The 54,960-nt window shown below is 74.3% G+C and carries 55 protein-coding genes and 2 pseudogenes (2 of these 57 running past the window's edge); 27 read left to right on the top strand and 30 right to left on the bottom strand.

What is annotated here, in order from left to right; translation table 11 throughout:
- The 4 genes from ACIRG6_RS09375 to ACIRG6_RS09360 form a co-directional block, all read left to right on the top strand.
- Positions 1-432, top strand: the 3' portion of a protein-coding gene (locus ACIRG6_RS09375; RefSeq protein ID WP_403321842.1) for a TetR/AcrR family transcriptional regulator. 225 nt of this gene lie to the left of the window's left edge; the window shows 432 of its 657 coding nt (coding positions 226-657); its start codon lies beyond the left edge, outside the window; it ends in the stop codon at positions 430-432.
- A gap of 303 nt (positions 433-735) precedes the next feature.
- On the top strand, positions 736-1,116 hold the full coding sequence (locus ACIRG6_RS09370) for a DoxX family protein (RefSeq protein ID WP_318217131.1): 381 nt from the start codon (positions 736-738) through the stop codon (positions 1,114-1,116).
- Complete coding sequence (locus ACIRG6_RS09365) at positions 1,113-1,580, top strand: peroxiredoxin (protein ID WP_318217130.1); 468 nt, start codon at positions 1,113-1,115, stop codon at positions 1,578-1,580. Before ACIRG6_RS09370 ends, ACIRG6_RS09365 begins: the two co-directional genes overlap by 4 nt.
- 60 nt (positions 1,581-1,640) lie before the next feature.
- On the top strand, positions 1,641-3,983 hold the full coding sequence (locus tag ACIRG6_RS09360) for a SpoIIE family protein phosphatase (protein WP_403321782.1): 2,343 nt from the start codon (positions 1,641-1,643) through the stop codon (positions 3,981-3,983).
- 50 nt (positions 3,984-4,033) lie between these two features.
- Here ACIRG6_RS09360 and ACIRG6_RS09355 read toward each other — a convergent pair whose 3' ends face one another.
- Both ACIRG6_RS09355 and ACIRG6_RS09350 read right to left on the bottom strand, forming a co-directional pair.
- Positions 4,034-4,651 (bottom strand): DNA polymerase ligase N-terminal domain-containing protein, encoded by a 618-nt coding sequence (locus ACIRG6_RS09355; RefSeq protein ID WP_403321780.1) that lies wholly within the window; start codon positions 4,649-4,651, stop codon positions 4,034-4,036.
- 49 nt (positions 4,652-4,700) lie between these two features.
- Entirely contained in the window at positions 4,701-5,531 is an 831-nt protein-coding gene (locus ACIRG6_RS09350; RefSeq protein WP_364684291.1) for an aldo/keto reductase, read from the bottom strand.
- A 107-nt stretch (positions 5,532-5,638) separates the two neighbouring features.
- Here ACIRG6_RS09350 and ACIRG6_RS09345 point away from each other — a divergent pair, with 107 nt between their 5' ends.
- A complete protein-coding gene (locus ACIRG6_RS09345) occupies positions 5,639-6,703 on the top strand; it encodes a LacI family DNA-binding transcriptional regulator (RefSeq protein WP_239767518.1) in 1,065 nt (354 codons plus the stop codon).
- Here ACIRG6_RS09345 and ACIRG6_RS09340 read toward each other — a convergent pair.
- The 4 genes from ACIRG6_RS09340 to ACIRG6_RS09325 are packed head-to-tail and all read right to left on the bottom strand — an operon-like array spanning position 6,666 to position 11,300.
- A complete protein-coding gene (locus ACIRG6_RS09340) occupies positions 6,666-8,075 on the bottom strand; it encodes a glycoside hydrolase family 32 protein (protein WP_364684289.1) in 1,410 nt (469 codons plus the stop codon). The two genes, ACIRG6_RS09345 and ACIRG6_RS09340, sit on opposite strands and share 38 nt — an antisense overlap.
- Complete coding sequence (locus ACIRG6_RS09335) at positions 8,072-8,926, bottom strand: carbohydrate ABC transporter permease (protein WP_318217125.1); 855 nt, start codon at positions 8,924-8,926, stop codon at positions 8,072-8,074. Before ACIRG6_RS09335 ends, ACIRG6_RS09340 begins: the two co-directional genes overlap by 4 nt.
- Positions 8,927-8,940: 14 nt before the next feature.
- On the bottom strand, positions 8,941-9,894 hold the full coding sequence (locus ACIRG6_RS09330; protein ID WP_364684287.1) for a carbohydrate ABC transporter permease: 954 nt from the start codon (positions 9,892-9,894) through the stop codon (positions 8,941-8,943).
- Positions 9,891-11,300, bottom strand: a complete 1,410-nt coding sequence (locus ACIRG6_RS09325; RefSeq protein ID WP_403321776.1) for an extracellular solute-binding protein — start codon at positions 11,298-11,300, stop codon at positions 9,891-9,893. Before ACIRG6_RS09325 ends, ACIRG6_RS09330 begins: the two co-directional genes overlap by 4 nt.
- A 177-nt stretch (positions 11,301-11,477) precedes the next feature.
- Here ACIRG6_RS09325 and ACIRG6_RS09320 point away from each other — a divergent pair, with 177 nt between their 5' ends.
- The 3 genes and pseudogenes from ACIRG6_RS09320 to ACIRG6_RS09310 all read left to right on the top strand — a co-directional run bounded on the left by ACIRG6_RS09320 (position 11,478) and on the right by ACIRG6_RS09310 (position 13,440).
- Positions 11,478-13,034 carry a glycoside hydrolase family 32 protein gene (locus ACIRG6_RS09320; RefSeq protein WP_364820632.1) on the top strand — a complete coding sequence of 519 codons (1,557 nt, stop codon included), beginning with the start codon at positions 11,478-11,480 and terminating at the stop codon, positions 13,032-13,034.
- Between the two features lie 139 nt (positions 13,035-13,173).
- A pseudogene (locus tag ACIRG6_RS09315) lies at positions 13,174-13,343 on the top strand (TauD/TfdA family dioxygenase); the annotation flags it as partial.
- Entirely contained in the window at positions 13,303-13,440 is a 138-nt protein-coding gene (locus ACIRG6_RS09310; RefSeq protein WP_364684281.1) for a hypothetical protein, read from the top strand. The pseudogene ACIRG6_RS09315 and the gene ACIRG6_RS09310, both read left to right, overlap by 41 nt.
- A 13-nt stretch (positions 13,441-13,453) precedes the next feature.
- On the opposite strand, the gene ACIRG6_RS09305 is transcribed toward ACIRG6_RS09310, so the two are convergent.
- The 3 genes from ACIRG6_RS09305 to ACIRG6_RS09295 form a co-directional block, all read right to left on the bottom strand.
- The gene (locus tag ACIRG6_RS09305; protein WP_364684279.1) at positions 13,454-14,956 is read right to left on the bottom strand and encodes a metallophosphoesterase family protein; all 1,503 of its coding nucleotides are present in this window, start codon (positions 14,954-14,956) and stop codon (positions 13,454-13,456) included.
- Positions 14,957-15,067: 111 nt separating this feature from the next.
- The gene (locus ACIRG6_RS09300; RefSeq protein ID WP_365023083.1) at positions 15,068-15,823 is read right to left on the bottom strand and encodes a dienelactone hydrolase family protein; all 756 of its coding nucleotides are present in this window, start codon (positions 15,821-15,823) and stop codon (positions 15,068-15,070) included.
- A gap of 124 nt (positions 15,824-15,947) precedes the next feature.
- Entirely contained in the window at positions 15,948-16,568 is a 621-nt protein-coding gene (locus tag ACIRG6_RS09295; RefSeq protein ID WP_403321773.1) for an L-threonylcarbamoyladenylate synthase, read from the bottom strand.
- Positions 16,569-16,758: 190 nt separating this feature from the next.
- Here ACIRG6_RS09295 and ACIRG6_RS09290 point away from each other — a divergent pair, with 190 nt between their 5' ends.
- On the top strand, positions 16,759-18,288 hold the full coding sequence (locus ACIRG6_RS09290) for a helix-turn-helix domain-containing protein (protein ID WP_364684273.1): 1,530 nt from the start codon (positions 16,759-16,761) through the stop codon (positions 18,286-18,288).
- A gap of 169 nt (positions 18,289-18,457) precedes the next feature.
- On the opposite strand, the gene ACIRG6_RS09285 is transcribed toward ACIRG6_RS09290, so the two are convergent.
- From ACIRG6_RS09285 to ACIRG6_RS09275, 3 genes are all read right to left on the bottom strand, one after another.
- The gene (locus ACIRG6_RS09285; RefSeq protein ID WP_364684271.1) at positions 18,458-19,498 is read right to left on the bottom strand and encodes an NAD(P)-dependent alcohol dehydrogenase; all 1,041 of its coding nucleotides are present in this window, start codon (positions 19,496-19,498) and stop codon (positions 18,458-18,460) included.
- A gap of 67 nt (positions 19,499-19,565) precedes the next feature.
- Complete coding sequence (locus ACIRG6_RS09280; protein ID WP_364684269.1) at positions 19,566-20,345, bottom strand: SDR family NAD(P)-dependent oxidoreductase; 780 nt, start codon at positions 20,343-20,345, stop codon at positions 19,566-19,568.
- A gap of 11 nt (positions 20,346-20,356) precedes the next feature.
- Entirely contained in the window at positions 20,357-21,022 is a 666-nt protein-coding gene (locus ACIRG6_RS09275) for a TetR/AcrR family transcriptional regulator (RefSeq protein ID WP_351141271.1), read from the bottom strand.
- A 156-nt stretch (positions 21,023-21,178) separates the two neighbouring features.
- On the opposite strand from ACIRG6_RS09275, the gene ACIRG6_RS09270 reads away from it, so the two are divergent.
- Together ACIRG6_RS09270 and ACIRG6_RS09265 are read left to right on the top strand one after the other, a co-directional pair.
- Positions 21,179-21,415 (top strand): hypothetical protein, encoded by a 237-nt coding sequence (locus tag ACIRG6_RS09270; protein ID WP_364684266.1) that lies wholly within the window; start codon positions 21,179-21,181, stop codon positions 21,413-21,415.
- Positions 21,416-21,689: 274 nt separating this feature from the next.
- Positions 21,690-23,348, top strand: coding sequence for a catalase (locus ACIRG6_RS09265; protein ID WP_364684264.1), 1,659 nt, complete (start codon positions 21,690-21,692; stop codon positions 23,346-23,348).
- A 33-nt stretch (positions 23,349-23,381) separates the two neighbouring features.
- Here the strand turns inward: ACIRG6_RS09265 and ACIRG6_RS09260 are convergent, their stop codons facing one another.
- Positions 23,382-24,245, bottom strand: a complete 864-nt coding sequence (locus tag ACIRG6_RS09260) for a fructosamine kinase family protein (protein ID WP_403321769.1) — start codon at positions 24,243-24,245, stop codon at positions 23,382-23,384.
- A gap of 92 nt (positions 24,246-24,337) precedes the next feature.
- Between ACIRG6_RS09260 and ACIRG6_RS09255 the strand changes: the two genes are divergently transcribed.
- Positions 24,338-24,661, top strand: coding sequence for a hypothetical protein (locus ACIRG6_RS09255; protein ID WP_318217112.1), 324 nt, complete (start codon positions 24,338-24,340; stop codon positions 24,659-24,661).
- Between the two features lie 68 nt (positions 24,662-24,729).
- Here the strand turns inward: ACIRG6_RS09255 and ACIRG6_RS09250 are convergent, their stop codons facing one another.
- A complete protein-coding gene (locus tag ACIRG6_RS09250; RefSeq protein WP_403321766.1) occupies positions 24,730-26,067 on the bottom strand; it encodes an arsenic transporter in 1,338 nt (445 codons plus the stop codon).
- Between the two features lie 251 nt (positions 26,068-26,318).
- On the opposite strand from ACIRG6_RS09250, the gene ACIRG6_RS09245 reads away from it, so the two are divergent.
- Positions 26,319-26,846 (top strand): hypothetical protein, encoded by a 528-nt coding sequence (locus ACIRG6_RS09245; RefSeq protein ID WP_318217110.1) that lies wholly within the window; start codon positions 26,319-26,321, stop codon positions 26,844-26,846.
- A 254-nt stretch (positions 26,847-27,100) separates the two neighbouring features.
- Here the strand turns inward: ACIRG6_RS09245 and ACIRG6_RS09240 are convergent, their stop codons facing one another.
- Positions 27,101-28,369, bottom strand: coding sequence for an MFS transporter (locus ACIRG6_RS09240; protein ID WP_403321764.1), 1,269 nt, complete (start codon positions 28,367-28,369; stop codon positions 27,101-27,103).
- Between the two features lie 531 nt (positions 28,370-28,900).
- On the opposite strand from ACIRG6_RS09240, the gene ACIRG6_RS09235 reads away from it, so the two are divergent.
- Positions 28,901-29,926, top strand: a complete 1,026-nt coding sequence (locus ACIRG6_RS09235; RefSeq protein ID WP_403321761.1) for an NAD-dependent epimerase/dehydratase family protein — start codon at positions 28,901-28,903, stop codon at positions 29,924-29,926.
- Positions 29,927-29,997: 71 nt separating this feature from the next.
- Here the strand turns inward: ACIRG6_RS09235 and ACIRG6_RS09230 are convergent, their stop codons facing one another.
- From ACIRG6_RS09230 to ACIRG6_RS09220, 3 genes are all read right to left on the bottom strand, one after another.
- Entirely contained in the window at positions 29,998-30,561 is a 564-nt protein-coding gene (locus ACIRG6_RS09230) for a hemerythrin domain-containing protein (RefSeq protein ID WP_225630585.1), read from the bottom strand.
- Positions 30,562-30,649: 88 nt separating this feature from the next.
- Positions 30,650-31,183, bottom strand: a complete 534-nt coding sequence (locus ACIRG6_RS09225) for a DoxX family protein (protein WP_364684254.1) — start codon at positions 31,181-31,183, stop codon at positions 30,650-30,652.
- Between the two features lie 134 nt (positions 31,184-31,317).
- Complete coding sequence (locus tag ACIRG6_RS09220; RefSeq protein WP_364684328.1) at positions 31,318-31,470, bottom strand: hypothetical protein; 153 nt, start codon at positions 31,468-31,470, stop codon at positions 31,318-31,320.
- A gap of 187 nt (positions 31,471-31,657) precedes the next feature.
- Here ACIRG6_RS09220 and ACIRG6_RS09215 point away from each other — a divergent pair, with 187 nt between their 5' ends.
- Entirely contained in the window at positions 31,658-32,299 is a 642-nt protein-coding gene (locus tag ACIRG6_RS09215; protein ID WP_403321758.1) for a GNAT family N-acetyltransferase, read from the top strand.
- A 15-nt stretch (positions 32,300-32,314) separates the two neighbouring features.
- Here the strand turns inward: ACIRG6_RS09215 and ACIRG6_RS09210 are convergent, their stop codons facing one another.
- From ACIRG6_RS09210 to ACIRG6_RS09200, 3 genes are read right to left on the bottom strand one after another with little or no spacing between them, the layout of a single operon-like run.
- Positions 32,315-33,040 carry a metallophosphoesterase family protein gene (locus tag ACIRG6_RS09210; protein WP_318217103.1) on the bottom strand — a complete coding sequence of 242 codons (726 nt, stop codon included), beginning with the start codon at positions 33,038-33,040 and terminating at the stop codon, positions 32,315-32,317.
- Positions 33,040-33,336, bottom strand: coding sequence for a BON domain-containing protein (locus tag ACIRG6_RS09205; RefSeq protein WP_364820607.1), 297 nt, complete (start codon positions 33,334-33,336; stop codon positions 33,040-33,042). The genes ACIRG6_RS09210 and ACIRG6_RS09205 overlap by 1 nt, the downstream gene beginning before the upstream one ends.
- Positions 33,333-34,031, bottom strand: a complete 699-nt coding sequence (locus ACIRG6_RS09200; protein WP_403321755.1) for a nucleotidyltransferase family protein — start codon at positions 34,029-34,031, stop codon at positions 33,333-33,335. The genes ACIRG6_RS09205 and ACIRG6_RS09200 overlap by 4 nt, the downstream gene beginning before the upstream one ends.
- Positions 34,032-34,175: 144 nt before the next feature.
- On the opposite strand from ACIRG6_RS09200, the gene ACIRG6_RS09195 reads away from it, so the two are divergent.
- Positions 34,176-34,484, top strand: coding sequence for a hypothetical protein (locus tag ACIRG6_RS09195; protein WP_318217100.1), 309 nt, complete (start codon positions 34,176-34,178; stop codon positions 34,482-34,484).
- 27 nt (positions 34,485-34,511) lie between these two features.
- Here the strand turns inward: ACIRG6_RS09195 and ACIRG6_RS09190 are convergent, their stop codons facing one another.
- Positions 34,512-35,690: a PP2C family protein-serine/threonine phosphatase gene (locus ACIRG6_RS09190; RefSeq protein WP_403321754.1), complete on the bottom strand. Its 1,179-nt coding sequence runs from the start codon at positions 35,688-35,690 to the stop codon at positions 34,512-34,514.
- 166 nt (positions 35,691-35,856) lie between these two features.
- Here ACIRG6_RS09190 and ACIRG6_RS09185 point away from each other — a divergent pair, with 166 nt between their 5' ends.
- A complete protein-coding gene (locus ACIRG6_RS09185; RefSeq protein WP_318217098.1) occupies positions 35,857-36,270 on the top strand; it encodes an SRPBCC family protein in 414 nt (137 codons plus the stop codon).
- Positions 36,271-36,412: 142 nt separating this feature from the next.
- Complete coding sequence (locus ACIRG6_RS09180; protein ID WP_403321752.1) at positions 36,413-37,045, top strand: hypothetical protein; 633 nt, start codon at positions 36,413-36,415, stop codon at positions 37,043-37,045.
- A 58-nt stretch (positions 37,046-37,103) separates the two neighbouring features.
- Here ACIRG6_RS09180 and ACIRG6_RS09175 read toward each other — a convergent pair whose 3' ends face one another.
- The 4 genes and pseudogenes from ACIRG6_RS09175 to ACIRG6_RS09160 form a co-directional block, all read right to left on the bottom strand.
- Positions 37,104-37,493 (bottom strand): peptidase M23, encoded by a 390-nt coding sequence (locus ACIRG6_RS09175; protein ID WP_350726532.1) that lies wholly within the window; start codon positions 37,491-37,493, stop codon positions 37,104-37,106.
- Between the two features lie 65 nt (positions 37,494-37,558).
- Complete coding sequence (locus ACIRG6_RS09170) at positions 37,559-37,933, bottom strand: SH3 domain-containing protein (protein ID WP_364820604.1); 375 nt, start codon at positions 37,931-37,933, stop codon at positions 37,559-37,561.
- Positions 37,934-38,069: 136 nt separating this feature from the next.
- The gene (locus ACIRG6_RS09165; RefSeq protein ID WP_403321749.1) at positions 38,070-38,912 is read right to left on the bottom strand and encodes an MBL fold metallo-hydrolase; all 843 of its coding nucleotides are present in this window, start codon (positions 38,910-38,912) and stop codon (positions 38,070-38,072) included.
- Positions 38,913-39,193: 281 nt separating this feature from the next.
- A pseudogene (locus ACIRG6_RS09160) lies at positions 39,194-39,515 on the bottom strand (cbb3-type cytochrome c oxidase subunit I); the annotation flags it as partial.
- A 1,088-nt stretch (positions 39,516-40,603) separates the two neighbouring features.
- On the opposite strand from ACIRG6_RS09160, the gene ACIRG6_RS09155 reads away from it, so the two are divergent.
- Both ACIRG6_RS09155 and ACIRG6_RS09150 read left to right on the top strand, forming a co-directional pair.
- On the top strand, positions 40,604-41,881 hold the full coding sequence (locus ACIRG6_RS09155; protein ID WP_350716817.1) for a cation:proton antiporter: 1,278 nt from the start codon (positions 40,604-40,606) through the stop codon (positions 41,879-41,881).
- A gap of 578 nt (positions 41,882-42,459) precedes the next feature.
- Entirely contained in the window at positions 42,460-42,891 is a 432-nt protein-coding gene (locus ACIRG6_RS09150; protein WP_403321747.1) for a hypothetical protein, read from the top strand.
- An 82-nt stretch (positions 42,892-42,973) separates the two neighbouring features.
- Here the strand turns inward: ACIRG6_RS09150 and ACIRG6_RS09145 are convergent, their stop codons facing one another.
- A complete protein-coding gene (locus tag ACIRG6_RS09145; RefSeq protein WP_364679473.1) occupies positions 42,974-44,128 on the bottom strand; it encodes a trypsin-like serine protease in 1,155 nt (384 codons plus the stop codon).
- A gap of 213 nt (positions 44,129-44,341) precedes the next feature.
- On the opposite strand from ACIRG6_RS09145, the gene ACIRG6_RS09140 reads away from it, so the two are divergent.
- Genes ACIRG6_RS09140 through ACIRG6_RS09130 form a run of 3 tightly spaced genes read left to right on the top strand, consistent with a single transcriptional unit; the run spans position 44,342 to position 47,347 of the window.
- Positions 44,342-44,833, top strand: coding sequence for an SRPBCC family protein (locus ACIRG6_RS09140; RefSeq protein WP_364679470.1), 492 nt, complete (start codon positions 44,342-44,344; stop codon positions 44,831-44,833).
- Positions 44,826-46,445 carry a phytoene desaturase family protein gene (locus ACIRG6_RS09135; protein ID WP_403321744.1) on the top strand — a complete coding sequence of 540 codons (1,620 nt, stop codon included), beginning with the start codon at positions 44,826-44,828 and terminating at the stop codon, positions 46,443-46,445. The genes ACIRG6_RS09140 and ACIRG6_RS09135 overlap by 8 nt, the downstream gene beginning before the upstream one ends.
- Positions 46,446-46,474: 29 nt before the next feature.
- Positions 46,475-47,347, top strand: coding sequence for an SDR family oxidoreductase (locus ACIRG6_RS09130; protein WP_364679465.1), 873 nt, complete (start codon positions 46,475-46,477; stop codon positions 47,345-47,347).
- 28 nt (positions 47,348-47,375) lie between these two features.
- On the opposite strand, the gene ACIRG6_RS09125 is transcribed toward ACIRG6_RS09130, so the two are convergent.
- Genes ACIRG6_RS09125 through ACIRG6_RS09115 form a run of 3 tightly spaced genes read right to left on the bottom strand, consistent with a single transcriptional unit; the run spans position 47,376 to position 50,877 of the window.
- Positions 47,376-48,929: an FAD-dependent oxidoreductase gene (locus ACIRG6_RS09125; RefSeq protein ID WP_403321741.1), complete on the bottom strand. Its 1,554-nt coding sequence runs from the start codon at positions 48,927-48,929 to the stop codon at positions 47,376-47,378.
- Positions 48,926-49,657 carry a methyltransferase domain-containing protein gene (locus tag ACIRG6_RS09120; RefSeq protein ID WP_364679459.1) on the bottom strand — a complete coding sequence of 244 codons (732 nt, stop codon included), beginning with the start codon at positions 49,655-49,657 and terminating at the stop codon, positions 48,926-48,928. Before ACIRG6_RS09120 ends, ACIRG6_RS09125 begins: the two co-directional genes overlap by 4 nt.
- A gap of 17 nt (positions 49,658-49,674) precedes the next feature.
- Positions 49,675-50,877, bottom strand: a complete 1,203-nt coding sequence (locus tag ACIRG6_RS09115; RefSeq protein WP_403321740.1) for a lycopene cyclase family protein — start codon at positions 50,875-50,877, stop codon at positions 49,675-49,677.
- 458 nt (positions 50,878-51,335) lie between these two features.
- Here ACIRG6_RS09115 and crtI point away from each other — a divergent pair, with 458 nt between their 5' ends.
- The 4 genes in view from crtI to ACIRG6_RS09095 are tightly spaced (at most 16 nt apart) and all read left to right on the top strand, a layout consistent with a single transcriptional unit that may run on beyond the window.
- Complete coding sequence (gene crtI, locus ACIRG6_RS09110; RefSeq protein WP_403321738.1) at positions 51,336-52,838, top strand: phytoene desaturase family protein; 1,503 nt, start codon at positions 51,336-51,338, stop codon at positions 52,836-52,838.
- Complete coding sequence (locus ACIRG6_RS09105; protein WP_403321736.1) at positions 52,835-53,827, top strand: phytoene/squalene synthase family protein; 993 nt, start codon at positions 52,835-52,837, stop codon at positions 53,825-53,827. The genes crtI and ACIRG6_RS09105 overlap by 4 nt, the downstream gene beginning before the upstream one ends.
- Entirely contained in the window at positions 53,824-54,834 is a 1,011-nt protein-coding gene (locus tag ACIRG6_RS09100) for a DUF5914 domain-containing protein (RefSeq protein ID WP_403321734.1), read from the top strand. The genes ACIRG6_RS09105 and ACIRG6_RS09100 overlap by 4 nt, the downstream gene beginning before the upstream one ends.
- A gap of 16 nt (positions 54,835-54,850) precedes the next feature.
- Positions 54,851-54,960, top strand: partial view of an MSMEG_6728 family protein gene (locus ACIRG6_RS09095; RefSeq protein ID WP_403321732.1) — the 5' portion only. The gene runs 373 nt beyond the window's last position; 110 of the gene's 483 nt are visible here — the first part of the coding sequence; it begins with the start codon at positions 54,851-54,853; the stop codon falls past the right edge of the window.

Here is a 54,960-nt window from a genome sequence, read left to right as displayed (position 1 = left end):
CTGCGGGCCCGGCAGCTGGCCGCGCTCGGTGACGCGCCGGACCTGCGCGACTGGGTGGACTGCCTGGTGCGTCCGCAGTTCGACCATCTGGCGGCACTGGGCAGCCCGACCTGGTACGCGCGGTTCTGCGCCCAGGTCATGACCGACCCGGCACTGCGGCAGATCATGGTCGACGAGTCACGCGGCTCGGCGTCGCTGCGCGAGATCATCGCCGGACGGAACCGGTGCATGCCGGCGCTGCCGGACGAGGTCCGGGCCGAGCGGGGCGACATGGCTCGCCACCTCATCGTGCACACGGCGGCCGAGCGGGAACGCGCCCTCGCCGAAGGGCGTCCGACCCCTCGCGCCAGCTGGCGGGACGCGGCCGACGGCCTGGCGGACGCGATCGTGGGGATGTGGCTCGCACCCGTCACGCCCCGGCGCGGGGTGTGACGGGCGCGGTGACGACGGATCAGCGGGCGGCGCGGATCCGGGTCACGGTGTCCTCGGCCGCCCCGGCCCCGGACTTGGCGATGACGTAGGCGGTGCCACCGCCACCGCCAGGGCGGTGGCGGCGGCCGGGCCCGTCCCGTTCGTGGCGATGGCGGCCCCGCGCCTCGATCCAAACGACAGGCCCTAGCCCCAGCAGCCGCTGCGGCCGCGGTCCGCGCACCCACAACCGCCGTGACCGGACCGGCGGCCCCCGCGTGCGTACCGTCCAGTAAAGTCGCGCGGCAGGCCCCCAGAGGAGGAACCGTGTCACGGTCCGAACGCTCACCCCTGCTGCTCGCCGGCCTGCTGGCCACCGCGGGCGTCGCCCACTTCGCCCGGCCCCGCCCCTTCGACGCGACGGTGCCGCGCAGCCTGCCGGGCACACCCCGGGCATGGACGTACGCCAGCGGCGTCGCCGAACTGGCGCTGGCCGCCGGCCTCGCCGTTCCCCGCACCCGCAAGGCCGCCGCGCTGGCCACCGCGGCCTTCTTCGTCGGCGTCTTCCCCGCCAACGTCAAGATGGCCCTCGACTGGCGGCACCGCCCCGCCCCCCAGAAGGCCGCCGCCTACGGCCGGCTGCCCGTCCAACTGCCGCTCGTGCTCTGGGCCCGCGGCGTCGCCAAGGACTGCGAGGGCCGGTCGTGAGCCGCCTCCCCGCCGTGGGCGACACGGTCGACGACTTCACGCTGCCGGACGAGACCGGCACCCCCCGCCGCCTGTCCGAACTGCTTGCCGACGGGCCGGTCGTGCTCTTCTTCTACCCCGCCGCCCTGACCCCCGGCTGCACCGCGGAAGCCTGCCACTTCCGCGACCTCGCCGCCGAGTTCGCCGCGGCCGGCGCCCGGCCGGTGGGCATCAGCGGCGACCCCGTCGAACGCCAGCAGGAGTTCGCGGGGCGTCACACCCTCGGCATGCCGCTGCTGTCCGACACCGACGGCACGGTCCGCGAGCTGTTCGGGGTGAAGCGAGGACTCGGCATCGCACCCACCAAGCGGGTCACCTTCGTCGTCGGGCCGGACCGCACCGTGCTGGAGGTCGTCCGCAGCGAACTGCGCATGAACACACACGCCGACCGCGCCCTCGCCGCGCTGCGCGCTCACCACGGGTAACCCTCCCGGCCCCCCGGCCTGCGGTTGAAACCGGTTCGTATGGGGTCAATCCTGGACGCTATGGAGCATGCCTCGGCCGTGGCGACCCTGGACGCCCGCGGCACACTGACGGGGTGGAGCGAGGGCGCCCGGCGGCTGACCGGCTATCCGGCCGAGGAGGTCGTCGGGCGGCCCGCGCGGGACCTGCTCGCCCGGGAGGAGCCGCCCGGGGCCCTGTCGGAACTGTCGGGCACGGTGGTGCTCCGCCACCGCGACGGCTCCACCCTGACCCTGCCCCTGCGCGGCTGCCCCCTGCGGGGGGCGGCCGGCACACCGGACGGGTACGCGGTGACCGTCTCGCCGCCGGACGAGCGCACCCCTCTGCTGACCGGGGAGACCTTCCGGCAGTCCTCCCTGTCGATGTCCGTCCACGACACCCGGCAGCGCTATCTGCGGGTCAACGACACGGCGCAGCGGATGCTGGGCGTGCCGGAGGAAGAACTGATCGGCCGGCGGCTGCCGGAGGTCATGGAGGAGATCGCCGCCAACGGGACGGGCTTCCTGCGGCACCTGCGGCAGGTCGTCGACACCGGCCGGTCCGCGCGCTACGAGACCCTCACGGCCGCCTCCTCCCGGCTCGGCGAGCACGCCTGGACCATCGAGATGTGGCCGCTGCGCGACGCGGCCGGTGAAGTGGCCGCCGTGGCCGTGGCGGGCTTCGAGAGCACGGAGCAGCACCGGACCCGGCAGCGGCTGGCCCTGCTGAGCGAGGCCGCGACCGCGATCGGCACCACCCTGGACGTGGTGCGCACCGCCGAGGAACTGATCGACATCCTCGTGCCGCGGTTCACCGACTTCGCCACCGTCGACCTGCTCGACTGGGTCCTCGGCGCGGACGAACCGCTCACGGTGCCGGCCGAGGACATCGTGCTGCGCCGAGTGGCGCACGAATCCGCCGCCGAGGGGCTTCCGAGGCCGTCCGTGGGTCTGGGCGACACCGACGTGTACCCGCCCCGCTCCGCACCCGCGCGGGCGCTCCGGGAGGGACGGCCGGTCCTCACCGGCCCGGGAGACCCGGACTTCGACGGGTGGATGCGGGTACGTAACGAGCAGGTTCCCGCCAACCGCCCGTTCCGCGACCGCATCAGCTCCACCCTGGCGATTCCGCTGCGGGCCCGCGGCACCACCGTGGGCGTCGCGACGGCCATGCGCGTCGCCCCCCGGGGCCCGTTCGCCCCCGACGACATCGTCCTGGCCGAGGAACTGGCCAGCCGGGCCGCCGTCTGCATCGACAACGCCCGCCGCTTCGCCCGCGAGCGCTCCACCGCGCTCGCCCTTCAGCACAGCCTCCTGCCCAAGGGCCTGCCCGGCCAGTCCGCTGTCGAGGTGGCCCACCGCTACCTGCCCTCCGGCTCGGCGGCCGGCATCGGCGGCGACTGGTTCGACGTGATCCCGCTCTCCGGGAGCCGGGTCGCCCTGGTCGTCGGTGACGTCGTCGGCCACGGCATCCCGTCGTCCGCCACCATGGGCCGCCTGTGCACGGCCGTACGCACCCTCGCCGACGTGGACCTGCCACCGGACGAGCTCCTCACCCACCTCGACGACCTCGTCGCCCACCTCGCCGCGGGCGGCGGCGACGACGAGGTCCCCGAACTGGGCGCCACCTGCCTCTACGCCGTCTACGACCCCGTCACCAGCCGCCTCACCCTCGCCTCCGCCGGCCACCCCGCGCCCGCCGTCGTGCTCCCCGACGGCACCGCCCGCCTCCTCCCCGTCAGCGCCGGGCCACCGCTCGGTGTCGGCGGACTGCCCTTCGAGGCGTCCGAGGTGCCCCTGTCCGAGGGCTCCGTCGTCGCGCTGTACACCGACGGTCTCCTCGAGGACCCCGACCACGACATCGACCACGCCACCACGGAGCTGTGCCGCGCGCTGACCGCTCCCGCGAACTCGCTGGACGCCCTGTGCGACAGCGTGCTGAAGGCCGTGCTGCCGGCGGAACCCTGCGACGACGTGGCGCTGCTGCTGGCGTGCACCCGGGCGCTGGGCACGGACCAGGTCGCCACATGGGACGTCCCCCCGGACCCCGCGCACGTGGCCGGCGTCCGGCGGTCCGTCATCGAGCGGCTGACGGCATGGGGGCTGGACGAGGCGGCGTTCGTCACCGAACTCGTCGCCAGCGAGCTCGTCACCAACGCGATCCGGTACGGCGAACCGCCCGTCCAACTGCGCCTCATCCGCGACCGCACCCTGATCTGCGAGGTCTCCGACGCCAGCTCCACCTCGCCGCACCTGCGCCGGGCCCACGCCTTCGACGAGGGCGGCCGGGGGCTGCTGCTGGTCGCCCAGCTCACCCAGCGCTGGGGCAGCCGCCAGACCGGCGCCGGCAAGACCATCTGGGCCGAACAGCCACTGCCCCCGGAGTGAACGCCGGGGCGGACAGCGGAGTGAAACGCCTCGCCCCTGTACCCCGCCCCCTATGCCCCGCGCCCCTCCGCGGCGACCCGGGCGAGCGTACGGCCGGTCCGTGCCGACCGCGCCCGCCGGGGATCGGGGGTGCCGTGCCCCCGGCCCCCGCCGCCCGCTGTCTTCACGAGGAGCCACGCCTCCTGCTCGTCCCGGTCCTTCCCGCCGCGGAACCGCGTCAGCGCGTACTCGCCGCGCAGCTTGGCGCCGTGCAGCCGGAACCTGGCGTGCCCGCGCGCGAGCGACTCCCCGAAGTCGACAGGCCGGCCCACGCGGTCGTGGCTCAGCGGCTCGTACGTGCCGCGGTCCCAGACGATGACCGTGCCGCCGCCGTACTCGCCCTCGGGGATCACGCCCTCGAACTCCTCGTACTCCAGCGGATGGTCCTCCGTGGGCACGGCGAGCCGTTTGTCGCTCGGGTCCGCCGACGGGCCCTTCGGCACCGACCAGGACTTCAGCACGTCGGCCACCTGCAACCGGAAGTCGAAGTGCAGGGTGCTCGCGTCGTGGATCTGCACCACGAAGCGGGCCCGGCCGCCCTCGGCGGACGCCCGGCGGCCCGCGGGCTCGGCGGTCCGGCCGAAACGGCGCTTGCCGCGGTACTCCCGGGGCCCGTTCTCCTCGCCCACGTGCGACTCCTTCCCGGCCTCGCGCACCGACCGGTGCCGGGTACCCCCGTCAGAACTCCTCGTGCACCTCCGGGTCCCCGCCGATCCGCCGGTGGGAACGGTGCGCGACGGCGTCCATCTGGGCGTCGTCCAGCGTGAAGCCGAACACGTCGAGGTTCGCGCGCTGCCGCGCGGGGTCCGACGACTTCGGGATCGGCACCGCGCCGAGCTGGGTGTGCCAGCGCAGCACCGCCTGGGCCGGCGTCACCCCGTGCGCCTCCGCGACGGCCGCGACGGCCGGGTCGTCGAGCAGGTCGCTGCCGCGGCCCAGCGGGCTCCAGCTCTCGGTGCGGATGCCCTTGCGCTCGTGGAAGGCGCGCAGCTCGTCCTGCGGGAAGAGCGGATGCAGCTCGATCTGGTTCACGGACGGCAGGACCCCCGTCTCCTTCTCCAGCCGCTCGATGTGTTCCGCCGTGAAGTTGGAGACGCCGATCGAGCGCACGAGACCGTCGTCGCGCAGCTTGATCATGGCCTTCCAGGAGCCCACGTACCGGTCCACGCGGGGCAGCGGCCAGTGGATCAGGTACAGGTCGACGTACTCCAGGCCGAGCCGGGCGCGGGACTCCTCGAACGAGGCGAGCGTCTCCTCGTAGCCGTGGTGCCGGCCGGGCAGCTTGGTCGTCACCACGATCTCCTCGCGGGGGACGCCGCTGCCGGCCACGCCCCGGCCGACGCCGGTCTCGTTGCGGTAGTTCGTCGCCGTGTCGATCAGGCGGTAGCCCGTCTCCAGGGCGTCGCGGACCGCCCGCTCGGCCTCGTCGTCCTTCATCGGCCAGGTGCCCAGACCCAGGGCGGGGAGCGTGGTGCCGTCGTTGAGCGTGTGTGCCGGGATACTGATCACTGCCTGACCTTCCCTTGACTGTTACGACCGTGTGCCGCCCGTCCAGCGTCACGGATAGGGTGGGCAATGATCAACCGGACGGGGCGGGACGAGGGCGGCCGACGGGCATGGACAGCGCCGAGCAGAAGCGCACGACGGGAACGGGCCGTCCCACGTCACGGGATGTCGCCCGGATCGCCGGGGTGTCGCACACCGCGGTCTCCTTCGTGTTCAACGGCCGGGCCGAGGGCAATCTCTCGCCCGCCACCCAGGAGCGCATCCGGCAGGCCGCCGCCCAGCTCGGCTACCGGCCCGACCCCCTCGCCCGCGGCCTGCGCCGCCGCCGTACGGCCGTGATCGGCATGGTCACCGACGAGATCGCCTCCTCGCCGTTCGCGGGCCGGCTGCTGCGCGGCGCCATGGAGACCGCCTGGGACAGCGGTCATCTGGTCCTGACGGTCGACTCGGGCGGCGACCCGGCCAAGGAGGACGCGGCCGTCGCCGAGCTCCTCGACCGACGCGTGGACGGCATCGTCTACGCCGCCATGTCCCTGCGCCGCGTCCGCGTCCCCGAGGGCCTGCACCGCACCCATGCCGTGCTGGCCAACTGCCTGCCCGAGGACGGCTCCCTGCCCGCCGTCGTCCCCGCCGAACGCGCCGGGGGCCGTACGGCGGCCAGGCTGCTCCTGGACGCGGGGCACCGCCGGCTGGCCGTGGTCGGCGGCCTGGACGACATCGCCTCCGTCGAGCGGCTGCGCGGCTTCCGGGACGCCCTGCGGGTGGAGGGCGTCACCGTCCCCAAGGAGTGGGTCGTCCGCACGGGCGGCGAGATCTCCGGCGGCCACGAGGGCGCCCTGCGGCTGCTCGACTCCGCTCCGGCGGACCGGCGGCCCACGGCCGTCTTCTGCTACAACGACCGGGTCGCGGCGGGCGTCCTGCACGCCGCGACCCGTCTCGGGATCAGCGTCCCCGGCGAGCTGTCCGTGGTCGGCTACGACGACCAGGAGCACATGGCCGCCTTCCTCTCCCCGCCCCTCACCACGGTCGCGCTGCCGCACCGGGAGATGGGCGAGGCCGCCGCGCGGCTGCTCCTGGAGGCCATCGACACCGGACGGACCCCGCCGGCCACCGTCCGGCGCGTCGCCGGACCGATGGTCAGCCGCGCGTCGGTGGGTCCTGCGCCCACCCGGTGACCTCGGCGCCGGCGCCCGTGACGACCAGTTCTCGTACGTCGTCGACTCCGCGGTAGACGCGTTCGGTGACCGTGGCCCGGTCGCCGGCGAACAGCTCGTACAGCGAACCGTCCACGAGGATCCGCACGGTCAGCTCCGCCCCCGGCGGCAGCCGCACCACGACCGGCGCCGTGCCCTCGGCCCCCGTCCGCGGCCAGCCGCCCCGGTCCAGCGTCACCGTGCCCTGGGCCGGGTCCACCCGCACCGTCAGCTCCGCGCCGGACGCGGACCGCAGCAGGCGCACCGTGGTGCCCTCGCGCGCGGTGACCGTCAGGTCGTAGGCCTCCGGGAGCGCGGTCAGGTCCGGGGCGGTGACGAACGGCTCGGCGGCGCGCAGCAGGTCCAGTTCCGGGGCCGGGGCGACCCGCAGCGACCCGTCCCCGGGGTCGACGTCGACGACCCGGGGCGCGGTGAGGACGCCCGCCCACCCGGCGCGCTCGGTCGCCTCCCGGTCGCGGGCCTCCCACGACCAGCCCCACATCAGGGCCCGGCCGCTCTCCTGGAGGACGGCGGGCGCGTAGAAGTCGCGTCCGTGGTCGAGACGCCCGGCGTGCCGCACCGCGAGACGCAACCCGCCCTCTCCGTCCATCTCCAGACGTCCCGTCAGATAGCCCGTGGAGTGCGGGTCGCCGTCCCACAGCGACACGACCAGCACCTGTTCCCCGTCGCGGGCCGTGAACAGCTGCGGGCACTCCCAGCCGACCGCCCCGTCGCCGAACGCCTCGGCGGCCAGGGGATCGTGGCCGTCGAGCAGTACGCCGGCGAACCGCCAGTCGGTCAGGTCGTCGCAGTCGTACAGCAGGACCGAGGGCGTGCCGTCGGCGTGCCCGGCGCCGACCAGCGCATGGCGCCGGCCGTCGTGCCGGAACACGAACGGGTCGCGGAACATCACCACGTCGAGACCGGCGGGTGGCCCGGCGATCACGGGCTCGGGCAGCGGCCGCCAGGCGGTCAGCGAGGCGTCCCGCGGATCGGCCGCCCGGGCCAGGCAGATCGTGCCGAGCCCGGTGTGCTCACGGTCGATGCCGGTGTACACCGCCGTCGGCACTCCGTCGTCGTCGACGACGCAGCCGGACCAGCAGCCCGCCTCGTCCGGGCCGCCCGGCGTCGGGGTGAGCGCCAGGGGGTGGTGCTCCCAGTGGGCGAGGTCGGCGCTGGAGGCATGGCCCCAGTGCACGTTCTCGTGCACCGGGGCGCCGGGATTGTGCTGGTAGAACAGGTGGTACCGGCCCCGCCAGCGGAACGGCCCGTTGGGGTCGTTGATCCAGTTGGCGGGCGGGCGGACCCGGAAGCGCGGGGCGTGCGGGTCCTGCGGGGGAGCGGCGAGGCTCAACGGTTGACTCCTGCGGAGGTGATGCCCTCGCGAAGGGGGCGCTGGCCGACGAGGAACACGGCGACGGCGGGGATCATGGACAGCACGACACCGGCGAGGACCACGGAGACCGACCCGGTGCCGAGATTGCCCTGGAGGGACACCAGGCCCAGCGGCAAGGTGTAGTTCTGGCTGGAGGTCTCGAGGATCAGCGGCCGGAAGAACTCGTTCCAGTGGTAGTTGAAGGCCAGGACGCCGACGATCGCGAGGCCGGGCGCGGCCAGCGGGGCGTACACCGACCGGAAGGTCCGCCAGGGGCCCGCGCCGTCCAGCATCGCCGCCTCGCCCAGGTCCTTGGGCATGCCCAGGAAGTACTGGCGCATCAGGAAGGTGCCGAAGGCGGTCGGGAAGGCCGGGACGATCAGCCCGAGCAGGGTGTCGGTCAGGCTCATGGACTTCAGCACCAGGAACACCGGCACGACGGTGACCTGCAACGGCACCATCATGGTCGCCAGTACCAGGCCGAACAGCGGCTTCTTGAACCGGAACTCCAGGCGTGCGAAGGCGTATCCGGCCAGGCCCGCCGTGACCATCTGGCCGACCGCGATCAGCGCGGTCACCAGCGTCGAGTTGAGGGCGAGCAGCCACACGTCGAGCTGGTCGAACACGCCGCGGTAGGCCTCGGCCGACGGGTCGGCCGGGATCAGCCGCGGCGGCAGGTCGAACGCCTCGGCGGGCGTGCGCAGTGAGGTGGAGACCGTCCACAGCACGGGGCCGAGGGTCAGCAGGGCGCACACGGCCAGTGAGGCGATCCGCGCCCAGGGCGCGAGGCCGTGGCGCGCACGCAGGAGGGCCGTCGTTGCTTGACTCATGAGGGCTCACCGGCTCACTGGTAGTGGACGAAACGCCGGCTGAGCCGGAACTGAAGGGCGGTGACCGCCATGACCAGCACGAACAGCAGCACGCCCACCGCGGACGCCTCGCCGAACCGGAGCTGCTCGAACGCGGTCTCGTAGATCACCATCACGACGGTGCGGGTGGAGTCACCGGGCCCGCCGGCGGTCAGGACGTACGGCTGCTCGAAGACCTGCAGCGCGTTGATGATGCCGACCACCGACGCGACGAGCAGCGTGGGGGACAGCAGCGGCAGGGTGACGGCGAGGTGCTTGCGCAGGCCGGTCGCGCCGTCCAGGGAGGCGGCCTCGTGGATCTCCTTGGGGATGTTGTTCAGGCCGCCGACGAACAGCAGGAACGAGAAGCCGAACTGCTGCCAGACGTAGACGAGGACCACCGTCGCCATCGCCGCGTTCTCGGAAGTCAGCCACGGCACCGGCGCGATCCCGACTAGGCCGAGCAGCCAGTTGACCACCCCGAAGTCCTGGTTGAAGAGGTACTTCATCACCACCGAGATGGACGCGGCGGACAGCACCAGCGGGAAGAAGAACGCCGAGCGGAACACCGACCGCAGCCACATGGGCATCCGCCCGTTCACCGCGAGCGCCAGGACCAGCGCGATCAGCAGTTGCAGCGCGACGGCGAACACCATGAACACGAGGGTGTTGCGGAAGGACACCAGCACCGTCGCGTCGCCGAACACCTCGCGGTAGTTGGCCGCCCCGGCGAAGGACGGGGACTCGATCACGTCCCAGTGGAAGAGGCTGAGGACGACCGAACCGGCGATCGGCACGACCGTGAAGACCACGATGCCGACGATCGTCGGCGCCAGGAACAGCGCGGCCAGCAGCCGGGTGCCGCGGGCGCGTGCCGTGCGGCGCGGCATCGCCGCGGCCGGCGCCGCGGGCCGGGGCCGGGGTACGGCCGGTATCCGAGTGTTCGTCATACGTCACGCTCCATGGCCTTCTCCAGGTCGCCCTGCATCCTGCGCAGCGCCGGACGGACCGCGCCCGGGGACGCCAGGGCGGCGCCGGTGTGCTTGAGCAGCACCTGCTCGACCTCGGCGACCTGCGGCGGCGCGGGAATCGGCCCGGTGTCGGGGAACCGGTCGAGGGTGTCGTAGAAGACCCGCCAGTTGGCCGGGCCGGTCTCCCGGTAGCGGGCGCCGGTGAGCATCGAGCGGCGGGCCGGGGTGGTCTGGTTGCCCCGGAACAGCCGGGTCAGGGTGTCCCGGCGGGCGGCGTACTTGATGAACTCCCAGGCCGCGTCCTGCTTCCTGGACGTGCGCAGCAGCGCGTAGCCGGCCGCGCCGAACTGGTGGCGGTGGGTGCGCCAGCGGGGGAAGTACTGCACGTCGTAGCCGGCCGGGTCCGTGCCCGCCAGGTGCAGGCCACCCGACCAGAAGCCGCCCGCGGGGGTGACGCCGACCCGTCCGGTGGAGAACACGCCCACCAGGTTGCTGCCGTTGCCGCCCTCCGGGCGGGTGCACAGGCCCTCCTGGATGAGCGAGGCGAGATAGTCGTACACCTCCGTCACGCGGTCGTCGGTGGCCTGCGGGGCGGTCCAGCGGTACCCGCCGCCGCGCCCGCGCCGCTGCGCGGCCGGGTAGAAGGCGTCCCACAGCCAGGATCCGCCGGGCGCCCTGGACTCGGCGAGCAGGTTGGTGCCGTTCGCGAACAGCCACGGGACCACGCCGCCCCACAGCCGGTTGGTCCAGAAGTACGGCGTGAAGTGGGAGTCGCTCGACCGCTTCATCCGGCGCAGCAGCGCGGTGAAGTCGTCCCGGCTCCAGTCGGACGGCGGGAGGTCCGCGTCCGCCCGCTCCAGGACCTGCCGGTTGAGGTAGACGTCGGCCGCGTTGAACTCCACCGGCAGCTGGTAGAGGCTGCCCTCGTACATCATCGACTCCACCAGCGAGGGGTGGACGTCGGCGAAGTACTCGCGCAGTTCGTGCGCGTCCCGCTTCACCCAGCGGTCCAGCGGCACCCCGAGGCGCCGCGCGAACAGCTGCACGCCCTCCGTGGCGACGTAGACCAGGTCGGGAGCGGTGCCCGCCGCGATCTGGGTGAGGATCTTCGCGAAGAAGTCCGACCAGTCGACGGCCTGGACGGCGTTCACCCGGAGCGGGATGTCGGGGTGGAGTTCCCGGAAGCCCTCGCGCAGGGCGCGTACGGCCGCCGGGTCGAAGGCGGAGCCGAGGGTGGCGACGACCAGGGAGCCGTCGTCGCGGCCGGGGATGTCGGCTCCGGTGAGCCGGTCCCAGCTCGCGGCGGTGCCGGCCAGGGCGGCGGCTCCCGTGCCGTAGGCGCCGTAGCGCAACAGCGCCCGGCGAGTGAGGTGCGAGGTGGTCATCGAAAGGGCCTAACCCGTGTTAGTCGAGGTGCGATGCCCAGATGATGAGAAGCGCGGAGCGGGCCTGTCAAGAGTCGCGTTCGCTTGACCTTTAACGAGTTAGGTCTACAGTCCTGGTTCCACGTGAGCCTGTTTCCGAGCCGCTCTCGCACCACCGACGAGAGGAACGACGCAGTGATGCGTGGAATGTCCAGGAGAGCTCTGTTCGCCGGGTCGGCCGTCGGCGCGGTGGCCGCGGTGCTGCCCGCGCCGCCGGCCGCCGCCGGTCCCCGGCCCAAGCCCGCCGCCGGCTGCGCCCGCTACCGCGCCGCCTACCACTTCACGGTCCCCGACCAGTGGAAGAACGATCCGCAGCGCCCGGTCTGGATCGACGGCGAGTACCGCTACTTCTACCTGTACAACCCCGACTACTTCGCGGGCGGCACCATGGCGGGCACCGCCTGGCGGCTGGCCACCAGCACCGATCTGGTCTCCTTCACCGACCGCGGGATCGCGGTGCCGAAGGACACCACGCCGAACGGGGACGTGTGGTCCGGCTCGGCGGTGGTGGACACCGACGGCACGGCGGGCTTCGGCGCGGGCGCGGTCGTCGTCCTGGCCACGATGTCGCCCGACGACGGCCCCACCTCGCAGGCGCAGTACCTGTACTACTCCACCGACGGCGGACGCACCTTCACCCACCACGGCACCGAGCCCGTGCTGCCCAACCCCGGCGTGCGCGACTTCCGCGACCCCAAGGTGATCCGCGACGAGGAACGCGGACGGTGGGTGATGGCGCTCGCCGAGGGTACCAAGGTGGGCTTCTACCACTCCGCCGACCTGAGGCGCTGGACCTACGCCGGTGGCTTCACCGAGGAGGGCCTCGGAGTCCTGGAGTGCCCCGACCTGTTCCGCATCACCGCCGACGACGGTACGGCGCGATGGGTGCTCGGGGTGAGCGCCAACGGCAAGGCCGCGGGGCTGCCGAACACCTACGCCTACTGGACCGGCTCCTTCGACGGCAGCGCGTTCACCGCCGACGCCGCCGCCCCGCAGTGGCTCGACCACGGCTTCGACTGGTACGGCGCCGTCACCTTCGAGAAGCGGGACGCGCACGGCACGCCCGACGCGGGCGGGCGCTACGCCATCGGCTGGCTGAACAACTGGGACTACGCGAACACCACTCCCACGATCGACACCGACGGCTTCAACGGCACCGACTCCATCGTCCGCGAGGTCCGCCTGAAGCGTGACCCGGCCGGCACGTACTACCTCGCCTCGCGGCCGGTGACCGCGCTCGACGCCCACGTCTCACGCACCGTACGGCTGGGCGACCTCACCGTCGACGGCACCCGCGTGCTGGACTACACGGGCACCGCCTACGAGCTGACCTGCGAGATCACCTGGGACCGGCTGACCGGCGCCGGCGTGCAGCTGCGCCGCTCCGGCGACGGCGGCCGGCACATCGACGCCGGTGTCTGGGCGGACTACGCCTTCCTCAACCGCCGGGGCGCGGTGAACCCCGACGCCTCCGGACGGTGGCAGGAGAGCCGCACCCCGTTCGACCCGTCCGCCCGCACCGTCCGGCTGCGTGTCCTGGTGGACCACACGTCCGTGGAGATGTTCGTGGACGACGGACGGTACACGCACTCGACGTCGGCCTTCCCGTACCTGATCGACCGCGGGCTCGCCCTGTTCACGGCCGACGGCAAGGCGGTGTTCCGGAACACGGTGATACGGGAGTTCGCCGTCTGAGGGCCCGCCGGGGCCCTGTCGCCACGTCGGGCGAAGACGGCCACGATCTCCGCTGGAGCCGCGTCGGACGACCGGCCGGCGGAGCGCGCCTGACGACGGACGGGGCCACGGCGGAACGTCCGGCGACGCGGCCGCGGGCATCGAGGTGCAACGGCCGCCGGGCACATCGGCGCCGGGACCGGCGGCGTCGACCTGGCCGCCGGCCTCGACGAGGCGCGGGTCGCCGCCAAACGCGCTGCGGTGCTGCGCTGGAAGGTGGTGTTCTTCCGTGACCAGCGCCTCGACCACGCCGGACGCGTGGCGTTCGCGGATCACGCACCGGGTGATGCTCGCCGGTGAGGTGCCCGTCGGCGTGGACGGCACCGCGTCGACGCCGCTCACCGGCAGCGAGCCGGGACGCCGGTGATCCTCGCGCCCGGTCACACGAGCGGGATCGTCACCTCGTCCTCGACCGGCGGGTCCACCTCCTGCGCCCGGTTGCCCGTGGCGGCGTAGCAGCGCAGCCGGACCGCGTCCGGGGACACGTCCAGACGCAGGAAGCACTTGAAGAAGGGCGGGCTGTACGTCGCCGAACCCGGCGAGAACAACTGCGTGTAGATCTTGCGCACGGGCAGCCGGAACCGCTTGCGGCGGTCGGGACGGCTCCCGGTGCCCAGCAGCCCGGCGACCAGCCGGGTGCGCCGGGTGACCCGCGCCGCGGGGCCCGGGGCGCGGGCCGGGCGGATGCCGAGGCGTTCGGTGATCACGGCCGTCGCCTCGGCCTCCGTCAGCGTGAAGAAGCGCCGCAGCCGCAGCCGGCGCCCGTACAGCCCGCTGTAGAAGGCGAGGGAGTCGCCGCGCAGCGGATAGCAGCGGAAGTCGTCCTCGGTGACACCGGCCACCGAGACGCGGGGGATGGTGTGGGTGGCGTGCATGAACGCACCGCCGCCGCCCGCGACCACGTACTGGATCGTGCGGCCGTCCACGTCGACCGGATAGCGCTGGTAGTTGTGGATGTCGCCGCCGATCGCCGCGACATAGCGGTGGGCGGGGTCGCGGACGATGCCGTCGACGGTGCCGCCGCCCTCGATGGCGCACGGACGGTGCTCGCCGTCCACGTACAGGGGCGAGCCGGTGACGAGGATCTTCGGGCGTGGCCCCCGGGACACCTCGCGCAGCCAGGCGCCCTGTTCGGCGTCGAGGGTGCCCAGCAGTCCCGTGTCGATGCCGACGATCCGCACCGGGCCGGCGTCGATCGCCCAGTACGGTCCGGGCTGGACGGCCTGCTGGGCGGGCGCGGAGCGCATCTTGCGGGCCTCGTCCAGGTGCCGGCCGTCGTCCGGGCGGGGCCGGTGCCACAGCCGGGACCGCAGCCAGGCCCGGGTGAGGGGGCGCGGGGCGGGCTCGGGCGGCAGGGGCGGGGCGTCGTCGCAGAAGACCCGCATGAAGCCGCCGAGGTCCTCGTACCAGTCGTGGTTGCCGGGTATCGCGTAGACCGGCGCCGGATAGTCCCGGTACGGGCGGAAGAACTTGGTGCCGTAGTCGTCGGCGCTGCCCACCGGGTAGATCACGTCGCTGGCGAGCACGGCGAACCGGGTGTCCCGGCCCTCCTTCAGGAGCCCGGGCACGACCGCGTACTGAGGATCGTCGCCCTCCCCGGTGTCGCCGATGACCAGGAACGAGAAGCGGTCCGGGTCGTCGCGCCGGACGACCTTGTCGGCCGGGGCCCCGGCCGCCGCCCGCTGAGCGACCCAGCGGGCGCGCGTACGGCCCGTGGGGTCGCCGAACAGGGAGGCCAGCACGCCGTTGCGGGCGGCCCACAACGTCTTGGGGCTCAGCCAGGACAGCTTTTCGGTCCGGGCCGGCATGAGGGCCCGGTAGGCGCCGTGTTCGGCGGCGCCCCAGCCGGCGCCTTCGGCGGTATCGCGTGAGGAGTCAGACACCGGGGAACGGTAACAACCGGCCGGACGGGGCGAGGAGCGGGGGAGCGGGGCAACTTCCCACCGCCCCCGGGGGATTGGCGGCCGAGGCAGTTCCTCCTGGCCGGGCGACGGTCAGAGGTTCCGCTTCAGCAGGCCGAGAAGCTCCTGCCAGTGCCGCTCGGTCGCCTCCGGGTCGTACGCGGCGGTGTCGGCCTGCGTGTAGCCGTGGTGCGCCCCCGCGTAGACCTCGCAGCGGTGGCGGACGCCCGCCCCGGTCAGGGCCGCCTCCAGGCGCTCCTGCTGCTCGGCAGGCATGCCCGGGTCCCGGTCGGCGTGCCCGAAGTACAGCTCGGCGGTGACGTTCCCGGCCACCAGGTGCGGGCTCTGCGGACCCTCGGTCGCCAGGTTCCCGCCGTGGAAGCCGGCCGCGGCGGCGACCCGGTCCGGGTACGTGCCCGCGGTGCGCAGGGCGAGCGCGGCGCCCATGCAGTAGCCGGTCACGCCCACCGGGCCGTCGGCGACCGAGGCGCAGTCCGCGAGCCACCGCAGACAGGCGTCCGCGTCCCGCATCGCCCGGTCCGGCGTGAGCGACTTCATGATCGGACCGAGGTGCTGGAAGATCTCCGGGCGCGCCCCCGGGTCGATGAACTCGGGGAGCTCGACGACCGGCGCCCGCCCGTGCCGGTAGAACACGTTCGGCACCAGCACCGTGTAGCCCTCGCCGGCCAGCCGGTCGGCCATCGCCCTCAGCTGCGGGCGCAGCCCGAAGGCGTCCATGTACAACAGGACCGCGGGACGGGCGTTCCCGTCACCGGGGTGCGCGAGGTAGGCGTCGGCGGTTCCGTCGTCGGTGGGGATGTCGACAACGTTGCCCTCTACGGCGGTCATGGCGGGGCTGCCCTCTCGGTCGGGTCTCGGCGTCCGGTCCGCCGGGCGGCCGGCGGATCATGGCCATCGTGGCACGCCGGCCACCGGGGTGCGGTGCGCGCCCCCGGGGCCGGCGGCCGGCCCGCTACTCGAACCGCGTGGTGTCGCCGGCGCCCCGGCGCACGATCTCCGCCTCCCCGTCGGAGAAGTCGACGACCGTGGTCGGTTCGGTGCCGCACTCCCCGGAGTCGATCACCGCGTCCACCACGTGGTCGAGCCGGTCCTTGATCTCCCAGCCCTGCGTCATCGGCTCCGCCTCGTCGGGCAGCAGCAGCGTGCTGGACAGCAGCGGCTCACCGAGCTCGGCCAGCAGCGCCTGGGTGACGACGTGGTCGGGGATGCGCACGCCGACGGTCTTCTTCTTCGGGTGCTGGAGCATGCGCGGCACCTCCCTCGTCGCGGGCAGGATGAACGTGTAGCTGCCCGGGGTCGACGCCTTGATCGCCCGGAACACGTCGTTGTCGATCTGCACGAACTGGCCGAGCTGCGCGAAGTCCTGGCACACCAGGGTGAAGTGGTGCCGGTTGTCCAGGTGCCGGATCGACCGGATGCGGTCGGTCCCGTCGCGGCTGCCCAGCCGGCAGCCCAGCGCGTAACAGGAGTCCGTGGGATACGCGATCAGCGCGCCCGCGCGGACGCTGTCGGCGACCTGGGCGATGCTGCGCGGCTGGGGGTTCTCGGGGTGCACGTCGAAGTACTTCGCCATTCAGCGAGCTTATGCCGCCCGCGCACCCGGACCGAGCACACCCGGTCGACGCCACGGCGCCGGGCATGTCCCGCAGGCCGCGCGGGCTGGGCCGTCCGGGCCGCCGCCTGCGTACTCGGCGCCGTGGACGAGCATGCGGTAACGTCCCCGACTCGGGCCGAAAGTGAGGCGAGGCGAGGAGAAGGCCGACGTGGCGGGCCGCGAGGACGGGACAGGGCAGCGGAACGCGAGGACCGGCGGGCACGCCGGGTGGGCGGAGGAACTGCTCGGCCACCTGCGGCCGGCCGGACGCGACGTACGCAGAGTGGTGACCTGGCTCGCCGGAGCCGTGGACGCGGCCGTGACGCTGCAGGACGGCACCGGCCGCCTCCTGGCCGGGACCCGTACTCCGCTGGACCAGTACCTGGTCGCGGACATCACCGCCGGCCGGATCGCCTCCGCCGCCCTCGAGGACCGGGGCCGCCACCTGCGCCTGGTCCGGGTGGAGCGGGGCCACCCGGCACCGGCCGCCGTCCTCGCGGTGGCCCGCGGCCTGCCGTTCGACCGGCGGGCCGCCGACATCGTCACGCACACCGCCCAGGTGGTGGAACTCCTGCTGGCGGAACACGAGTCCGTCGCCGCCGGACGTAGGCTGCGGCGGGCGACCTCCGACCTGCGCCTGGCCATCCTGCAACTGCTGATGGTCGAGGACACCGTCTCCGCGCGGCGGGTGGCCGCCGGACTCTGGCCCGGCCTCCTCGACACCGACACGGCGTGCGTCTACGTGATGGAGAGCGTCCCCGAGGACCGCGACCGCCTCGCCGAGGAGTGCCTGTCGGCGACGGGAGAACGGGCCCTGGTGGTGCGCTGCCCGGCCATGGACGGCCACGTCATCGTCCTGACGCCCCGTGACGCGTCCGGCGAGGCGCTGCGGTCGCTCGTCGGCCGCACCCCCGGCGTCTTCCTCGGCGGCAGCGCCCGGCAGAGGCTCGCCCGCACCGCCGTCGCGTACGGGCAGGCCGTGAGCGCCCTGGCCGTCGCCCGGTTCCGTCCCGGGAAGGCGGCCGTGTACGCCGAGCGGACCCGCCCCGAGCGCCTGATGGACCCGGCCACGCTGGGGGACTGGACGTCCCGCGTGCTGCGCCCGCTCGACGGCCTGCCGCACCACACCCGCGCCGAACTGCTCGCCACCACCCGGCTCGGCCTGGAGTTCACCGCCGTCAACACGGCCAAGATCCTCGGCGTCAGCCGCAACACGGTCCGCGCCCGCATGGACCGCGTCGAGGGCCTGCTGCGCACCGACTTCGCCGACCTCACCGTCCGCGCCACCGTCCACCTCGCCCTGAACGCCCAGGCCGCCCTCGGGACGGGCCCCGGCCAGAACGCGGCCGCTCCGGGCCGGGCCTGCCTCACCGACCTCCTGGCCGGACCCGCGCTGCGCACCTGGGCCGGTGACCTGCTCGGCCGGCTGGAGACCGACGCCAGGAACCTGCGCCGCACCCTGCGCACCTGGATCGCCGTCGGCGGCAACGCCGAGCGGGCCGCCCGCAGGCTCGGCGTCCACGCCCAGACCGTGCGGGAGCACGTCCGCAGCGCGGAACCCGTCCTGGAGCGTCAGCTGCTCGCCGCCGGCAGCGACCTGTACGAGGTGGTACTGGCCCACCTGGCCCTGGGTGACCTCGACCGGCCGAGCCTGCACGGGACGAAACCGGGCCATCCGGACTCACCCGTGCACGGGTGAGTCCAAATGGCCCGGCAGTGGGCAGCGAGACGATTCACAACCGGCCGGCCGTCCACATAGATTCGACGGGCCGCGGGGGCACGACCGGAACGGGGGACCGGTCGCGCCCCCTGCTGCCGTTCGCCCCGGCCGGGCAGCGGCCGGGGCCGTGGCGAAGGGGCGGGCCCGGTCAGCCGTGCGGGAGGATCACCGCGCGTCCGGCGACCTGGCCCGAGTGGAGCCGCTCGTAGGCGAGCGGGGCGTCGTCCAGGGAGTACGTCTCGGTGTGCACCGACACGGCACCCGACCGGGCCAGGTCCAGCACCTCGATCAGCTCGCTGCGGCTGCCCCAGTAGGGGGCGCTGACCGACACCTCGAAGGGCAGTAGACCGAAGCCGACGGGAAGGGCCCCGCCGCCGATGCCGACCAGCGTGACATCGCCCTCGACGGCCGCGACGGCGCCGGCGGTCTGCACGGTCGGTGCCACCCCGACGAAGTCGAACACGGCCTCGGCACCCAGGCCGCCGGTGATCTCGCGCACCGCGTCCGCCGCCTTCGCGTCGGACAGCACCGCCTCGTGCGCGCCCACCTCACGGGCGAGGCGCAGCTTGTCCTCGCTGACGTCGAGGGCGACGACCCGGGCGGACGTCAGGGCGCGCAGCAGCTGGATGGCGACGTGGCCGAGGCCGCCGGTGCCGATGACCACCGCCGTCGAGCCGGGGACCAGCTTGGGCAGCGACCGCTTGATCGCGTGGTACGGCGTCAGCCCGGCGTCCGTCAGCGGCACCGCCGCGACGGGGTCGAGCCCGTCCAGCGGGACCAGGTGCCGCGGGTCGTCGATGAGCAGGTACTCGGCCATCGAGCCGGGCCGGCCGAGGCCCGGCGGGCGGATGCCCAGCTCTTCGGCGCGCAGGCAGTAGTTCTCCTTCCCCTGCGCGCACTTGGCGCAGGTGCCGCAGCCCCAGGGGCCGTACACGGCGACCGCGTCGCCCTCCGCGAGACCCGTCACCCCGGCGCCCAGCGCGGCGACCGTGCCGACGCCCTCGTGGCCGAGGGTGAGGGGAAGCTCGTACGGGAAGCCCTCGGCGGGCCAGCTCATCACCGCGATGTCGGAGTGGCACACCCCGGCGGCGGTGACCTTCAGCAGGACCTGGCCGGGGCCGGGCTCGGGGTCGGGGACGGTGACCACCTCGGGCGGGGCCCCGATGGTGCGGTACTGCAGTGCCTTCATGGCCGAACTCCTCTGTTCTGTCCCCCGTGGTTGCGTCCCCCGTGACCGCCCTGTGCGCGGCGCGGGATCAGACGGCGGTGTAGGCGCCGTCCACCAGGTGGTAGCTGCCGGCGACGAAGGACGCCCGGTCCGACAGCAGGAAGGCGATCAGCTCGGCGACCTCCTCGGAACGCCCGAGGCGGCCGGCCGGGTGCAGGGCGACCAGGCCGTTGTAGGCGGCCTCGTCCATGGTCTTGAGCAGCGGGGTGTCGATGAAGCCGGGGCCGACCGCGTTGACGCGGATGCCCTGGGCGGCGTACTCGGCGGCGGCGGCCTTGGTCAGCCCGACCACACCGTGCTTGGCGGCGACGTAGGCGGGGGAGCCGGCGAAGGCGACGGAGCCGAGGATGGAGGCGACGTTGACGATGGCGCCTCCGTTGCCGGCGGCCTGTATGGCGGGCAGTTCGTAGCGCATCGAGTAGAAGACGCCGTCGAGGTTGGTGCGCACGACGCGCTGGTAGGCCTCGATGTCGTACTCGCCGGTCGGGGCGCTCGGGCCGCCGATGCCGGCGTTGTTCACGGCGAGGTCCAGGCCGCCGAAGGTGTCGACGGTGAAGCGCACGGCGGCCTCGACGGACTCCGGGCGGGTCACGTCCAGCTCGACGGCGGCGGCGCGGATGCCCTCCGCCGTCAGGTCGGCGGCGGCCTTCTCGGCGCCCTCGGCGTTGTAGTCGGCGATGACGACGTTCGCCCCGCCGGAGCCCAGGCGGCGGGCGGTGGCCAGGCCGATGCCGGACGCGGCGCCGGTGACGAGGGCCGTGCGGCCGGCGAACTCGGGGGCGGCGGGGGCGGTGCCAGTGGTGCTCATGGTGCTTGCTCTCACTCTTCGGTGGTGCTGTCGGGGACCGCGGCCGCGGCCTCCGAGGTCAGGGCGTCGTAGGCCCGCTCCACGAGGGCGGCGAGGTCTGCGGCTCCCGGGTCCTCCTCGGTACCGCGCGCCCACAGGCGCAGGGCGGCGACGAGGACTCCGGCGGCGGCGTCGACGATCGCGGCCGGGCGCACGTCCCGGGCGTCGTCGGTGCCGAGCCGGTCGGCGACGATCCGGATCGACTCCTCCTGGGCGTCGACGCGGATGCGCTGGTAGGCGGCGAACAGGTCGGGCTCGCTGTCCACCAGGGACAGCAGCCGGCGCATCCGGGGGCGCACGTGCCAGGCCGGGTCGTCCCGGTCGGCCAGCCAGTCGCGCACCGCTCTGCGATAGGCGAGCAGGGGCGGCTCGTCGGCCGGACGGAGGCGCAGCAGTGCGTTGATGCGGTCACCGTCGCGGCGGACGAAGTCGAGGGCGGCGTCCTCCTTGCCGGCGAAGTGCCGGCTGAACGTGCGGCGGGTGACGTCCGCCCGTTCGGCGATGGCCTCCACCGTGGTCCCCGCCGGCCCCTGTTCCAGGATCAGGTCACAGGCGGCGGTGGCCAGCGCGTCGCGGGTCTGCCGCGCCTTGCGCTGCCGCCGGTCCTCGGGGGCGGTGGGGGGCTTCGCTGCCTTCATGTCTCCGAGCGTACACCGAAAATGTCCCAGTGGGACATGTGGCCCAGTGGGACATCACAGTGTCCGTGGTGCCGGCCCCGGCGACGTCGTGTGCCCCGCTGCGGCCCGGGTACCCGGCCCCGGACCCCGGACGAACACCTCGAAGAGGAGGCCCGCATGACCAGCGGTACGGAGACCGGCGGTGTGACCGGCACGCAGGACAAGGACTACAACCTCATCTGGTACGTCGAGTCGTGCCTGAACAACGCGCTGCGCCTGGAGACGTACATCCAGGACGCCGAGCGCACCAAGGACACCGAGGTCGCGGAGCTGTTCCGCAAGGCGCAGGCGGACAGCCGCAAGGGAGCCGAACTGGGCAAGGGGCTGCTGCGCGCCCGCCTGAACGGCGGCTGACGGCGAATCCGCCGCCCCCCGGGGCCCGGCCACCGTCACGACGCGGTGACCGGGCCTTCGGCGTGCCGCGGCCATCCGGCCCCCGCGCGCCGCGGACGTGGGGCCTCGTCCTGTCGCACCGGCCCGCACGACACCGCCGCGGAAGCTGCGCAAACTGGGGTGTGACGGACACCGTGTGCCCGGGTACCCGGGCCGCCCATGTGCGCGGCCGACGGCCGCCTCGCAGCTCAGGGCCGCGTCCGACGGCGGCCACGAGTCGAAGGAGTCCACGACCATGACGGACGTATCGAGCCAGGGACCCGGCCCGGGCGACGACCGGAAGGTGCTCACCAACCGACAGGGGCACCCCGTCCACGACAACCAGAACCAGCGCACGGTCGGTGCCCGCGGCCCCGCCACGCTGGAGAACTATCAGTTCCTGGAGAAGATCAGCCACTTCGACCGGGAGCGCATCCCCGAGCGCGTCGTGCACGCCCGCGGCGTGACCGCGTACGGGTACTTCGAGGCCTACGGCGCCTGGGGCGACGAGCCCATCGACCGCTTCACCCGGGCCAAGCTGTTCCAGGAGCGGGGCAAGCGCACCGACGTGGCCGTCCGGTTCTCCACCGTCATCGGTGGCCGTGACTCCTCGGAGACGGCCCGCGACCCGCGCGGCTTCGCCGTGAAGTTCTACACCGAGGACGGCAACTGGGACCTCGTCGGCAACAACCTGGGCGTCTTCTTCATCCGGGACGCGATCAAGTTCCCGGACGTCATCCACGCCCTCAAGCCGGACCCGGTGACGTTCGAACAGCAGCCGCGGCGCATCTTCGACTTCATGTCGCAGACGCCCGAGTCGATGCACATGCTGGTCAACCTGTTCAGCCCGCGCGGCATCCCGTCGGACTACCGCCACATGCAGGGCTTCGGCGTCAACACCTACAAGTGGGTCAACGCCGAGGGCCACACCGTCCTGGTCAAGTACCACTGGATCCCCAAGGTGGGCGTCCGCAGCATGACCGAGGAGGACGCGGCCAACGTCCAGGCCCAGTCCCTCGGCCACGCCACCAAGGACCTCTACGACGCGGTCACGCGCGGGGACTACCCCGAGTGGGAGCTGCGGGTCCAGATGATGGACGACCACGAGCACCCGGAGCTCGACTTCGACCCGCTGGACGACACCAAGGTCTGGCCCGAGCAGGAGTTCCCGCCGAAGCCCGTCGGCCGGATGGTGCTCGACCGGATGCCGGAGAACTACTTCGCCGAGAACGAGCAGATCTCCTTCGGCACCGGTGTCCTCGTCGACGGCCTGGACTTCTCCGACGACAAGATGCTCGTCGGCCGCACCTTCTCCTACAGCGACACCCAGCGCTACCGGGTCGGCCCCAACTACCTCCAACTGCCCGTCAACCAGGCCAAGAACGCTCAGGTGCGCACCAACCAGCGCGACGGCCAGATGACCTACCACGTGGACGGCGGCGGCGAGAACCCGATCGTCAACTACGAGCCGTCGATCACCGGCGGCCTGCGCGAGGCCCAGTACGCCACGCACGACGACCAGGGACCGGAGATCCGCGGCCGGCTCACCCGCAAGCGCATCCCGCGCACCAACGACTACCTCCAGGCCGGGCAGCGCTATCTGCTCATGGAGCAGTGGGAGCGCGACGACCTGGTGGCGAACTTCATCGACCTGCTCTCCCAGTGCGACCGGCCGGTCCAGGAGCGCATGGTCTGGCACCTCCTGCTGGTCGAGAACGACCTCGGCCTGCGGGTCGGCGAGGGCATCGGCATCAGCCCGCAGGACGTCAGGCACCTGGAGCCGCTGGCGAGTCAGGATCTCACCGACGAGGACCGCGAGCGCCTGGCCAACCTCGGCAAGAACCCGCCGCGGGACGTGGAGGGCCTGACGATGACCCACTGCGTCCCCGACGAACGGCACGTCGTGACCCGCTGACGACGACCGTCACCGCACGGGCCGCCCTGCCGGTCACCCGGCCAGGGCGGCCCGGGCCGCGGCCACGGCCTGCTCGGCGTAGCCGCGGCCGAACAGCACGGCGTGCACCAGCAAGGGGAAGAGCTGGTGCACGCCGACGCGGCCCGCCCAGCCGTCGCCGAGCGGCGCCGCCTCCCGGTAGCCGTCCAGGATCCGCTCCAGGTGCGGGCAGCCGAACAGGCGCAGCATCGCCACATCGGTCTCACGGTGACCGCCGTGCGCGGCCGGATCGATCAGCCGGACGTGCCCGTCGGCGCCCCACAGCACGTTGCCGTTCCACAGGTCGCCGTGCAGGCGTGCGGGCGGCTCCGCGGGTCCCGCCAGCTCGGGCAGCCGCTCGCACACCCGCTCCACGTCGGCCGCCTCCGCGGCCCGCACGGTGCCCGCGTCGACCGCGCGGCGCAGATACGGCAGCACCCGGTGCTCCGCGTACCACCGCGGCCAGGCGTCCCCCGTGACATTGCGCATCGGGGCGAGCCCGATGTACGCCTCCACGGGCCCGCCGGGCGGCGGGGACCCGAACGCGGGCGCCCCGGCGGCGTGCAGGGCCGCCAGCTCCCGGCCGAACCGCGCCGCCGCCTCCCCGCTCGCCGGTCCCTGCGCGACCCGGTCGGTGACCAGCCAGTACGCGTCGTCGCCGTGCACCGCCGGGATCCGGACGGCGCCCGCGCCGGCCAGCCAGCGCAGCCCCGCGGCCTCGGCCCGTGCCGCCCCGGCGCCCTCCCCGCGCTTGACCATCACCGCGCGTCCGTCGTCGAGGTCCACTTCGGCGAGCGTCCCGGACAGCCGGCGCTCACCGGTGACCGCCCGGCCGGTGAGCCGGGCCGCGGCGGCCGACGGCGAGGGTGCGTGAGACATGGCGGCCAGACTACGGCCGCCGCACCGCCGACCCGGTGAAAAACGCTCACGGCGCCGAGGGAACACCCTGGGATCGGGGGAGCAGTGAGACTATGACCAGTTCAGCGTTCCACCGCACCATCGTCCTGCCGGCCCCCGTGTGCGAACAGGCCGCACAGCATCTCGAGCACGCGGTACAGAAGGCCATCGACGGCGCCGCGACCCCCTGGCGCGCGTTCCGCGGTGCCGACGGCGACGACTTCGCGTTCTCCGTCCCGGTGGTCGAGCAGGCCGCCGGCTGCCTGCTGGTGCTGGCCGCCGAGAGCGCCCAGAGCCTGCGCCCCTCCGCCCTGCGCGCCCTGATCACCGTGGCCCTGCACCTGCGGGACGCCGCCGAGGCCGTACGGCGTCCCACCGTCACCGGCGGAGCGTGGTGAACGCGGGATCCGGTGAACGCGGGCGGTGATCCGCCGGGTGCGGGTGCGGGTGCGGGTCTCGGGCGGTGTCACGGTCCGATGAGGCGCAGCATGCCCCACAGCGCCACCGTCGAGACGGCCAGCGTGGCCGGGACGGTGAGCAGGCCGAGCCGGGTGAACCGGCCGAGGTCCGCCTCGACGCCGTGCCGGTGCAGGACACGCCGCCACAGCAGGGTGGCCAGCGAGCCGACGTAGGTCAGGTTGGGGCCCAGGTTCACGCCGATCAGCACGGCGAGGACGGGGCCCGGTCCGGCGGGCGCGGTCAGGGGGAGCAGTGCCAGGACGGCCGGCAGGTTGTTGATGAGGTTGGCCAGCACCGCGGCCACGGTCGCCACGCCCAGCAGCGCCAACAGCGAGTGACCCTCGGGCAGCAGGTGCCCGAGCCCCGTGGCGAGGCCGCCCGCCACCACACCCTGCACCACGATGCCCAGGGCCAGCACGAACAGGCAGAACAACGGGGCGGCGGCGCCCACCAGCTCCCGAGGTGTGACATGGCGCCGCGACAGCGCCCGCACACCGAGCACCAGGACCCCGGCCAGCGCCGCCCACGCGGGCTCCAGCCCGGCCGGCGAGGCGACGGCGAAGCCGGCCAGGGTGAGGGCCAGGACGACGACGGTGAACCGGGGGACAGCGGGATCCGGGACCCGAACGGGCGGCCCGTCGCCGGGACCGGCGCCGGTTCCCGGCTTCGCGGCGGACGCGGGGACGGGTGCGGGGAGGGCCGCGGGCACGGACAGGTCGGCGCGGAAGAAGCGGCGGAACACGACGTACTCGACGGCGATCGCGGCCAGCCAGGGCAGGGACATCAGCGCGGCGAACCGGGTGAAGCTCAGCCCACTGGCCGCGAACGCCAGCAGGTTGGTCAGGTTCGAGACCGGCAGCAGCAGGGACGCCGAGTTCGCCAGGTGCGCCGTGGCGTACACGTGCGGACGTGCCCGGGCGCCCGACCGAGCCGCGGTGGCGAGAACCACGGGGGTGAGCAGGACGACGGTGGCGTCCAGACTGAGCACGGCCGTGACCGCGGCGGCCACCGCGAACACGCCCGTCAGCAGCCGCCGCGGACTGTCGCCGCACCGGCGGGCCACCGCGGCGCCGACGGCCTCGAACAGGCCCTCCTTCGCGCACAGGTACGCCAGCATCAGGACCAGGGCGAGGAAGCCGACGACCGGCAGCAGCGTGCGCGTCTGGTCCCAGGCCTCGTGCGGTGTGACGAAGCCGAGCACCACGGCCAGCGCGGCGGCGGGTACGGCGGCCGCGGCCTCCGGCAGCCCACGGGGGCGCAGCACGGCGAAGGCCAGGACGGCGAGCAGCAGGACGACCGAGAAGGCCTCGGGGACGAGGGCGGTACTCAGGGGGTTCTCCTCCACACCAGTGACCGGGCGGGCACCCGGTGATCGGCAGGGTCCAAGGATGACACCGCTCGGTAAGGGCGGGTCACGTCCGGCCGGGCGGTGCCGGGCCGGATGTGTCCGAGGCCACGCCGTGGAGGAGGCCCGGGCCATGTCCGGCGCGGTGCGTCGCGGGCTACGGTTTCCGCGGGCTTCCCGTCCCAGGACCCCGGGTCCTCGCGAGGGCCGGGGTCCCTGTCCCCACGACGAGCAGTTCGGACGGTCCGGCAGTGCAAGCAGATCTCTCCCCCGTGATCGCGGCGACCACCCAGTGGCTGACGTGCGCCTATCCGGCGTCCGGCGGCGCGCTGGCCTCCGCCCTGTGCGAGGCGCAGGCGCGGCAGGCCGTGACGGTCGCGGCGCGGCTGCGCTATCCCACGCCGATGGACGCCGCGCTGATGTCCATGTCGGGTCCGGGCGGGTCCGGCCGCCTCGACTGGATCACCGGGGTGGACGGCACGCCGGCCGCCGACATGGACGAGTACGCCTGGCGGACCTGGGTGGACGAGGTCGTGACGAGCTGGGCGGCCTGTCTGCTGACCGACCCGGAACTGGCCGCCCTGGCCGTTACGGCGCTCGCCGAGGCCGGTCCGGCCGCCGGGACGGCGGTCGAGTTCCGCCGCCTGCTCGCGCCCGACGAAGGCGACCGGAGGGCGGCGGCGCTGCTGCGCCACCCGGACCTGCTGGCGTCCGTGGCGGAACTGCACCTGGACGAACTCATCGACCGACTCGGGCTGGGTCAGGCACGGGTCGCCTGACCGGCGGTGGGGTGGGATGCCTGCGGCGGCCTGTGCGGGTGCCTCCGGGGGTGGTGCGGCGTCCGCTGCCATGGCGCCATAGCTGCGGGCAGTCGTGCCGCTGGGGCGGCACGGGTGGGCGCAGCGGCACCCGGCAGCGCCGGGCCCGCGACCCGCCCCCGGCCAGCCTCAGCGCCGGGCACCCCGCAACGCCGGGCCACGCGACCCGCACCCACGCCGGGTGCCGAAACAACCTCGCCCCCCGCCCCGCAGGGTCACGCCGCCGTCCCCAGCGCCGCCCGCGTCGGCGGCTCCGGCGTCGCCGGGGTGGCTGCCCCTTCCAGCACCGCGCGCGCCGGCCTGCGGGCATGCAGCACATACCCCGCGCCGATCGTGGCCGCGATGATCAGGCCGCCCGCCATCAGCGCGCCACGCGCCCCGGCCAGCTCCATCAGCAGGCCCAGCACCGGCGGCCCGCCGAGGCTCCACACCGTGCCGACGCTGCCCCACACCCCGAGGACCCGGCCCCGCAGGTGCGCGGGCGGGTCGGTCTGCAGGACCGCCGTGCCCGCGGTGTCGGAGACGGACTCCACCACCGCCATCGGCAGCACCATCACCAGCAGGACGGCCAGCGACGGTGACAGCCCGGCCACCACCTGCAGCAGACCGCCCGCCGCCGCCAGTGCGCCCACGACCCGCACCGAGGGCCGGCGCAGTCGGGCACCCAGGACCGCGCCGACGATGCCGCCGACCGCCAGGACGGTGGAGACCGTGCCGAACGAGCCCGCACCGCCCGCCAGCGGCCCGGTGACGAGCACGGCCAGAGTGAGCTGGTAGTTGCGCCCGAAGACGGCGCTGACACCGGTCACGCCGGCCAGCGCGAGCAGCCGGGGACGGCGTACGAAGAAGGCCAGGCCCTCCCGCACGCTCATGCCGCCGTCCGCGTCACGCCGGCCCCGCGCGGCGCGCACCGCAGCCCCGGCCGTCCGGACGGCCCCGCGGGCGGGGCGGAGGAAGGGGATGACCGATGCCACGAACAGGAACGACAGCCCGTTCGCGGCGTAGGCGGCGGCCGTACCGAGGAAGCCGACCGTCACACCGGCGAGCGCGGCGCCCGTGAGGCGGCCCGCCTGGTGCACCAGCGCGCCCACCCCGATGGCGGACGGAACGTCCTCGGGCGGGACGAGGTCGTTGCCCAGCAGGGAGCAGGCCGGGCCGTCGACGGTGGCGATGACGCCGGTGACGGCGGCCAGCACCATCAGGGAGGTGATGTCGAGGCGGTCCAGAGCCACCAGGAGGGCCGTCACGAACGCCACCGCGCCGAGCAGCGCCTGGCTGACCGCGGCGGTCAGTTTCCGCGGCCAGCGGTCGACGGCCGCGCCGCCGAACACGCTGATCAGCAGCGCGGGCGCGGCCTGAACGGACATGGACAGGCCCGTCGCGGCGGCGGACCCGGTGATCTGCAGGACCAGCAGGTTCTGCACCGTGAGCTGCATCCACGTGCCGGCGTTCGACACGAAGTTCGCGACGGACCACCAGCGCATGCTGCGGTGCCGCAGGGAACGCCACGGTGAGCGGGACGCCGACGCGGACGGAGCCGGTGCGGGAGGCGGCGCAGGGGCCGGCGGAGCTGGGGGTGGAGAGGAAGACACAGTGCGCCACTCGAAGGCGAGTCGTAAGACCCGAAAGGGACAGGAACACGGGAGTGAGGACGCCGGCTGCACTGCGCGGCCACCCCGATGAGCCGGGACACGGCGCCGACCATCGTGGCAGAAGGGGCGGCCGAGTCGATGACGGCCGACCGTGCGACGCCGGTCCTGCGGACGCGAAATGGCAGAGCACGCAGGCTGCTTGGCCGCGTGAGTGTGGTTGATCACAGGTCGCGGGCTGCTCGGAGTGACCGTCCCGGTACTCGTGACGGCCGCCACAGCGTGCCGCGCGTCCGTGACCCGCGCGACGACGGCGTACCGGAGGGGTACGGCAGGCGTCAGAGCATGAAAGCGACTCGGTGGGGCACCCGGGGCCCGCTCGTCACGCGTTCCGCCGGCGCAGCGCGGAGGAAGGACGGTCTCCTCATGATGCCGATGGCGACGTTCACCTCGTACGACAGGGCCCGCGCACCGTGGGGCCGGGCCCTGGTGACCGGCGGTGCCGGCTTCCTGGGCTCCCACCTCTGCACCCGCCTGCTGGATTCGGACGTCGAAGTCGACTGCCTGGACAACCTCTCCACGGGGCGGGCCGAGAAGGTGGCCCATCTGGCCGGCCGCCCCGGGTTCCGCTTCCTGGAGCGGGACATCTCCGAGCCCGGCTGCGCTCAGGCCCTCACCGGCCCGTACGACCTGGTCCTGCATCTGGCCGGCCCCCCGTCCCCCGCCGCCTGGCCCGAGCGGCCCGTCGAGCTGCTCGACGCGGGCAGCCTCGGCACCCGTGCCGCCCTGGCCGTCGCGGCACGGGACGGCGCGCGGTTCCTGCTCGCCTCCTCACCGCCGTACCTCCCGGCCGGCCCGCGTCACGCGGACCCGGGCCACGACGCCGACCCGGTCGGCCCGCACAGCGCCTGGGCCGAGGCCGTCCGGTTCGCCGAGGCCCTGGTCGCCGCGCACGCGGGCGGCCACGGCTCGAACGCCGGGATCGTGCGGCTGTTCACCGGCTACGGGCCCGGCATGCGGACCGACGACGGCGGACTGCCGGCGGCCTTCATCGAGCAGGCGCTGGCCGGGCAGCCGGTCACCGTCGCCGGGGACGGCAGCCTCGGACACCCCCTGTGCTACGTCGACGACCTGGTCGACGGCGTGCTGCTGGTCGCGGCCGGCCGCTCGGTACGGCCCGTGGACCTCGGGGGCGACGAGGAACCGACGGCCGTCGAGATCGCACGGCGCGTGATCGACCTGACCGGCTCCGACTCACCGCTCGTCTTCGTCGACGCGCCGGGCGACCGGCCCGTGCCGCCCCGCCCGGTCACCGGCTTCGCCCGCGAGATCTTCGGCTGGCTGCCGGGCGTGACCTGGCAGGACGGCCTGGAACGCACCGTCGCGGCGTTCCGGGACCGGCCCGAACCGGTGCCGACGACGGTGACGAGGGAGCGCGCGGGGGATTGGTGAGTGCGCCGGAGGGACAGAGGAAGGGGCCCGTCGTCGACGGGCCCCTTCCTCTGTCCTGCGTTCTCGTGCCGTCAGCCGGACTTGCCCCGGCCCGTCAGCGCGTCCCGCACCCGGTCGACCATGCCGGCGCCCGGTGCCAGGAGCTTGTTCATCGGGGGCTTGTCCGGGGCGGAGGGGTGCGGCCGCGTCGGCGCCGTCTTCTTGGCCTGCCGGACCTTGTCGCCCAGCTGGTCCAGGGCCTCGGGCGGACACGCCTCGCGGAGCCTCGGGAAGAGGTTGCCCTCCTCGTCGGCGACATGGGCCCGGATCTCGCTCATCAGCTTGCCGATCAACCGGTCGAACTCGGCGTCGTCCGCCTTGCAGCCCTCCAGGTCCTTCATGATCTGCTCGGCCTCGGCGTGGTCCTCGAGCTCCTTGTCGGCGAGGGCGCCTCCGTTCGGCACGTGCTCGCGAACGGCCGGGTAGAGGTAGGCCTCCTCCGCCACCGAGTGCCGGATCAGCTCGATCGTCACCTGATCGGCGTACAGCTTGCGGTCCTTGTGACCGGCCGGCAGCGCCTCGATCTTTCCGAAGAGCTCCTCGACCTCGCGGTGATCGGTCGTCAGCTCGTCGATGACGTTTCCACCGTGTCCCATGTTCCATCTCCAGTCGGTTCGTGACGGTCGGGGGTAGGGACCCGCCACGGGCGTCGGGTCCCCTCGCGGACGCTGGGCCGATGCCCGGTCAGCAGCCCAGCCTGGACCGGACGCTGCCGGCCGCCGCCGCGGGGCGTGCCACGGCCCGGACCGAGCGCTGCACCGTGTGGGCCTCGTGCCGCAGTCCCTTGGCGGCGTGCCGGCCCCGCCACATCAGCGAGGGCGCGCCCCCGGTGTCGTCCGCGGCGATCAGCAGGCCGCCCATCATGGACACGTTCTTGAGGAAGTGGATGCGCTGCTGGGCCCGGTCGGCCGGATCCTCCGCCTCCCAGAAGCGGTGCCCGGCCAGTGTGGTGGGCACCAGGGTCGCGGCGATGGCCAGTGCGGACAGCCGGGGGAACTTGCCGAGTCCGAGCATGATGCCGCCCACCACCTGTACGGCACCGTTGAGCCGTACGAGTTGTTCGGTGCTCTCCGGCAGTGCGGCCACGCGGTCGGTCACGGGCCGGGTGATGGGTTCTGCCAGCGGCGCCACGTCCTGGGGACGGCGCAGGGAGTGCAGGCCGCCTGCGACGAACATCGAGGCGAGCATCGGCCGGCCGGCCATACGCAAGAGACTCATGACGCTCTCTTCCAGGGTTTGCCAAGGGTGTGGTGTCTACCGGGATCATCAGGTGCCCCGGCCGGGCGGCGCCATTCGGCGCCGGGTGCGGACCCGGCGGCCGTCGCCACCGGGCCGGACGGGTTTCCCGCAGGTCACAGGGTGGGGAGGATCTGCGGCGACAGGTTCTTGATCATGGTGTTGGTCCAGCGCATTTGGCGCAGCGTCCGCGGGTGGCAGGCGGAGGCGAGGTCCGGGAAGACCGCCGTCCCTCCACGCGGTGCAGGATCGACGCGGACCGTACCCACCACTGCACCGCCCCCCGGGGCCACGCCCTCCGCGAGGACCGCCCCAGGGATGCGCGATCCGGTCCGCCGGCTCCTCCATACAGGCCTCCGCCCGGGTTCCGTGCCACTGGCGGGCGGCGGGTACCCGCTCGCCACGGACCCATGCGCGAGGGTTGTGGGAGCGCTCCCAGACGGGCAGGATGCTGCGGTGACCCCGACTGCCGCCGTACGCCCCTACCGCCCCGCCGACGCACCGGCCCTCGACGACATCTGCATCCGCACCGCCCACAACGGCCGCGACAGCCGGCCCGTCTACGCCGACCCCACCGTCCTGCCCGCCGTCTTCGCCGCCCCCTACGTCCACCTCGACCCGGACCTGGCCTTCGTGCTGGACGACGGGCAGGGGCGGGCCGTGGGCTACATCCTCGGTACGGCGGACACCCCGCGCTTCGCCGAGGAGTTCCGCGCGAAATGGCTGCCGCGGGTCGCCGACCGCTATCCGGCGCCGGACGGACCGCCCGGTACCCCGGACGAGCTCATGGCCACCCTGCTGCACGACCCCGAGCGCATGATCGTGCCCGAACTGGCCGTCTATCCAGCCCATCTGCACATCGACCTGCTCCCCGAGCGGCAGGGCCGCGGACACGGACGGGAGCTCATGCGCACGTTCTGGCGGGCGCTGCGCGAGCGCGGGGTGCCGTCCGTCCACCTGGTCATGGCGACGGCCGACGTCCCCGCCCGCGCCTTCTACGACCGTCTGGGCTTCCACGAGATTCGGGCGGCCGGCCTGGATCCCGCGGACGTCACCTGTCTGGGGCGGACGACCGAGGACCGCGTCGGCCGTTCCTGAGCCGCTGAGGGGACCTCAGGCCGCGCCGAGCTGGTAGACGTTGAAGGCCCGGCGGATCACCGGCTGGGCCACGTTGCGCACCCGCACCCCGCCCGACGTCATGCCGTGCTCCGTGCCCAGGTGCGCGTGGCCGTGGACCGCGAGGTCCGCGCCGGCGGTGTCGATCGCCTCGGCCAGCAGATAGCTGCCGAGGAAAGGATGGATCTCCGGCGGCTCACCGGCCAGGGTGTCGGCCACGGGGGAGAAGTGCGTCAGGGCGACCCGCACCGCGCAGCCCTGGTCGTCCAGCTCCTTGAGCGCGGCGTGCAGGCTGTCCGCGGAGCGGCGGGTGGTGCGCACGAACTCCTTCATGACCGGCTCGCCGAACTCCCCGGCGCTGCGGCCCACGAAGCCGCCGCCGAACCCCTTGGTCCCGGCGATCCCGACCCGGTTCCCGGCACACTCCACGACCGTCGCCTCGCCCTCCAGGACCGTCACACCGGCGTCCTGGAGGATGGCGGTGACCTTCTCGGGCTGCTCGTCGTGATGGTCGTGGTTGCCGAGGACGGCCACCACCGGCACCGGCAGGCCGCGCACCTCCCGGGCCACCACCCGGGCCTCCTCCGGCGTGCCGTGCCGGGTGAGGTCCCCGGCGAGCAGCAGCAGGTCCGCGCAGTCGGGCAGGGTCTCGAAGGCGGGCCGCAGCAGTCCCTGGCTGTCGAGGCCCATGTGGATGTCTCCGACGGCGGCGACGCGGATCATCACAGCTCCTCGGCGTGGTCGGGGCGGGTGGTGTCGGCCACCACGACGTCGCTGTGCACGGTGACCCCCGCCAGCTCCTCGCGCACGACCCGCAGCAGCGTGTCGCGGCACTGCGCGGAGGGCACCGTGCCGGTGACCGCGACGGCCCCGGCCCGGATCTCGGCCCGCACCCCGAGCTCGCCGAGCTCTTCGGCGGCGAGCCGCTCCTGGAGGTGGGCGACGCGGTACTCGACGTTCTCGGCGGCGGGTGCGGGTCCGCTCGCGGCGGGCCCCTGGTGTGCGACGGGGTCGCTCATCGGTGCTCCTCCTTCGCGGGGGAGGCCGGGGAGATGATCTCCAGCCGTTCGAGGATGAAGAAGAACGCGGCGGGCATCGGAGCGTCGCCGCAGTCGCGGCGCAGCTCGTCCCAGTCGATCTTCTCCCGCAGCGTGCGGGCGATGGGCAGCACCGCCCCGAAGTCGCAGTGGTGCTCCGAGAAGGCGGCCAGCAGACCGCGCAGCAGGTCGGTCGGCGACAGGACCGGCATGAGCACCGAGTCGACGGAGAGTTCCTGGGCCCGGTCCAGCAGTTCCGCCGTGACCGGCTGGTGCGCCAGTTCGAAGATGAGGTCGACCTGCTGTCCCAGGCAGTTGGCCTTCAGCAGCCAGTCCTCGGGCGGTGTGTAGACGTCGAGGCCCGCCTCGCGCAGGGTGCGGGCGACGGCTTCCGCGTCCTCGGGCCGGATGCAGAAGTCGACGTCGTGCTGGAGGTTCTGGGTGCCGCCGTGCGCGTACACGGCGACACTGCCGGCGAGGGCGAACCGCTGCCCCTCCTTCTTCAGGATCGCGCCCACCTGCTTGGCGGCCTGGAGGATGGCCTGGTTGCGGTCGACCGGGAGTTCCTCACGGAGTCCGTCGTCACGGCCGGACGGCCGGGGGTCCCCCGCCGCCGGACGAAGCTCGGAAACACCGGCGCGCCGATCGAGAACGTGATCGTCGGCGGGCTGCGTCATCGTTGTCCCCTCTCCGGGCTGTCGCCTTTTACGGACCGGACCGGTCGTCACGCCGTTGCGGGTACCCGGCGTGGCATCACCGACACGAGGCCCTACCGCTCGCCTGCCCGGGAGTGCCCGGCCGATTCCGGGCACCCGGACGTCATGAACGAGCAGCAGCAGCGGCAGCAGGACGACGCGGACCGCCGGACCGTCGAGCGGCTGGTGGCGGCGTGGCTGGACGAGACCGCGCGGCACGACCCCGCCGCGGCCCGAACGGCCCGCGCCGGCTGGGAACGAGGAGCCCTGCCGGAGCGGGCCGCGCAGGACCTGGCCACATGGGTCACCGCGCGGATCACGGACACCGGCTTCACCGAGGACGAGGGACCGTACGTGGAAGGGCCCGTGCGCATCAGCCCGTCGGACAAGGACACCGTGCAGGGCTGGCTGCGGGCCCACGGCCACCGCGTGTGAATCGCCGGGCGGCAAGCGCCCCGGGCGTCAGTCGGCCCGGGGCCGCCACTCGAACATCAGGAGGGTCGCGTCGTCCCGCAGCCGGTCCTCCTGGCTGTCCAGGATCGAGTGGATCAGACGGCGCATCGACTCCGGCGCCAGCTCCCCGCCCGCCGTGGCCCGGATGACGTAGTCGGCGAACCGTTCGAGTCCCAGCAGCTTCGCCTCCCGGCTGCGGGCCTCGGTGACCCCGTCCGTGTAGACGAGCACCCGGTCCCCGGGCTCCAGACGGATCTCGTGCGTCTGGCGCGGCTGGGAGGTGAGCTGGGACGGCACGCCCATGGGCGGGTCGGCGTCGCGCTCCATGGCGTCGGTGATCAGCCGGTGGTCGCGGATGAGGATGGGCGCCGGATGGCCGCAGTTGCACCACCGGAGCATGCCGGTGGCCAGGTCGAGCTGGGCGATGAACGCCGTGCAGAACTGGTCCGGCAGCCAGCGGGAGAGCGTGTCGTCGACGGACGCCACCAGCTCGGACAGTTCGGCGCCGTTGCGCCGGGCGTTGCGGCAGGCGGCCAGCGAGACCGCGCTGGTGAGCCCGGAGGCGAGGTCGTGCCCCATCGCGTCCAGGACCGTGACGTGCAGCGTCGTCTCGGTCAGCGAGTGGTCGAAGGCGTCGCCCCCGATCTCGTAGGCGGGCTCCAGGACGGCCGTCGACACCACCTGGCCGTCGCCGATGGTGCGGGGCGGCAGGAAGGCGCGCAGCATCTCGGAGGGCAGCTGCATCCGCTCGGTGCGGATGCGCCGCACGTACGAGTCCTCGTAGGCCCGTTTCGAGGTGATCATCATGGCCAGCAGCGAGGCGAGCGCCCTGCCGCGGGTCAGCGAGGCCGACGTGAGAGCCGCCTGGCTCACGGCCAGGACCCCGAGCCGCTCCGCGCCGTCCAGCAGCGGGTACCAGGCGATGACCCCGCCCGACTCCGCCTCCTCCACCCGCAGCGACTGCGTGCGGTAGGCCCAGCCCGCCAGCGATCCGTCGACCGGGACCGCCGAGGCGACATCGGTCTGCGGGACGAGCTGCCGCTGCTGGAGGTCGACGAGGTAGACCACGGCGTGCTGCAGCCCGAGCGCCTTGGAGCAGCGGGTCACGGCGGTGGCCAGGTCCAGCGTCAGGTGGTCCGGGTCGGCGAGGAAGTCCAGCAGCGCGTCGCTCGCCTCTGACGTCGACACCTCGTCTCCCCTCTTCGAGTGACCGCCGGGTCGGGCGCACTGCGCAGCAGTCTGGCACCGTGCGCCGGGGCGCGCGCGCCGAGCGGATCGGCCGCGGGACGCTTCGGCCGCCGGGGACCGGGCACGCGGTCCGTCGGACGAAACTAGCGATGAGGAGTGGTGCCCCATGACCGAGTACGAGCGTTCCCGCACCATGCCCGCACAGCCCGAGCAGGTCTTCGACCAGGCCGCGAACGTCGGTCAGCTGGACACCTGGCTCCCGCGGGAGCTGCACGTGGAGGTGGAGGAACCGCCCGCCGTCACCGTGCACGAGGACCGCAGCGACCAGGACACCTCCGCGCTGCTGAGCGCCCGGCCCGAGCAGATGCGGCTGGAATGGGGCACCCGCGACCAGGGCAGCTACGCCGGCTGGCTGCAGGTCGCCGGCCTCGACGCCGGGGCCAGCGAGGTCACCGTGCACCTGTCGTTCTTCGACGGCAGCCACGACCCGGGCGGGCAGGCGGTGGCCGACGCCCTCGACACCAGCCTGCGGCGCCTGGAGGAACAGGTGCGGCTGCGCACGGACAACACGGCCGGCTGACCGGCGCGACCGCCGCCGCTGTTGCCCGGCGGTGACATCCGGGACGAATCCGTTGCGGAGGAAGAGGGCAACCCATCGCGGTCATGTCGGGTCGTACTGGGGGAAACACCGACCGGCACCGATGAACCGACATGGGGGACACATGCCCGTCCGCACCCGAGGAGTCCGTATCGCCGCGGCCGCACTGGCGGCCGGCGCGGCGGTGGCCGTCGCCGCCGTCCCGGCCACCGCGGCCACGCCCGGCTACGGTACATCCGGCTCCGCCGAGCCCGCCTTCCTGGAACCGTCCGAACTGCCGCCGCACCCCGCCTCCGACTGGTACGCCGGACCCGTCACCGCCGGGCAGCCCGACCCGCTGCCGATGTGCGTGGGCGAGGCGCTGCCGTCCATCGCCTCCCACCGCCGGTACTGGACCGAGTACGACACCGGCGCCCTCCAGGTCACCGTGGTCGAGCGCAGCACGAAGCGGGCGAAGGAATTCGCGGCCCTGCTCCGCGCGGACCTCGACGACTGCGCGCGCAAGGTGATGGAGCAGTACCCCGACATCACCGCCACGCAGAAGTACTACGGCCGGCTGAACGTGGCGGACGGCGCCCACGTCTACGGCGTCCGCACGGTCTCCTCGTGGGGCTCCTCCGACATCGGCCTGTTCTCGGTCGGCCGGGACGGCACCACCGTCACCGTCGTGCAGTGGGGGCAGATGGGAACCTTCGAGCACGCGCAGGTGGCCGACTTCAAGGCCACCACCGTCACGGCCGTGAACAAGCTGTACTGACACGCGAGGGGCGGGCCGGTCGTCCCGGCCCGCCCCACCCCGTGCTCCGGCGGCCCGGTCAGCAGTCCGGCACGCCGGCGATCTTCTCGCCGCCCCGCAGGTACAGGTTGTTCACCCAGGCGATGTCACTGCCCGCGAACTCCTGCACCGCGGTCCACCAGCTGTTGCCGCCGACGGCCGGGTCGTACACGTACTGCCCCCGCTGCTGGCAGACGGCGTCCAGCCAGTAGTGCGAGCGGACCGCCAGCACGTTGGAGCCGGTGGTCGGCTGCTGGCGCAGGTTGACGTCGCCGGCCCAGATGTAGACGTCGGTGAGCGACGGGTCGCCGCCGCTCACCGTGGCCGGGGCGGCCTCGGCCGTGGCGGCGAGCGCCCCGGCGGTGAGCGCGGCCGCCGCCAGCACGGTGGCGGAGCGGCGCAGCAGTCGCTTCATGTGTGTGTCCCCCATGATGTGGTCCCCCATGTGGTCGGTCGGTGTGCGGGCCCCGCGGGCCCGGTGTCGGGCCGTGCCGGTCAGCAGGTCGCGGAGGCCGGCAGGTCCCCGTACTCGTCGCCCTTGAGGTAGACGGCGCTCACATAGCCCTCGACGAGCTTCACCCAGACGTTGTTGGTGTAGCCGTTGTCGCTGATGGTCTCGCCGCGGGTCCAGCAGTACGCGCCGCGCGGCTGACCGGCCACGACGGAGCCGACCTTGGCGTAGGAACGGGCGGGCCCGGAGCGGACGTTGACGGTCTCGTAGGGCTCGACCGCGTACGGCGCGGCCAGGACCCGGTCGCCGCCCCGACCGGCGTCGGAGGCCGCGAGGGCGGTGGTGGCGGTGAGCGGGCCGAACAGCGCCAGCGCCCCGGCCCCGACGAGCGCGACCCTGGTGAACGGGCGAACGGTCATGTGTGATTCCCCCTGTCCTGATGTGCCGCCCTGTGGTGGTTGGCCGTCGGACGGCATCCGGTGTGCACTCAGCACTGTAGGGAGAACCGGCGCGCGGGGGTCCCTCACAAGTGTCAGGGTCCCGGCGGTGCCCGCGCTACGTCACGACGGGCGGTCCCCCGCCCGGACGGAAGGTCGCCTGCTGACCGTGCCGGCAGTGCACGATCCGGTCCGCGAGCCCCCTGCGGTCGGCCTCGGCGAGGAAGGCGTCGAGCGGCGAGCGGAAGACCGTGTAGTCGTCGTAGTGCACCGGCAGGATCTGTCGGGGGTTCAGGCGCCGCGCCAGCTCCGCGCCCTGGCGTCCGTCCATGGTCACCACGAAGCCGCCCGGCAGGGTGGTGCCGCCCAGGTGCAGCACCGCCAGGTCCAGGTCGGGGAAGCGGCGGGCGATCTCGTCCAGGCCGTCGAAGAGCAGCGTGTCCCCGGACACGTAGAGCCGGTGCAGCGGCGGCGCGTCGGCCGGCCCGACCTCCAGCAGGCTGCCCATCACCGGCGGCAGCAGGCGCCGCAGCGCCGGGTGCCCGGCGTGGCGGCCGGGCAGCGCGGTCACGCGTGCCTGCGCGTCTCCGTGCCGCACGGTCTCCTGCTGCCAGGTGCGCAGTCCCACGGCCCGGTGGAATCCGTGCAGGCCCTGGAGCCGGCGGGAGGCGTGCGGGGTGGTGACGATCGGCAGCGACCGGGACAGCCGACGCCGGGCCACCCGGTCCCAGTGGTCGCCGTGCAGATGGGACAGCAGTACGGCGTTCAGGTCCGGCAGGTCGCGGGGGTCGAGGGCGGGCTCGGTCAGACGGCGGCTGGTGAGGCCGTGACCGAGGTAGGCACGCTGCCCGCGGTGGAGGAAGTTCGGATCGGTCAGCAGGCTCAGCCCCCGGTACCGGAGCAGCACGGTGGCGTTGCCGATGAAGTGGATCCGCAGACGGTCGTCGGGGGACGGGGACATCGGCGTGCTCCTCTCCGGGAGTACTCGCCGGACCCGGCCGGCCCGGATCCTCGTGGAAGCGGGGAGTACCCCTCGTGCGGGCGTTCACCCGGGCACCGGCGGGACGGCACCGGAGGTGTCCGCGAGGCGGACCGGGGCACCCAGGCCGCGCGGCGTCGTCGTCATCATCGGCGTACGCGGCCCTGGCGGCCCGTCACTCGCCGGGCTCCCCGGCGTCGCGGCGCCCGGTCGTCTCCTTCTGGTCCCTCCGCGCGAGGCCGGGACGGTGCAGGTCGAAGGCGGGGCGCGCCGATCTGCAACGGCACGACCGCGTCGGCGATCCGGCGAAGGCCGGGGTGGCGAACAGCAGCAGCATGATCGTGCCGTGCGTCGTGAAGGCCTGGTTGTACTGCTCGTGGGAGAGCAACTGCGAGCCCGGCCGGGTCGGTTCGGCCCGGACGAACATGGCCGGCGCCCCGGCGACGAGGAAGAACCCGAACGACGTGATGAGGCAGAGGTGGCCGATGCGCTCGTGGTCGGTCGTGGCCACGAGACGAGCACCCGTCCCGTGCGACGGCGCGGTGCCGCCGGGGCCGGAGCGATCGGTTCGGTCCGAGTCGCCATCGGACCGGGGCACCGCAAGCCTGACCGGCTGCGTCGATGCCACGTCACACACCCACCGATGTAGGGCTGATTGGCTGATCGTTTCTATCCGTCCGGGTGCGTCGTAGGCCCTAAGGAGCGAACCGGCCGTCACCCGAATGGCCCCCGCGCGCTATTGGTGACGGCCGATCCGGTGTCTCCTGGAGTGTGTCAGCGGCGTCCAGGCTGGGAGGCCGGTCATGTACGAAATGTGCGTGGGCCCGGAAAAGACGGGCGGAGCTTTGGTGTGGCACGTGATGGCCAAGCAGGCCGCGGCCACCTTGTGCGGACAGAAGCTCCGCGAACGTATTGAGGCATCCGACGGTGAAAGGGCGCGTCACTGCCCTGACTGCATGGCTTCGTTCGAGAGGCTGATGACAGCGACTCCGTGCTGACGGACCGTCCGCGACGTCGACCGCCCCACCGCATCCTGCGGTGGGGCGGTCGGCGTGCTGTCGGGCCTGTTCCGACGACCACCCGCATGGCGCAGTGTCACGGTGTTCGGCCGGGGAAGGCGCGGATCGTGCCGGGCGCACGGTCCTCCCGCGCCCGGCACGGCCGGGTGTGCCGTACTCCCGCGACTTGGCCGTATCCCGCGCCGCGGCACGGCGGATGCGAGGCGGCCGTGATGGGTGTCGGCCCCCGCGGGTTTTGGGTGGCGTCCCCGATGGCGGCCCGGGGACGTCGCGTGTGACCGTGGAACCGCGCCGCGCCCCGGGGGCTCCCGGGGCCGGGAACGTCACGGGGGAGCCCGGCCCTGCCGCCCGTTCGGCGGGTGGTGCCGACGGCCCGGTCCGGGCCCACTGACCACGCCCGGGCGCCGAGGCGCCCGACGGCGGCCGAGGCGTACCGGAGGGGCGGCCCGGAGAAGGGGGCTCGGGGCCGGAGATCCGTACCCCTCGCCGCCTCGTCCACGACCCCGCGGGTCCGGGAGCGGCGCCGCCTCACGCCGGCGGCCGACGGCGTTCGAGCGCAGGACGGCCGACCGCGTCACACACGAAGGAGAACGCGCATCCCTTACCGTCGACCGAAGCCTTTCCGACCTTCCACGCGGCCCGAGGCGGTGGCCCGTGGGACACGCTGACACCCTGCTCGCCATGGGCGGCGCCTTTCTCGCCGCCGCGTTCCTCGCCCGCCTCGGCGGCAGGATCGGACTTCCGACGATTCCCCTGTTCATGCTGGCCGGCATCCTGCTCGGCCCCCACACGCCCGGCTTCGTCCTGGTCGAGGACGCCCACGACTTCGAGATGCTCTCCGCACTCGGACTGGTGCTGCTGCTCTTCTACCTGGGGCTGGAGTTCCACCTCGACGACCTCAAGAGCGGCGGCCGACGGCTGCTGACCGCGGGCGGCATCTACCTGCTGCTCAACGTCGGTGCCGGCCTCGGCTTCGGCTTCGCGCTGGGCTGGGGGGTGCGCGAAGCGCTGGTGCTCGCCGGTGTCCTCGGCATCTCCTCGTCCGCGATCGTCACCAAGATCCTCATCGACCTGGGCCGCATCGGCCGCCCCGAGACCCGTCTCATCCTCGGTGTCATCGTGGTGGAGGACATCTTCCTCGCGCTGTACCTGGCCGCGCTCCAGCCGGTGATATCGGGTGCCCACGGCGTCGCGGACACGGTGTTGCAGGCCGGCAAGGCGTTCGGGTTCCTGCTGGTGCTCGCTGCCGCGGCCCGCTGGGGCACCCGGCTCGTGGGACGCCTGATCGAGACCCGCGACAACGAACTGCTCGTCATCAGTTTCCTCGGCGCCGCGGTCCTCGTCGCCGGCGTCTCCGAACTCCTCGGCGTCGCCGACGCCATCGGCGCCTTCATGGTCGGTCTGATCCTCGCCGGCACCCCCTCGGGGCCACGGATCCGGGAACTGGTGCACCCGCTGCGCGACGCCTTCGCGGCGATCTTCTTCTTCGCCTTCGGACTGGCCATCGACCCCGGCGACCTCGCCTCCGTCGCCGGGCCGGTCGCCGCGGCGGCGGCACTGACCCTCGTCATGAACGTCGCCGCCGGACTGTGCGTGGCCCGCGTGTACGGCTACGGCGCCGAACCGGCGGCGGAGATCGCCACCACCCTGGTGGCGCGCGGGGAGTTCGCGCTGATCCTGGCCGCGATGGCCGCCGGCGCGGGACTCGACGCACGGCTCGCGCCCTTCATCGCCGGTTACGTCCTCGTCCTCGCCGTCCTCGGCCCCGTCGTCGCGGGACGGGCGTATGTGCTCGCCGGCGCCCTGCGGGCCGGGCGGCGGCTGCTGCCGGGCGGCCGTGCCTCCGGGCGGCCGGCGCGGGAGCGGCCCGGAGAGGACACGGCGGCCGACGACTCCGCATCGACGCCGGTCCACGCGGACGCCGAACGGTAGGAGCGGGCGGCGCCCGAACGCCCCGGACGGCGGCACGGCACCGGCACTCCCGGGAGCCGCCGTCCGGGGCCCCGGCGACGCTGCCGTCGCCGGGGCCGGAGCGGGCCGGCGTACTCCCCGCTCGTGGACACTCCTGACGGCTCGTCACTCACGCGCGGCCGACACCGCGGCGGCACGGTCGCCGCGATCCTCCGGGAGGGGTGCGTCGGTCGCGGTGGTGTTCCGGGAGTGTGGGCCGTCGGTCGCGATGCTGTTCCGGAGGGGTCCGCCGGTCGCGGTGGTGTTCCGGGAGTGGGCCGTCGGTCGCCGTGGTGTTCCGGAAGAGGCCCCGGTCGCCGTGGTCCTACGGAACCGGGTCCGCAGGTCGGCTCGGTCCTCCGGAACCGGGTCCGCCGGTCGCCGCGGTCCTGCGTGACGGGCCCCGCCGTACGCCCGGCCCCGCACCGCGGGCCGCGTCGGTCCGCTGCGGACAGGACCACACCCCCGGCCCGCGGACCGCCCCGTACCCCGGTGGGACAATCTGCCCGCAGGGGCGGCGCTGTGGTCGGGGCCGTCCGGGAGCGGAAGGAGCCGAGAGCATGATCGAGTGGGTCCCCCTGGGCAGCGGCGCCAGACCCGTTCCCCGGCCCGTCGCGGCTCCGCTGGTGTGGGCGGGAGCCTTCGCCGGCGCGCTCGTCCTGGTGGCGCTCCTCAACGGCACGGTGGGCGCCGGACGTCCGGGACTCGCGCTGGCCGTGCTCTCCCTCCTGGCGGCGGTGCTCGGGCTGTGCGCCCGGTTCACCGCCGCCCCGGGCACCGCCGTCCTGTGCTGGCTGTCCCTCAACGGCTTCGCGATACCGCCCGCCGGCGTGCTCACCTGGACCGGACGGCGGGACGTGCTCTGGCTCGTCTGCCTGTTCGGCGCGGCCCTCGTCGGGACCGCCCTGGCCCGGCTGGTCCACGCCCGCGCCGCCTACCGCCGGCTCACGACCCAGCCCGGCCCCGGGACGACGGCACCGGGCGACAGGTGACACGGCGGCAGGCGACGCGTACCCGCCCGGTGCGGGAGGGGTCCCGCCGGGTGCCCGGCGGGACCCCTGGTGCCGCGTTCGCTCAGGCCGTGTGCAGGGTCAGCCCGTAGCGGTTCAGGATCTCGTTGACCGGCTGGAACCAGGTCTCCCCGCCGCCGGAGCAGTTGCCCCAGCCGCCCGAGGTGACGCCCTGCGCCTGGTCGCCGCTGATGAAGGAGCCGCCCGAGTCGCCGGGCTCGGCGCAGACGCTGGTCTTCGTCATCTGGTGCACGGCGCCCTGGCTGTAGTTGACCGTCTCGTTCTTGGCCAGCACGGTGCCGCAGTGCCAGTGCGTGGTGGAACCGGAGCGGCACACCGAGGCGCCGACCGGTGCCTCGTTCGAGCCGCGCACCAGCTGGTCCGGGACGGTGCCCCAGCCGAGGACGACCGGTACCGTCCACCAGCCGCTGCCCACACTGACCCAGGCGTAGTCGTTGTCCGGGAACGAGGATCCCTGGAACGTGCCGACGTACGACCGGTCCCAGCCGCTGACGCCGGCGCCGGCCTGTCCGCAGTGCCCGGCGGTGACGAAGCCGCCGCGCACCGAGAAGCCGATGGAGCAGCGGACGTTGCCGGTGTAGTACGGGTCGCCGCCGACCGTGCCCGCCGCGAAGGTCCGCGGCGCGGACGGCACCGTCCGCACGTTCACCGGGCCTGCCGCGCGGGCCCGGGCCACGAAGCGCTGGACATCGTTGTCGGCGCGCTCGGCACCGACGACGTCGACGACCACCGTGTTGGCGGCCGGGTCGACGTGCCAGCCGCTGACGCCGGCGGGCGCGTCCAGGCGGTCGACGCGCTGCTTGGCGGCGTCGAGTTGCCGCGCGCTGTGCGTGACGGTGCGGACGTCGGCGCCGGTGGAGCGGACGGCCCGGACCGTAGCGGGGGAGGCGTCCGCGGTGACGGCCACGGTCAGCCGCCCGCGGCCGGCGTCGAACCACGAGCCGCCGAAGGCGTCCCCGGCGGCCCGGTGCGCGGCGGGGGCGAGGTCCGTGGCGTGCCGTTCGGCCGCGAGCCGGTCCTCGGCCTGGGCCCGGGTCAGGCCGAGATCCCGCTGCATGGCCTGGAGAAGACCGGCGGAGGCGGCGGGGGAGCCGGTGGGTGAGCCGGTCGCCGCGGCGGGCAGTGTGCCCGCCGCGGTCCAGCTGCCGAGGACGAGGAGGGTGGCCAGGCCACAGTTCCTGAGTCTGCTGCGTCTCACAGGGGTGCCCTTCGTCGTTCCAGCGAGGTGGGGGTGGAACAACCGCGGTCTGAGAGCGCTCTCAACGGGGTTGGTCCGAGCTTAGCCACGCCCACTTATCAGGTCCATGCCAATGCAGCGATTTTTCCGGAGCGCCACGCCGGCCCCGGTTGGCCCCTCGCGGGCGGGGCACTCAGTGCTGAGTCCTGGCCAAGTTCGGACGTGGAGGCGTGCGTGGCAGCTCGGCATCGGTTGATCAAGACGACTCCGCAGGCGGTGTGGGAGGTCCTGGCGGACGGCACCCGGTACGCGGACTGGGTCGTGGGGACGTCGTCCTCCACCCCCAAGCGGGGACAGTGGCCGCAGGTCGGCGCGGCGATCGGCTACGAGGTGTGCATCGGGCCCCTGCGCCTGCACAACGAGACGGTCGTCAGACGCTGCGAGGAGGGCACCGTGCTGGAACTCGAGGCGATCGCCGGCCCGCTCGGCACGGCGCGCATCGCCATCGAGCTCCGTCCCTGGGGCGAGCAGTGCCTGGTGATCGTGGACGAACATCCCCTGCGCGGTGCCGGCGGACTGCTGCACAACATGGGCGTCGAAGCGATGATCCAGCTCAGGCACCGGGCCATGCTCGCCCGGCTGGCCAGGCTGTGCGAGGACAGAGCCGGTGAGCAGCAGCGGCCGGACCCGGCGCCGGCGCCCGAACCGGGAGCCGGCCGTGCCTGACGCCGTCGTGATCGGCGCCGGCCCCAACGGACTGGTCGCGGCGAACCTCCTCGCGGACGCGGGCTGGAGCGTGGAGGTCCTGGAGGAGCAGCCCGAACCGGGCGGGGCCGTGCGCCACGACGGCGAGGTCGCCCCCGGCTTCGTGAACGACCTGTTCAGCTCCTTCTACCCGCTCGCCGCCGCATCCCCGGTGCTGGCCGGACTGCGGCTGCAGGAGCACGGGCTGCGCTGGGCCCACGCGCCCCACGTGCTCGCCCACCCCCTGACCGACGGCACGTGCGCGGTCCTCGACCGCGACGTGGGCACCACCGCCGCCTCCCTGGACGTCTTCGCGCCCGGGGACGGCGCCGCCTGGGAGCACCTGCACGATGTCTGGGACCGCTACCGGGCCGACATCCTGGACGCCCTGTTCACGCCCTTCCCGCCGGTGAAGGCCGCCGCCCGGCTGGCCCTGCGCCTGCGCGGCGCGGGCGGACTGCGGCTGGCCCGCACCCTGGTGCTGCCGGTGCGCCGTCTGGGCGAGGAGGAGTTCCGCGGCGAGGGCGGCAGACTGCTCCTGGCGGGCAACGCCCTGCACGCGGACCTCGCGCCCGAGGCCGCGGGCAGCGGCGGCTTCGGCTGGCTGATGTCGATGCTCGGCCAGACCTACGGCTTCCCCGTGCCGGTCGGCGGCTCCGGCGCCCTCACCGAGGCCCTGGTCCGCCGCCTGCGCTCCCTCGGCGGCACCCTGCGCTGCGGGCAGCGCGTCGACCACGTCGTCGTCCGCGACCGCCGCGCGCTGGGCGTGCGCACGGCCGGCGGGGAGACGGTCGCCGCCCGGCGCGCCGTCCTCGCGGACGTGTCCGTGCCCGCCCTGTACGGGACACTCGTCGACCCGGCGGACCTGCCCGGCCAGGTCCTCGCCGACCTCGAGCGCTTCCAGTGGGACTTCGCCACCTTCAAGGTGGACTGGGCGCTGGACGGCCCCGTGCCCTGGCAGTGCGCCCAGGCGGCGGGCGCCGGGACCGTGCATCTGTCCGACGGCCTCGACGAACTGACCCGGTTCGCCGCCCAGATCGCCATGCGCCAGGTCCCCGACCGTCCCTTCGCGCTGTTCGGCCAGATGACGACCACCGACCCCTCCCGCTCACCGGAGGGCACCGAGTCCGCGTGGGCGTACACCCACGTCCCGCAGGACGTCCGGGGCGACGCCGGCGACGAGGGGATCGGCGGGAGCTGGGACACCAAGGAGCAGGAGCTCATGGCCGACCGGGTCGAGCGCCAGGTGGAGCGCTTCGCCCCCGGCTTCCGCTCCCTGATCCGGGCCCGCCGCGTCCTGGCCCCGCCGACCCTGCAGTCGATGGACGCCAATCTCCACGGCGGTGCCATCAACGGCGGCACCACGGCCATGCACCAGCAGCTCTTCTTCCGGCCCGTACCCGGCACCGGGCGGCCGGAGACACCGGTCGCCGGCCTGTACCTGGCCTCCGCGGGAGCCCATCCGGGAGGCGGCGTGCACGGCGCGCCCGGCGCCAACGCGGCGCGGGCCGCGCTGCGTCAGCACCGGCTCGCCGGCCTCGCTCGGGTCCAGCGCGTCCTGACCCGCCGCGACCGAGCCGGTGACAAGCGATGACCGCCGGGCCACGCGCGCAGAGACGGCCGGTGACCGGCAGCCCGCTGCGCGACCGCACCGTCGTGGTGACCGGAGCCGCGCGCGGACTCGGCGCCGCACTGGCCCTGGAGTGCGCCCGCCGGGGCGCCCGGCTCGCGCTGCTCGGCCACGAGAAGCCCCGGCTGGACGCCGTGGCGGCGGCCCTGCCGGCCCCGGCGCTCGCTCTGGAGGTCGACGTCACCGACGCCGCCGCGCTGGACACCGCGGCGCACGAGGTGCGGGCGCGCCTCGGACCGCCGTCGGTCGTGGTGGCGAACGCCGGCATCGCCGAGGGCGGGCCGTTCGCCGGGTCCGACCCGGCAGAATGGCGCCGCGTCATCGACGTGAACCTGACGGGCAGCGCCCAGACCGCGCGCGCCTTCCTGCCCGACCTGTTCCGGACGTCCGGGTACAACCTCCAGATCGCCTCGACCGCGTCGCTCGGCGCCGCCCCCATGATGAGCGCCTACTGCGCCTCCAAGGCGGGTGTGGAGGCCTTCACCCACGCCCTGCGCGCCGAGGTGGCGCACCACGGGGTCGCCGTGGGCATCGCCTACCTCAACTGGATCGACACCGACATGATCCGTGACGCGGACCGGTACGCCGTGCTGCGCGAGCTGCGCGCCCATATGCCGGCCCCGGCCCGGCGCACCTACCCGGCCGAGTTCGTCGCCGCCCGGCTGGTACGCGCCGTGGAACGCCGCAGCACGTCCGTGTACGTGCCCGGATGGCTGCGGCTGGCGCAACTGGCGCGCCCCGCCCTGCCGTCCGCGGTGATGCGGGTGTCCCGCCGTGAACTGCCCGGGCTGGAGGCCGCGGGCGACATGACCGCCACCGGCCCGCTCGGCGCGGGCGGACGGGCCGACCGCCCGGCGGGGCAGTAGCGCCGGCGCGGGACCCGCGCCGGGCAGGTCAGCGCGGCGCGTACCGCCGCGCCAGCGCGCGCAGCGGGGCGGACCGTCCGCGGTCCGGGACCGTCCACAGCGGCTCGCCGCGCACCCCCCACCGCTCCAGCAGGGCGTTGGCCGCCAGCATCCCGGACGTGGCGGCGCGCTCCATCAGTGCCACGGGCAGGTCCGTACGGACCAGGTCCCCGGCGACCACCAGCGACGGGTCGGGCGTGCGGACCGTCGGACGGTCGCCGTGGCCGCCGACCGTGAACAGGGGGCAGTCCGCCCGCCACTCGTGCCGCGCGGCGACGACGCGGGCCTCCCGTGTCTCCGGGTAGACCCGGTGCAACTGGCCGACGAGGCGTTTCTCCTCGACGTCCCGGACCGCCGTCGACGACAGCGCGTAGGCGTGGAGTTCGACCACCGACCCGCCCGTGCGGGCCGCCCAGCGGGCCGCCTCGCCCTCCCAGCGGGACAGCACGCTGACGTTGTCCAGCGAGCCGAAGCCGCTGGTGCCGAGGAAGCCGGGACGGCCGGCCGCGACGGGGCGGTCCAGCCACAGCCGGGACACCAGGAACGGCGGCGCCGTCCGCAGCCGGGCCACCCTCTCGCGCCAGGCGGCGTCCCCCAGCCCGGGCGACCGCCCCACCACCGCCCGCAGACCGTCGGTGTCCAGCGCCAGCACGACGGCGTCGTACGCCCGGGCACCGGCGCCGTCGGTGACCAGGTGTCCGCCGGACGGTCCGGGGTGGACGGCGTCGACGGGCGCGGCGGTCCGCAGCTCGGCCCCGTGGCGGGTCAGATGCGCGGCGAGGGGGTCCCACAGCGCCTGCGGGAAGGGCTCGCGGGGCACGTCGAACAGCAGGCCCTCGCCGGAGCCGAGAAAGTAGATGTGGAACATCAGGGCCATCTCGGCGGCCGACAGCCGCCGAGGGTCCGCGAAGAAGCTGCGGGAGAACACCTCGAAGGCCAGATGCCGCGCGGCGGCCGGGAAGCGCAGGCTGTCCAGGAAGTCATGGGCGCTGACGTGGTCCAGCTCCTCGTACACGCGGCGGGTGCGCACGTCGAGCAGGGGCAGGGCGGCGGCGGGCCGCAGGGCGAGCAGATCGCGCGGCCGGAAGCTCGGGCTGAGGAGGGCGAAGCCGAGGGCGTTCCACGGGGGAGTGCGCGGCACGCGGCGGAAGCCGTCGCGCAGTCCGCTGCTGTGCAGCAGTGGATAGTCGGGCAGCCCGGTCAGCATGCCCAGCGCGGGATCGGTCCGGCGCAGCAGGGCCCGCAGATTGTAGTACTGGCGGAAGAACGCGTGGAAGCCCCGGCTCATCGTCGCGGGCGTCCCGTCGGGCAGGGCGACGGGCCACCCGGACACCCGCCCGCCGAGCACCGGTTCGCGTTCGTGGAGCACCACGCGCGCCCCCCGTTCGGCGAGCACGGTCGCCGCCGCGAGGCCCGCGACGCCGCCGCCGATCACCGCCACGGACGGCGGACCACCGGCGATCCGGTCCCGGCCCGGCCGGGGCGCGAGGAGCCGGGCGTGCCGGTCCCGCCCCGGAACCCGGGCGCCGTCGCGCCGGCTCACCGCACGGCGCCCGTCTCCTCGGCGGCACGCCGGCCGAGGAAGGTGTGGGCGATGCCCGTCTGCCACCCGGGCAGCGGCAGCACCCTGACCCGCTCGAAGCCGGCCCGGGCCAGCCGGGCGACGAAGCCCGGCGCGGTGTCGAACTCGGCGACGCTGCGCCGCAGATGCCGGTACAGGGCGCGGTCGCCGGTGGCCGTGCCCAGCGGCACGATGACGCCCCGGCACACCGCGGACCACACCAGGCGGTCGGTGCGGCGCCCGCTGAGCGCGTACTCGTGCACCGCCAGCCCGCCGCCCGGCACGAGCAGCCGGTGCACCGACCGCAGGACGGCGTCGGGGTCGGCCAGGTTGCGGAAGAGGTAGGCGGCGAAGACCGCGTCGAACAGGCCGCTCACCCCGGCCGAGTGGAGCTCCTCGGCCGGGGCGTGGACGAAACGCACCCGCGCGGGCCACGGCTTGGCCCGCGCCGCGCGCAGCATGCCCAGCGAGGCGTCGACCCCGGTGATCTCGGCGGAGGGGAACGCCGCGGCCAGCGCCGCCGTCGACGCGCCCGTACCGCACCCCAGGTCGAGCACCCGGCGCCCGGCGCCGCCGTCCGCGAGGGCCAGCCGCCGGGCGGAGCGGCGCAACTGGGCGTGGTATCCGGGGTTCAGCGCGACCAGCCGGTCGTAGCGCCCGGCGCCCCGGTCGAAGGCGGCGGCCAGCGCGGCATCGCGCAGCAGGGACATCGATGGCTCCCGAGGGGTCAGCGGGCGGTGGTGTGGCGGCGGGGCAGCCACGGCAGTTCGGCCGCCGTGCGCAGCATCGGCAGGACGGGGGTGCGCACGCCGACCGCGAGGTCCTCGTGGAGCCGGGTCCGTCCGTCGAGGAAGCGCAGCAGCCGCCGGGCGGGCACCCGGTCGAACAGCCGGAAGAACAGGTCGGGGCCGTCGACCCGGCCGGTGTCCAGCGCGCGCAGCAGCACCGCGTCCATCAGCCGCGCCCGGGCCGGGTACGGGGCCGGCGGAACCGGGCTGCGGCCCGCGAGGACGGCGTGGGCGACGGCCTCCGCCTGGCGCTGCACGGCGGCGAACGTGTAGCCGGTGGAGGCCCGTGTCGCCCCGCCCGCCGTCCCGATCCGGAAGACGGTGCCGGAGCCCCCGGCCTGCCGCTCGAACAGCGCGTCGGTCATCGGGATCACCCCCTGCTCCGTCGACAGGACCTCCGCGGCGCCGGTGCGCAGGACGCGGCGCGTGTAGTCATCGAGGGCACTGTCGTACTGCTCCCGCGTCAGCGGCTCGGGTCCGAACTCCGTGTACTCGACCAGCGCGGTGCGCCGGCCGGTCGGCAGGACGTAGCCGAAGGACAGGCCGCGCGCCGGCTGCCGGGTGCGGAAGTCCATCAGATCGACCACCGACGGGTCGAAGACCGGCCGTTCGGTGCGGACGAACCAGCCGCGGAAGTGCTGGAGGAGACGGGTGCGGGCGGCGCCCGGGCGGCCGGGCGGGCGGGAGTCGAAGACGCAGCGGCAGCACAGCGAGACGTGCGCGCCGGCGGCGTCCGTGGCCGACAGCCGCGCGGTGCCGTCCGGCAGGGCGGTCACCGTGTCGACCGTGGCCTCCAGCCGCCGCAGCCCCGGCCGGTCCTTCAGATCGCGGTCCACCAGCGCCTCGAAGTCGTCCGAGCGGATCATCTTGTAGCGCGCGGGCGCGATGTGGCGCCGGACGGCCGCCCCGTCCCGGCTGCGCACCCGCAGCCACTCCCACGACGCCGTCACCGCCGGGTCGAAACGGCCCGGGCCCGTCTCCCAGAAGCACCAGGTGCGCCGCGGCGGCCGCAGCGCACCGGCGGGCGGCTCGATCAGGACGACGGAAGGGGCCGGACGGCGGGAGGTGCCCGCCGGCAGCCGGTGGGCCAGGGAGAGGCCCGCGGCCCCGGCACCGACCACGACGATGTCCGCGTCGACCACGGTGCGCCTCCTCCTTCCCGCCCGTCCGGTCGCCGTTCCGGCCGACGGCGCACGACGACCCGCACGGCCCGGACGGCGAGCGCGCGACGGCTCGGCTCCGGCGGAGTATTCCCCTCCCGCACCGCCCGCTGCCGCACGGCGCGCTGGACGACCCCCCGGCGGGCGCCCACCGGGGGCCCGGGTACCCGCCGGGCGGGTGACTGCCGGGCGTGAACGCGCCCGGCCGGCGTCGGGCCGCGGGCAAAGGGGGAAAGGCTGACGCCGACCCACTCCGCGGGCCGGGGCCGGACGGTGCATCCGTGGCGCGCGCCCGGCCGAAGCGGGCACGGCAACCGGTGAACCCCGCGCGGCACACCACCGCGGTCGACGACGAGAGGACCCGCGATGCCCCCCAGCAGCACGGCCGGCGACGGCAGGGACCGGCCGGGGCACCGGCCGCACGCGGGGGAGGACCCGCGATGACGCGCACGGTGCCCGGCCGCACCGGCCACGTGGTGGTCGTCGGGGCGGGACTCGCGGGCCTGTCCGCCGCCCTGCACCTGCTGGGCGCGGGACGGCGGGTGACGGTCGTGGAACGCGACCCGCAGCCCGGCGGCCGAGCCGGACGGCGCCAACTCGGCGGCTACCACCTCGACACCGGCCCGACCGTCCTCACCATGCCCCACCTGGCCGACGAGGCGTTCGCGGCCGTCGGCGAGCGGCTGCGCGACCACGTGGAACTCCTGCCCCTCCACCCCGCCTACCGGGCGTGCTTCGCCGACGGCGGCACCCTGGACGTCCACACCGACGCCGCCGCGATGGAGGCGGAGGTGGAACGGTTCGCCGGACCCCGCGAGGCGGCCGGGTACCGGCGGCTGCGCACCTGGCTCCAGCGGCTGTACGCCGTGCAGATGCGCCGGTTCATCGACGCCAACTTCGACTCGCCGCTCGGCCTGCTCACCCCCGACCTGGCCCGGCTCGCCGCCCTCGGCGGATTCGGCCGGCTGGACGCGCGCATCGGCCGCTTCCTCACGGACGAACGCCTCAAGCGGGTCTTCTCCTTCCAGGCCCTGTACGCCGGTGTCGCACCGGCCCGCGCCCTGGCCGCGTACGCCGTCATCGCCTACATGGACACCGTGGCCGGCGTGTACTTCCCGCGCGGCGGCATGCACGCCCTGCCCCGCGCCATGGCCGCCGCTGCCGCCGGCGCCGGGGCCGACCTGCGCCTCGGACGGGACGTCACCCGCCTGGAACGGTCCGGGAACCGCGTCACCGCGGTCGTCACCGCCCACGAGCGCATCCCCTGCGACGCCGTCGTCCTCACCCCCGACCTGCCCGTCGTCCACCGGTTGCTGGGCCGCCGCCCGCGCCGTGCGCTGCGGCTGCGCCACGCGCCGTCCGCCGTCGTCCTGCACGCCGGCACCACCCGCACCTGGCCGCACCTCGCCCACCACACGCTGTCCTTCGGCGCCGCGTGGCGGCGGACCTTCGACGAACTGACCCGGACCGGCACCCTGATGACCGACCCGTCCCTGCTGATCACCCGGCCCACCGCGGGCGACCCCGGCCTCGCCCCCGAGGGACGCCACCTGCACTACGTCCTCGCCCCCTGCCCCAACACCGACATCGGGCCGGGCGCCGAGGCCTGGAGCGACCTCGCGCCCCGCTACCGCGACCGTCTGCTCGCCACCCTCGACCGCCGGGGACTGACCGGGATCGCCGCCGCCGTGGAGGCGGAGTGCCTGGTGACGCCGGCCGACTGGGCCGCCCAGGGCCATGCCGCGGGCACACCCTTCTCCGTCGCCCACACCTTCGCCCAGACCGGGCCCTTCCGGCCCCGCAACCTGGTGCGCGGCACGGACAACGCGGTCCTCGCCGGCTGCGGCACCACCCCGGGCGTCGGGGTGCCGACGGTGCTGATCTCGGGAAAGCTGGCCGCCGCCCGCATCACCGGCACGGCCCCGAAGGGCGGACGCCGGTGACCCGCCGCGAACTGGACGCCGCCGGCATCACCGACCCCGTGCTGCGCGCCGCCTACGCCCGCTGCCGCCGCCTCAACGCCCGCCACGGACGCACCTACTTCCTGGCGACCCGCCTCCTGCCCGCCGACCGCAGACCGGCCGTGCACGCCCTGTACGGCTTCGCGCGGTGGGCCGACGACATCGTCGACGACATGGGAGCCGGCGCGGCACCCGCCGAGCGCGCCGCCGCGCTGAACCGCCTCGAGGAACGCCTGCGGCACGCGCTGACCGGCGGCCGGCCCGACGGGGAGCCCGTCGCCCTCGCCGTCGCCGACACCGCAGCCCGATACGCCATCGACCCCGGTCACTTCACCGCCTTCCTGGCCTCCATGCGCAGCGACCTCACGGTCACCGACTACGCCACGTACGACGACCTGCGCGCCTACATGCACGGCTCGGCCGCGGTCATCGGCCTGCAGATGCTGCCGGTCCTCGGTACCGTCAGGCCCCGCGCCGAGGCCGCCCCGCACGCCGCCGCGCTGGGCGTCGCCTTCCAGTTGACGAACTTCCTGCGGGACGTCGGCGAGGACCTGGACCGCGGCCGGATCTACCTCCCCGCGGACCTGCTGGCCGCGCACGGCGTGGAGCGGTCCCTGCTGCGCTGGAGCCGGCGCACCGGCCGCCACGACCGGCGCATCACCGCCGCACTGCGGGCGGCCGAGGACCTCACCCGGGCCGTCTACCGCGAGGCCGCGCCGGGCATCGCGATGCTGGACCCCGTCTCCCGGCCCTGCATCCGCACCGCGTACGTGCTCTACCGGAACATCCTCGACGCCGTCGCGGACGGCGGCTACGCGGTACTGCACCGGCGCGCGGTGGTGTCCCGCGGACGGCGCGCGGCCGTCGCGGCGGACGGGCTCACCCGGGTGCTGGCCGCGCGGCTCAGGGCCCGGGGCACGCCCGCCTCACGTCCCCCGACGGTGCCCCGCGAGACCGAGGAGGCCCGATGAACCAGGACCACCGGCCCCGCCGGGGCCGGTACCCCCTGCGGCTGCGCCGCCGCCCCGTCCCCTGGCAGCGGCAGCGCCCCACCTGGCGCGAGGCCCGGCCGGCCGTCATCGCCGGGGCCCTCGAACGCGCCCTGGCGCGTCCCTCGGGCAACTGGTACGTCGTCGGCGCCGCCACCGACGTACACCCCGCCCGCCCGCTGGCCGCGACGGTCGCCGGGCTGGAGGTCGTCGTCTGGCGGGACGCGCACGGACGCCTGGTCGCGGGCCCCGGCGCCTGCCCGCACCTCGGCGCCCCGCTGGCCGACAGCCCGGTGCGGTGCGGCACGCTCGTGTGCCACTGGCACGGACTCGCCCTGGACGGCACCCCGTTCGCCGGCTGGGAACCCCTGCCGGTCCACGACGACGGCGTCCTGGTGTGGGTGCGGCTGGACGGCATGGGGGAGGAGCCACCGGCCCCGGCCCCGGTCGTGCCCGCCAGGCCGGACCCGGCGGCGTCGCTGACGTCCGTCTGGCGCGGCACCGGCGTCTGCGAGCCTGAGGACGTCGTCGCCAACCGGCTCGACCCGTGGCACGGCGCCTGGTTCCACCCGTACTCCTTCGTGGACCTCACCGTCGTACGGCCCCCGGACGGCACCGGCGCCGACGACCGCTTCGTGGTCGACGTCTCCTTCCGGCTCACCGGCCGGCTCGTCGTCCCCGTACGGGCCGAGTTCACCGCGCCCGAACCGCGCACCGTGGTCATGCGCATCACCGACGGCGAGGGCACCGGGTCCGTCGTGGAGAGCCACGCCACGCCGCTCGGCCCCGACGACCGCGGCAGGCCGCGCACGACGGTGACCGAAGCGCTGCTGGCCACCTCGGACCGGCCCGGCTTCCCCGTGGCCCGCCGCCTGGCACCGGTCCTGCGCCCGCTGATGCGGGCCGCCGCGGGCCGCCTGTGGCGCGACGACCTCGCCTACGCCGAACGGCGCCGGGACCTGCGCCGTCGCGGCCTGTTCCCCGGCTGACCGGAGGAGGACCGTCATGCAGACCTTCCTGCCCCACCCCGGCTTCCGGGAGTCGGCGCTCACCCTGGACCGCCGCCGGCTGGGCAAACAGCGGGTCGAGGCCCTCCAGGTGCTGCGCGGCCTGAC

The organism is Streptomyces flaveolus (assembly GCF_044765825.1).
Lineage (GTDB): Bacteria > Actinomycetota > Actinomycetes > Streptomycetales > Streptomycetaceae > Streptomyces > Streptomyces flaveolus.
Note: the sequence above shows the minus strand (reverse complement) of the source record. Positions and strands in the feature narration are given on the sequence as shown.

What these genes read in the sequence shown, in the direction of transcription:
- ACIRG6_RS09195 (WP_318217100.1), top strand. Translation starts at nt 34,176, where the DNA reads ATGAACGAGCAGCAGCAGCGGCAGCAGGACGACGCGGACCGCCGGACC.
- ACIRG6_RS09280 (WP_364684269.1), bottom strand. Translation starts at nt 20,345, where the DNA reads ATGAGCACCACTGGCACCGCCCCCGCCGCCCCCGAGTTCGCCGGCCGC.
- ACIRG6_RS09270 (WP_364684266.1), top strand. Translation starts at nt 21,179, where the DNA reads ATGACCAGCGGTACGGAGACCGGCGGTGTGACCGGCACGCAGGACAAG.
- ACIRG6_RS09210 (WP_318217103.1), bottom strand. Translation starts at nt 33,040, where the DNA reads ATGATCCGCGTCGCCGCCGTCGGAGACATCCACATGGGCCTCGACAGC.
- ACIRG6_RS09265 (WP_364684264.1), top strand. Translation starts at nt 21,690, where the DNA reads ATGACGGACGTATCGAGCCAGGGACCCGGCCCGGGCGACGACCGGAAG.
- ACIRG6_RS09180 (WP_403321752.1), top strand. Translation starts at nt 36,413, where the DNA reads ATGCCCGTCCGCACCCGAGGAGTCCGTATCGCCGCGGCCGCACTGGCG.
- ACIRG6_RS09230 (WP_225630585.1), bottom strand. Translation starts at nt 30,561, where the DNA reads ATGGGACACGGTGGAAACGTCATCGACGAGCTGACGACCGATCACCGC.
- ACIRG6_RS09325 (WP_403321776.1), bottom strand. Translation starts at nt 11,300, where the DNA reads ATGACCACCTCGCACCTCACTCGCCGGGCGCTGTTGCGCTACGGCGCC.
- ACIRG6_RS09185 (WP_318217098.1), top strand. Translation starts at nt 35,857, where the DNA reads ATGACCGAGTACGAGCGTTCCCGCACCATGCCCGCACAGCCCGAGCAG.
- ACIRG6_RS09275 (WP_351141271.1), bottom strand. Translation starts at nt 21,022, where the DNA reads ATGAAGGCAGCGAAGCCCCCCACCGCCCCCGAGGACCGGCGGCAGCGC.
- ACIRG6_RS09240 (WP_403321764.1), bottom strand. Translation starts at nt 28,369, where the DNA reads ATGCGCTGGTGGTCCGTCGCGAACTTCGTGTCGAACGCCGGCACGTGG.
- ACIRG6_RS09285 (WP_364684271.1), bottom strand. Translation starts at nt 19,498, where the DNA reads ATGAAGGCACTGCAGTACCGCACCATCGGGGCCCCGCCCGAGGTGGTC.
- ACIRG6_RS09165 (WP_403321749.1), bottom strand. Translation starts at nt 38,912, where the DNA reads ATGTCCCCGTCCCCCGACGACCGTCTGCGGATCCACTTCATCGGCAAC.
- ACIRG6_RS09255 (WP_318217112.1), top strand. Translation starts at nt 24,338, where the DNA reads ATGACCAGTTCAGCGTTCCACCGCACCATCGTCCTGCCGGCCCCCGTG.
- ACIRG6_RS09260 (WP_403321769.1), bottom strand. Translation starts at nt 24,245, where the DNA reads ATGTCTCACGCACCCTCGCCGTCGGCCGCCGCGGCCCGGCTCACCGGC.
- crtI (WP_403321738.1), top strand. Translation starts at nt 51,336, where the DNA reads ATGACGCGCACGGTGCCCGGCCGCACCGGCCACGTGGTGGTCGTCGGG.
- ACIRG6_RS09235 (WP_403321761.1), top strand. Translation starts at nt 28,901, where the DNA reads ATGATGCCGATGGCGACGTTCACCTCGTACGACAGGGCCCGCGCACCG.
- ACIRG6_RS09335 (WP_318217125.1), bottom strand. Translation starts at nt 8,926, where the DNA reads ATGAGTCAAGCAACGACGGCCCTCCTGCGTGCGCGCCACGGCCTCGCG.
- ACIRG6_RS09100 (WP_403321734.1), top strand. Translation starts at nt 53,824, where the DNA reads ATGAACCAGGACCACCGGCCCCGCCGGGGCCGGTACCCCCTGCGGCTG.
- ACIRG6_RS09300 (WP_365023083.1), bottom strand. Translation starts at nt 15,823, where the DNA reads ATGACCGCCGTAGAGGGCAACGTTGTCGACATCCCCACCGACGACGGA.
- ACIRG6_RS09320 (WP_364820632.1), top strand. Translation starts at nt 11,478, where the DNA reads ATGCGTGGAATGTCCAGGAGAGCTCTGTTCGCCGGGTCGGCCGTCGGC.
- ACIRG6_RS09360 (WP_403321782.1), top strand. Translation starts at nt 1,641, where the DNA reads ATGGAGCATGCCTCGGCCGTGGCGACCCTGGACGCCCGCGGCACACTG.
- ACIRG6_RS09120 (WP_364679459.1), bottom strand. Translation starts at nt 49,657, where the DNA reads ATGTCCCTGCTGCGCGATGCCGCGCTGGCCGCCGCCTTCGACCGGGGC.
- ACIRG6_RS09205 (WP_364820607.1), bottom strand. Translation starts at nt 33,336, where the DNA reads ATGAGCGACCCCGTCGCACACCAGGGGCCCGCCGCGAGCGGACCCGCA.
- ACIRG6_RS09200 (WP_403321755.1), bottom strand. Translation starts at nt 34,031, where the DNA reads ATGACGCAGCCCGCCGACGATCACGTTCTCGATCGGCGCGCCGGTGTT.
- ACIRG6_RS09170 (WP_364820604.1), bottom strand. Translation starts at nt 37,933, where the DNA reads ATGACCGTTCGCCCGTTCACCAGGGTCGCGCTCGTCGGGGCCGGGGCG.
- ACIRG6_RS09175 (WP_350726532.1), bottom strand. Translation starts at nt 37,493, where the DNA reads ATGGGGGACACACACATGAAGCGACTGCTGCGCCGCTCCGCCACCGTG.
- ACIRG6_RS09330 (WP_364684287.1), bottom strand. Translation starts at nt 9,894, where the DNA reads ATGACGAACACTCGGATACCGGCCGTACCCCGGCCCCGGCCCGCGGCG.
- ACIRG6_RS09345 (WP_239767518.1), top strand. Translation starts at nt 5,639, where the DNA reads ATGGACAGCGCCGAGCAGAAGCGCACGACGGGAACGGGCCGTCCCACG.
- ACIRG6_RS09295 (WP_403321773.1), bottom strand. Translation starts at nt 16,568, where the DNA reads ATGGCGAAGTACTTCGACGTGCACCCCGAGAACCCCCAGCCGCGCAGC.
- ACIRG6_RS09150 (WP_403321747.1), top strand. Translation starts at nt 42,460, where the DNA reads ATGATCGAGTGGGTCCCCCTGGGCAGCGGCGCCAGACCCGTTCCCCGG.
- ACIRG6_RS09225 (WP_364684254.1), bottom strand. Translation starts at nt 31,183, where the DNA reads ATGAGTCTCTTGCGTATGGCCGGCCGGCCGATGCTCGCCTCGATGTTC.